The sequence below is a fragment of the Thermosipho japonicus genome (assembly GCF_014201655.1).
GTDB lineage: Bacteria > Thermotogota > Thermotogae > Thermotogales > Fervidobacteriaceae > Thermosipho > Thermosipho japonicus.
The window spans coordinates 115,344-173,014 of the sequence record NZ_JACHEX010000003.1 but is presented as its reverse complement, the minus strand read 5'-3'; the positions used below and the strand labels follow the sequence as shown (position 1 = coordinate 173,014).

Annotated in this window: 61 protein-coding genes (2 of these 61 cut by a window edge); 46 read left to right on the top strand and 15 right to left on the bottom strand. The window is 30.7% G+C overall.

Annotation, left to right across the window (positions count from 1 at the left end):
- Positions 1-449, bottom strand: partial view of an ABC transporter substrate-binding protein gene (locus tag HNP65_RS06620; RefSeq protein WP_184619499.1) — the 5' portion only. 799 nt of this gene lie to the left of the window's left edge; only the first 449 of its 1,248 coding nucleotides appear in the window; it begins with the start codon at positions 447-449; its stop codon lies off the left edge, out of view.
- A 203-nt stretch (positions 450-652) separates the two neighbouring features.
- On the opposite strand from HNP65_RS06620, the gene HNP65_RS06615 reads away from it, so the two are divergent.
- The 31 genes from HNP65_RS06615 (at position 653) to HNP65_RS06465 (ending at position 30,969) form a co-directional block, all read left to right on the top strand.
- Positions 653-1,738 (top strand): MFS transporter, encoded by a 1,086-nt coding sequence (locus HNP65_RS06615; RefSeq protein WP_184619498.1) that lies wholly within the window; start codon positions 653-655, stop codon positions 1,736-1,738.
- Positions 1,739-1,748: 10 nt separating this feature from the next.
- Positions 1,749-2,813 (top strand): non-hydrolyzing UDP-N-acetylglucosamine 2-epimerase, encoded by a 1,065-nt coding sequence (gene wecB, locus HNP65_RS06610; protein WP_184619497.1) that lies wholly within the window; start codon positions 1,749-1,751, stop codon positions 2,811-2,813.
- A 23-nt stretch (positions 2,814-2,836) separates the two neighbouring features.
- On the top strand, positions 2,837-3,634 hold the full coding sequence (locus HNP65_RS06605) for a hypothetical protein (protein ID WP_184619496.1): 798 nt from the start codon (positions 2,837-2,839) through the stop codon (positions 3,632-3,634).
- A gap of 1 nt (position 3,635) precedes the next feature.
- Complete coding sequence (gene plsY, locus HNP65_RS06600) at positions 3,636-4,241, top strand: glycerol-3-phosphate 1-O-acyltransferase PlsY (protein ID WP_184619495.1); 606 nt, start codon at positions 3,636-3,638, stop codon at positions 4,239-4,241.
- The gene (locus tag HNP65_RS06595; protein WP_184619494.1) at positions 4,238-5,737 is read left to right on the top strand and encodes an NHL repeat-containing protein; all 1,500 of its coding nucleotides are present in this window, start codon (positions 4,238-4,240) and stop codon (positions 5,735-5,737) included. Before plsY ends, HNP65_RS06595 begins: the two co-directional genes overlap by 4 nt.
- The gene (locus tag HNP65_RS06590; protein ID WP_184619493.1) at positions 5,709-6,128 is read left to right on the top strand and encodes a tetratricopeptide repeat protein; all 420 of its coding nucleotides are present in this window, start codon (positions 5,709-5,711) and stop codon (positions 6,126-6,128) included. The genes HNP65_RS06595 and HNP65_RS06590 overlap by 29 nt, the downstream gene beginning before the upstream one ends.
- A gap of 4 nt (positions 6,129-6,132) precedes the next feature.
- Complete coding sequence (locus HNP65_RS06585) at positions 6,133-6,762, top strand: hypothetical protein (RefSeq protein WP_184619492.1); 630 nt, start codon at positions 6,133-6,135, stop codon at positions 6,760-6,762.
- Positions 6,763-6,781: 19 nt separating this feature from the next.
- Positions 6,782-9,130 carry a phenylalanine--tRNA ligase subunit beta gene (pheT, locus tag HNP65_RS06580; RefSeq protein WP_184619491.1) on the top strand — a complete coding sequence of 783 codons (2,349 nt, stop codon included), beginning with the start codon at positions 6,782-6,784 and terminating at the stop codon, positions 9,128-9,130.
- A 1-nt stretch (position 9,131) separates the two neighbouring features.
- Entirely contained in the window at positions 9,132-10,031 is a 900-nt protein-coding gene (gene era, locus HNP65_RS06575) for a GTPase Era (RefSeq protein ID WP_184619490.1), read from the top strand.
- 2 nt (positions 10,032-10,033) lie between these two features.
- Positions 10,034-10,489: a flavodoxin domain-containing protein gene (locus HNP65_RS06570; RefSeq protein ID WP_184619489.1), complete on the top strand. Its 456-nt coding sequence runs from the start codon at positions 10,034-10,036 to the stop codon at positions 10,487-10,489.
- Between the two features lie 4 nt (positions 10,490-10,493).
- Positions 10,494-11,645, top strand: a complete 1,152-nt coding sequence (locus tag HNP65_RS06565; protein ID WP_184619488.1) for an iron-containing alcohol dehydrogenase — start codon at positions 10,494-10,496, stop codon at positions 11,643-11,645.
- A gap of 74 nt (positions 11,646-11,719) precedes the next feature.
- Entirely contained in the window at positions 11,720-12,907 is a 1,188-nt protein-coding gene (locus tag HNP65_RS06560; protein WP_184619487.1) for a 6-phosphofructokinase, read from the top strand.
- A 161-nt stretch (positions 12,908-13,068) separates the two neighbouring features.
- Complete coding sequence (locus HNP65_RS06555) at positions 13,069-14,199, top strand: proton-conducting transporter transmembrane domain-containing protein (protein WP_246348212.1); 1,131 nt, start codon at positions 13,069-13,071, stop codon at positions 14,197-14,199.
- The gene (locus HNP65_RS06550) at positions 14,193-14,519 is read left to right on the top strand and encodes an NADH-quinone oxidoreductase subunit K (RefSeq protein WP_184619485.1); all 327 of its coding nucleotides are present in this window, start codon (positions 14,193-14,195) and stop codon (positions 14,517-14,519) included. The genes HNP65_RS06555 and HNP65_RS06550 overlap by 7 nt, the downstream gene beginning before the upstream one ends.
- Positions 14,520-14,611: 92 nt before the next feature.
- The gene (locus HNP65_RS06545) at positions 14,612-15,340 is read left to right on the top strand and encodes an early set domain-containing protein (RefSeq protein WP_184619484.1); all 729 of its coding nucleotides are present in this window, start codon (positions 14,612-14,614) and stop codon (positions 15,338-15,340) included.
- Positions 15,341-15,585: 245 nt separating this feature from the next.
- Positions 15,586-17,139 carry a hypothetical protein gene (locus HNP65_RS06540; protein ID WP_184619483.1) on the top strand — a complete coding sequence of 518 codons (1,554 nt, stop codon included), beginning with the start codon at positions 15,586-15,588 and terminating at the stop codon, positions 17,137-17,139.
- Between the two features lie 20 nt (positions 17,140-17,159).
- Positions 17,160-19,907, top strand: coding sequence for a hypothetical protein (locus HNP65_RS06535; protein ID WP_184619482.1), 2,748 nt, complete (start codon positions 17,160-17,162; stop codon positions 19,905-19,907).
- Between the two features lie 13 nt (positions 19,908-19,920).
- On the top strand, positions 19,921-20,511 hold the full coding sequence (locus tag HNP65_RS06530; protein ID WP_184619481.1) for a hypothetical protein: 591 nt from the start codon (positions 19,921-19,923) through the stop codon (positions 20,509-20,511).
- A gap of 255 nt (positions 20,512-20,766) precedes the next feature.
- Complete coding sequence (locus HNP65_RS06525) at positions 20,767-20,910, top strand: hypothetical protein (protein ID WP_004100797.1); 144 nt, start codon at positions 20,767-20,769, stop codon at positions 20,908-20,910.
- Positions 20,882-21,601, top strand: coding sequence for an ATP-binding cassette domain-containing protein (locus HNP65_RS06520; protein WP_126993220.1), 720 nt, complete (start codon positions 20,882-20,884; stop codon positions 21,599-21,601). Before HNP65_RS06525 ends, HNP65_RS06520 begins: the two co-directional genes overlap by 29 nt.
- Before the next feature lie 4 nt (positions 21,602-21,605).
- Complete coding sequence (locus HNP65_RS06515; protein WP_184619480.1) at positions 21,606-22,559, top strand: 1-phosphofructokinase family hexose kinase; 954 nt, start codon at positions 21,606-21,608, stop codon at positions 22,557-22,559.
- A gap of 1 nt (position 22,560) precedes the next feature.
- Positions 22,561-23,004: a CBS domain-containing protein gene (locus HNP65_RS06510; protein WP_126993222.1), complete on the top strand. Its 444-nt coding sequence runs from the start codon at positions 22,561-22,563 to the stop codon at positions 23,002-23,004.
- Between the two features lie 5 nt (positions 23,005-23,009).
- Complete coding sequence (mtaB, locus tag HNP65_RS06505) at positions 23,010-24,299, top strand: tRNA (N(6)-L-threonylcarbamoyladenosine(37)-C(2))-methylthiotransferase MtaB (protein ID WP_184619479.1); 1,290 nt, start codon at positions 23,010-23,012, stop codon at positions 24,297-24,299.
- Entirely contained in the window at positions 24,274-25,014 is a 741-nt protein-coding gene (locus HNP65_RS06500; protein WP_184619478.1) for an aminotransferase class IV, read from the top strand. The genes mtaB and HNP65_RS06500 overlap by 26 nt, the downstream gene beginning before the upstream one ends.
- Entirely contained in the window at positions 24,998-25,303 is a 306-nt protein-coding gene (locus HNP65_RS06495) for a DciA family protein (RefSeq protein ID WP_184619477.1), read from the top strand. The genes HNP65_RS06500 and HNP65_RS06495 overlap by 17 nt, the downstream gene beginning before the upstream one ends.
- Complete coding sequence (gene gyrB, locus HNP65_RS06490; RefSeq protein ID WP_184619476.1) at positions 25,293-27,176, top strand: DNA topoisomerase (ATP-hydrolyzing) subunit B; 1,884 nt, start codon at positions 25,293-25,295, stop codon at positions 27,174-27,176. Before HNP65_RS06495 ends, gyrB begins: the two co-directional genes overlap by 11 nt.
- Positions 27,177-28,109: a flagellar basal body P-ring formation chaperone FlgA gene (gene flgA / locus HNP65_RS06485; protein ID WP_184619475.1), complete on the top strand. Its 933-nt coding sequence runs from the start codon at positions 27,177-27,179 to the stop codon at positions 28,107-28,109. It abuts the gene before it with no gap.
- Positions 28,106-28,693, top strand: a complete 588-nt coding sequence (locus tag HNP65_RS06480; protein ID WP_184619474.1) for a flagellar basal body L-ring protein FlgH — start codon at positions 28,106-28,108, stop codon at positions 28,691-28,693. Before flgA ends, HNP65_RS06480 begins: the two co-directional genes overlap by 4 nt.
- Positions 28,694-28,704: 11 nt before the next feature.
- On the top strand, positions 28,705-29,694 hold the full coding sequence (locus HNP65_RS06475; RefSeq protein ID WP_184619473.1) for a flagellar basal body P-ring protein FlgI: 990 nt from the start codon (positions 28,705-28,707) through the stop codon (positions 29,692-29,694).
- 18 nt (positions 29,695-29,712) lie between these two features.
- Positions 29,713-30,009, top strand: a complete 297-nt coding sequence (locus HNP65_RS06470) for a rod-binding protein (RefSeq protein WP_184619472.1) — start codon at positions 29,713-29,715, stop codon at positions 30,007-30,009.
- A 48-nt stretch (positions 30,010-30,057) separates the two neighbouring features.
- A complete protein-coding gene (locus tag HNP65_RS06465) occupies positions 30,058-30,969 on the top strand; it encodes a radical SAM protein (protein ID WP_184619471.1) in 912 nt (303 codons plus the stop codon).
- Between the two features lie 49 nt (positions 30,970-31,018).
- Here HNP65_RS06465 and HNP65_RS06460 read toward each other — a convergent pair whose 3' ends face one another.
- The 14 genes from HNP65_RS06460 to HNP65_RS06395 all read right to left on the bottom strand — a co-directional run bounded on the left by HNP65_RS06460 (position 31,019) and on the right by HNP65_RS06395 (position 42,126).
- Positions 31,019-31,714: a permease gene (locus HNP65_RS06460; protein WP_184619470.1), complete on the bottom strand. Its 696-nt coding sequence runs from the start codon at positions 31,712-31,714 to the stop codon at positions 31,019-31,021.
- Complete coding sequence (locus tag HNP65_RS06455; RefSeq protein WP_184619469.1) at positions 31,711-32,187, bottom strand: permease; 477 nt, start codon at positions 32,185-32,187, stop codon at positions 31,711-31,713. Before HNP65_RS06455 ends, HNP65_RS06460 begins: the two co-directional genes overlap by 4 nt.
- A gap of 93 nt (positions 32,188-32,280) precedes the next feature.
- The gene (locus tag HNP65_RS06450; RefSeq protein WP_184619468.1) at positions 32,281-34,515 is read right to left on the bottom strand and encodes an AAA family ATPase; all 2,235 of its coding nucleotides are present in this window, start codon (positions 34,513-34,515) and stop codon (positions 32,281-32,283) included.
- Between the two features lie 45 nt (positions 34,516-34,560).
- Positions 34,561-35,406, bottom strand: a complete 846-nt coding sequence (locus HNP65_RS06445; protein ID WP_184619467.1) for a glycosyltransferase family 4 protein — start codon at positions 35,404-35,406, stop codon at positions 34,561-34,563.
- Between the two features lie 4 nt (positions 35,407-35,410).
- Positions 35,411-36,277, bottom strand: coding sequence for a phospho-N-acetylmuramoyl-pentapeptide-transferase (mraY, locus tag HNP65_RS06440; RefSeq protein WP_184619466.1), 867 nt, complete (start codon positions 36,275-36,277; stop codon positions 35,411-35,413).
- Between the two features lie 12 nt (positions 36,278-36,289).
- Positions 36,290-36,640 carry a hypothetical protein gene (locus tag HNP65_RS06435; RefSeq protein ID WP_184619465.1) on the bottom strand — a complete coding sequence of 117 codons (351 nt, stop codon included), beginning with the start codon at positions 36,638-36,640 and terminating at the stop codon, positions 36,290-36,292.
- The gene (locus HNP65_RS06430) at positions 36,637-38,118 is read right to left on the bottom strand and encodes a UDP-N-acetylmuramoyl-L-alanyl-D-glutamate--2,6-diaminopimelate ligase (protein WP_184619464.1); all 1,482 of its coding nucleotides are present in this window, start codon (positions 38,116-38,118) and stop codon (positions 36,637-36,639) included. The genes HNP65_RS06435 and HNP65_RS06430 overlap by 4 nt, the downstream gene beginning before the upstream one ends.
- Positions 38,119-38,203: 85 nt before the next feature.
- Positions 38,204-39,013 (bottom strand): PHP domain-containing protein, encoded by an 810-nt coding sequence (locus HNP65_RS06425; protein ID WP_246348211.1) that lies wholly within the window; start codon positions 39,011-39,013, stop codon positions 38,204-38,206.
- A complete protein-coding gene (locus tag HNP65_RS06420) occupies positions 39,010-39,906 on the bottom strand; it encodes a DHH family phosphoesterase (protein WP_184619462.1) in 897 nt (298 codons plus the stop codon). Before HNP65_RS06420 ends, HNP65_RS06425 begins: the two co-directional genes overlap by 4 nt.
- A 59-nt stretch (positions 39,907-39,965) precedes the next feature.
- Positions 39,966-41,021, bottom strand: a complete 1,056-nt coding sequence (locus HNP65_RS06415) for a mannose-1-phosphate guanylyltransferase (RefSeq protein ID WP_184619461.1) — start codon at positions 41,019-41,021, stop codon at positions 39,966-39,968.
- 46 nt (positions 41,022-41,067) lie between these two features.
- The gene (locus HNP65_RS06410; RefSeq protein WP_184619460.1) at positions 41,068-41,397 is read right to left on the bottom strand and encodes a sigma factor; all 330 of its coding nucleotides are present in this window, start codon (positions 41,395-41,397) and stop codon (positions 41,068-41,070) included.
- A 90-nt stretch (positions 41,398-41,487) separates the two neighbouring features.
- The gene (locus tag HNP65_RS06405; RefSeq protein WP_184619459.1) at positions 41,488-41,679 is read right to left on the bottom strand and encodes a hypothetical protein; all 192 of its coding nucleotides are present in this window, start codon (positions 41,677-41,679) and stop codon (positions 41,488-41,490) included.
- Positions 41,680-41,689: 10 nt separating this feature from the next.
- Positions 41,690-41,902 carry a DUF2922 family protein gene (locus HNP65_RS06400; protein WP_184619458.1) on the bottom strand — a complete coding sequence of 71 codons (213 nt, stop codon included), beginning with the start codon at positions 41,900-41,902 and terminating at the stop codon, positions 41,690-41,692.
- A 32-nt stretch (positions 41,903-41,934) separates the two neighbouring features.
- On the bottom strand, positions 41,935-42,126 hold the full coding sequence (locus HNP65_RS06395; RefSeq protein ID WP_184619457.1) for a DUF1659 domain-containing protein: 192 nt from the start codon (positions 42,124-42,126) through the stop codon (positions 41,935-41,937).
- Positions 42,127-42,508: 382 nt separating this feature from the next.
- On the opposite strand from HNP65_RS06395, the gene HNP65_RS06390 reads away from it, so the two are divergent.
- From HNP65_RS06390 to HNP65_RS06320, 15 genes are all read left to right on the top strand, one after another.
- Positions 42,509-42,862 (top strand): zinc ribbon domain-containing protein, encoded by a 354-nt coding sequence (locus tag HNP65_RS06390; protein WP_184619456.1) that lies wholly within the window; start codon positions 42,509-42,511, stop codon positions 42,860-42,862.
- 71 nt (positions 42,863-42,933) lie between these two features.
- A complete protein-coding gene (locus HNP65_RS06385) occupies positions 42,934-43,377 on the top strand; it encodes an RNase H family protein (RefSeq protein WP_184619455.1) in 444 nt (147 codons plus the stop codon).
- A gap of 45 nt (positions 43,378-43,422) precedes the next feature.
- On the top strand, positions 43,423-44,475 hold the full coding sequence (locus HNP65_RS06380) for a hypothetical protein (RefSeq protein WP_184619454.1): 1,053 nt from the start codon (positions 43,423-43,425) through the stop codon (positions 44,473-44,475).
- A 269-nt stretch (positions 44,476-44,744) separates the two neighbouring features.
- Entirely contained in the window at positions 44,745-45,989 is a 1,245-nt protein-coding gene (locus HNP65_RS06375; RefSeq protein WP_184619453.1) for a sugar transferase, read from the top strand.
- Positions 45,990-46,122: 133 nt separating this feature from the next.
- Positions 46,123-47,196 (top strand): glycosyltransferase, encoded by a 1,074-nt coding sequence (locus tag HNP65_RS06370; RefSeq protein WP_221236871.1) that lies wholly within the window; start codon positions 46,123-46,125, stop codon positions 47,194-47,196.
- The gene (locus tag HNP65_RS06365) at positions 47,189-48,043 is read left to right on the top strand and encodes a glycosyltransferase family 2 protein (protein WP_184619452.1); all 855 of its coding nucleotides are present in this window, start codon (positions 47,189-47,191) and stop codon (positions 48,041-48,043) included. Before HNP65_RS06370 ends, HNP65_RS06365 begins: the two co-directional genes overlap by 8 nt.
- A 277-nt stretch (positions 48,044-48,320) precedes the next feature.
- Complete coding sequence (locus HNP65_RS06360; RefSeq protein WP_184619451.1) at positions 48,321-49,472, top strand: hypothetical protein; 1,152 nt, start codon at positions 48,321-48,323, stop codon at positions 49,470-49,472.
- A gap of 139 nt (positions 49,473-49,611) precedes the next feature.
- Positions 49,612-50,802 carry a glycosyltransferase family 4 protein gene (locus tag HNP65_RS06355; protein WP_184619450.1) on the top strand — a complete coding sequence of 397 codons (1,191 nt, stop codon included), beginning with the start codon at positions 49,612-49,614 and terminating at the stop codon, positions 50,800-50,802.
- Positions 50,803-50,882: 80 nt separating this feature from the next.
- On the top strand, positions 50,883-52,055 hold the full coding sequence (locus HNP65_RS06350; protein ID WP_184619449.1) for a nucleotide sugar dehydrogenase: 1,173 nt from the start codon (positions 50,883-50,885) through the stop codon (positions 52,053-52,055).
- 83 nt (positions 52,056-52,138) lie between these two features.
- The gene (locus tag HNP65_RS06345) at positions 52,139-53,074 is read left to right on the top strand and encodes a glycosyltransferase family 2 protein (RefSeq protein WP_184619448.1); all 936 of its coding nucleotides are present in this window, start codon (positions 52,139-52,141) and stop codon (positions 53,072-53,074) included.
- A gap of 20 nt (positions 53,075-53,094) precedes the next feature.
- On the top strand, positions 53,095-53,991 hold the full coding sequence (rfbA, locus tag HNP65_RS06340; RefSeq protein WP_184619447.1) for a glucose-1-phosphate thymidylyltransferase RfbA: 897 nt from the start codon (positions 53,095-53,097) through the stop codon (positions 53,989-53,991).
- Positions 53,992-53,996: 5 nt separating this feature from the next.
- Entirely contained in the window at positions 53,997-54,578 is a 582-nt protein-coding gene (gene rfbC, locus HNP65_RS06335) for a dTDP-4-dehydrorhamnose 3,5-epimerase (protein ID WP_184619446.1), read from the top strand.
- A gap of 30 nt (positions 54,579-54,608) precedes the next feature.
- The gene (gene rfbD, locus HNP65_RS06330) at positions 54,609-55,466 is read left to right on the top strand and encodes a dTDP-4-dehydrorhamnose reductase (RefSeq protein ID WP_184619445.1); all 858 of its coding nucleotides are present in this window, start codon (positions 54,609-54,611) and stop codon (positions 55,464-55,466) included.
- Between the two features lies 1 nt (position 55,467).
- Positions 55,468-56,529 (top strand): dTDP-glucose 4,6-dehydratase, encoded by a 1,062-nt coding sequence (gene rfbB / locus HNP65_RS06325; protein WP_184619444.1) that lies wholly within the window; start codon positions 55,468-55,470, stop codon positions 56,527-56,529.
- Between the two features lie 106 nt (positions 56,530-56,635).
- On the top strand, positions 56,636-57,671 hold the 5' portion of the coding sequence (locus HNP65_RS06320; protein ID WP_184619443.1) for a glycosyltransferase. Its footprint extends 371 nt past the window's final position; 1,036 of the gene's 1,407 nt are visible here — the first part of the coding sequence; it begins with the start codon at positions 56,636-56,638; its stop codon lies off the right edge, out of view.

Sequence of the window (57,671 nt, the reverse complement as noted above, 5' to 3'; positions counted from 1 at the left end):
TTGTTGTAGAAAACAACATTTGCTCTATGAACATTCACGGGAACAGAATAAACTTCACCTTTGTAGCTAACGATTTCTATAAGGTCTTTTGGAAACTTGTCATATGCTCCTATTTCTTTCAAAATCCAAGTAATTGGTTCCATAAGTCCTGGAATTACATAAGTATCTGTAAGTTCCATTCCAGCGTGAACTTGGAATGAATCTGGAGGATTTCCTCCAAGCATTCTGGTTTTTAACACTGCCTTTGCATTAGTTCCTGCACCACCAGCAACTGCTGCATTGATAATATGAATATCTGGATAGTATTTGTTGAAGAGATTAAATAATGCAAGTAAACCTTCTTCTTCACCGCCACCTGTCCACCAACTAAATATTTCTAAAGCGTTTTCTGTAGCAAAGATACTAAGTGATAAGATTATTGCAATGGTTATTATAAGAATCTTTTTCATCACTTTCACCTCCCCGTTTTTTTGGTTAAACTTATTTTAACATATTTGTATGAAAATATTTTTGAGTAGATTTTCAGAGAAAAAATAAGAAACGGACTGAATTTTCAAAATAAAAATAATAAACAAGAGAAAATAAAGTATAATTTTTCTTATTTTATATTGGATAAAAATATGCTAAAATCTCTTTAAGAGAGGTGAATAGGTTGCTTTTTATCTTTTTAAATATTTTTCTTGGAGCACTTCTTGCAAATTCAATAGCACCGCTTATGCCTACTTTTCAGGAAAAATTAAATGCAACTGTTGCGTTTTCTTCTTTCATACCAGTAGTTAATACAGCTGGTACTACAATATTTTCGTTTATTATTTCATTTTTTATTAATAAATTAGGTTTAAAAAGAACTTATTTCATTGGTTATACATTTTTGTTATTTTCCTTATTAATACTTTCTTTCTTTGAAAGCTTGAATTTTATATTAATTGGAGTTTTTTTAATGGGAGCAGGACTTTCTATTATTTTTACATCTTCTACAACTTTTCTTAGTCACTTTAAAGATCCAAAATTTGGAGTATTTCATGGTTTTTTTGGACTTGGAGGAATATTATCACCGATGTTTGTTTCCTTCTTTTTAAAAAGCCGAATATCTTATAAGTATCTTTATTTGGTTTATCTTTTTTTGGGAGTTTTTCTCCTTGTCTGGAATATAAATATGAAATTTCCTGATATAAAGATTAATGAAAATTCTTTTTCAAAATCTAAACCATACTTAAAGCCACTCTTTTATATAACCGTACTTTCTTTATTTTTTTATTCCGCTAGTGAAATAAGCGCCATTACGTGGGCATCTAATTTGTTTTTAGAATTTGGGTTTACAAAACAACAAGCTGCATTATTTTTAAGTATTTTTTGGGGAGTGTTTACTTTTTCGCGTTTTTTAATGGATTTTCTCCTTAAATTTGTTAATTTCAGGTTATATGTTTTAACGATAACTTCTTTATCTTTTATCTTTCTATCTTTATTAATTGTCTTAAAAATGCCCTTTTTGTTTTATCTTTTTGGTCTATCAATGGGAGCAATTTTTCCATTGATACAAAGAAATGCTAATATAAAATTGGATAAGAGTGAAGTTGGCTTTTTAAATGGTATTACTTATTCGGCAACCGGTATAGGGTCACTTCTTTTCATTTCCATTATGGGATACATTTCAAAATTTAGTATAAGAGCAATGTTTGTGGTACCAATAATTGGTTTGGCAGTTGTATTTTTACTTCAAAAAAATCTACGAGATTAAGGAGTGAAGAATGAAACTTGCAATAGTTTGTGGAACGAGGCCAGAGGTTATTAAGGTTGCACCAGTTTATTTAAAGACGAAAGAGATGGGGCTTGATGTAAAATTAATTGCAACCGCACAGCATAGACAGATGATGGATATGATGCTTAATGTATTTTCCATCAATCCAGATTATGATTTAAACATAATGATTGAAAATCAAACACTTAATTTGATTTCATCTCGTATATTTTCTAGAATTGATAAAATTTTTGAGAGAGAAAAATTTGACTGGCTCTTTGTTCAAGGAGATACTACAACTGCAATGACAAGTGCCATTGCGGCATTTAACAGAGGAGTAAAGGTTGGACATATAGAGGCAGGCCTAAGAAGTAACAATTTGAAAGATCCATTTCCTGAAGAGATGAATAGAAGAGTTATTGATCAAGTATCAGACCTAATGTTTGCTCCTACAAAAAATGCATATGAAAATTTGAAAAGGGAAGGATACGATGATGAAAGAATAAAAATAACAGGTAATACCGTTGTTGATGCACTATGCTATGTAAAGAACAGGTTTGATCTTGAAAAAATTAGAAAAAGTTTGATTGATGTTAAAGACTATGTTCTTGTAACGCTTCATAGAAGAGAGAATTGGGGAGAGAAGATGAAAAAAATATTGAGAGGTATAAAGAGGTTTTCAGTTGAGAAAAATATACCAATAGTGTTTCCTATTCATTTGAATCCAAAGGTTAGGAAAGTAGTTAATCAAGAACTGGGAGATTTTAAAAATGCAAAATTGTTAGATCCAGTAGGTTATGTTGAATTTTTGAGTTTACTCTCTGGAGCAAAAATAGTAGCTTCTGACAGTGGTGGAATCCAGGAAGAAGCTCCAAGTTTTGGAAAATTTGTGGTTGTCTGCAGAAATACAACGGAAAGGCCGGAACTAATAGAAAGTGGATATGGAGTTCTTGCTGGTACTGAAGAAGATTCAGTCTATAAAAGTTTAATTGAAGGTCTTGATAAAGAATTGAAATTTGATAATCCATTTGGTGATGGAAAGGCATCGGAAAAAATACTATCTGCTGTGATATAATCATTTACGGGTGGTGAGAAGGTATGGAGAGGATGTATGTTTTAATTGGAGTTTCTGCAATTTTAATAGCAGGCCTTTTATTCTTAATGTTTTCAAAAACAAGTGTTATAGAATTTTCCGGGGTTGTAGTAAGAGAAATCCCGAAAAATTCTATAATTGTTGAGAAAGATCTTGCTGTAGCAGAGAGGATCAAAAAGTTATATGAAGAAGGTAATCTTTTCGTTTTTGAAGGTAGTGTGACATTACCTCAAAGAGATGAAAATAAAGCTTGGCAGCAGGCTGCAAATAAGGCAAGGCAAGAACTTGCAGCATTTTTAGGTACTAAGATAACATCTGATAGTTCTTTAAATGAAAAAATTTTTGGAGTAAGATCAGCTTTTGGATATGAACAAGATGTGAATGTGGTTGTTAATAATTTTGTTGTAAGTTCAAAGGTTATTGCAAAATGGAAAGTCCCCGTGAAAAAAGGATTTTTTGAGTATCACGTTCTTGTGTTTTATGATCCTGATTTGATCGAAAGTGTTAGTAAAAAACAGCAACAAAGTATGCAATTATACTTTGTTGTATACGATGTAAAAAAAGGTAGAGTTATAAAAATTGAAAGAGTAGACGATATTGCTCGCTACAAGGAAAAGTTTGAATTTGCTAGAAAAAATGGAAAAGTTGTTATATTTGAAGTGAAAAACAAGAAGGTATTTATAAAAGGTGATATTGAAATTGGAAAGATCGTAAAAAATGCAAATCTTGAAGATGGAAAATACAGACTTTTATATGTGAGAAACAAAGAGTATATTTATGCATTTATTTTAAAGGGGGAATAACGTGGAACATCATATTTATGCGATATTAATTGGTTACTTTTTGGGAGCAATTCCTTTTAGTTTTCTGATTGGGAAATTGAGAGGTATTGATATAAGGAAAGTTGGAAGTGGAAATGTTGGTGGAACAAATGTCTTAAGAAGTGCAGGTGCATTTTACGGAGCACTTGCCTTTTTTCTTGATATTTTAAAGGGGTATTTAGCTGTCATTTTTGTAAGTAGCCTTGGAATTAATGCAATGCTACTTTCTGGAAGTTTTGCAGTTTTTGGGCATTGTTTTCCTATATATTTAAAATTTAAAGGTGGTAAAGGTGTTGCTACAACATTTGGTGTTTTTCTTGCAATAAATCCATGGAGTGGGTTGGTATTTTTTCTCATTTGGCTTTTAATAGTAATTTTTACAAAGTATGTTTCCCTTGGTTCTATAATAGGGCTTTTAGGTGCGTCAATTTTTACATTTTTTATTGGAAAAGATTATTGGGTGATTTTTCTTGCACTTTCCCTCTTTTCAATGCTCAGGCATAAGGAAAATATAAAAAGGCTTTTAAATGGAAATGAAAGAAAGACGGATGTTGTTAAATACTTTTTTGGAAAGGGGAAAAAAAATTGAGAAAAATCCTTCCTCTGATATTTTTGTTAATTTCCGTTATATCATTTTCTATTTTAACTGAAGAGCAAAGCAGGGCTTTTTTAAGTGAGGCTATAAAGCTTTGGAGTGAAGGAAAATATGCAGAGGCAAGTTTAAAAATGGATGATGCAATGACTGGAAGTATTTCTGCAAGGGAAATACCTTGGTTTTGGTATGTTAAAGCAAAGATAGATATTTATAACGATCAAGTTGATGCAGCACGTGAGAATTTGAAAACACTTTTAACTATTACTAATATTCCAGAAATAATGGAGCTGTATAAAAAAATAGAGGTTTTTAACTCCCCTGAAAATTTCGAGGTGAAAGATTATAAACTAAAATTTGTAAATAGTGTTTCTGGGAAAGAAGGTCTTACAGAGTATTTTTATTCCCCTGTAGGCCTTGCTGTATACGGTGAAAAAGTTTATGTGATCGACAAAAAAAATAAAAGGCTTATTGTTTTAGACGATTTTAAAATTTCGAATATAATTAAACTTCCATATAATCCAAGGAGTATAGCTGTAGATTCTTTTGGGAAAGTGTTTATTTCATCTGAGGATTCTATATATACCCTAGAAGATCAGAAACCAATCTACACAGGTTTAAAAAGTCCTATAATCGCCGGAGTTGACAGAGCTAATAGATTAGTTGTTGTTGATGCTTCAAAGATTTATATCTTTTCAGATGGTGTGATTGAAAAAAATCTTCCGCTTCCAACAATTGCACTAGATTGTGATATTAATTATGAAAATTTGTATATACTAGATGCATTTTCAAATCAGATATTAGTGTATAATCTTTATACACTTGAGCTAAAGGATAAAATAAAGTTAAAAGATAAAATTTGGAGTTTTGAAGTAACTCCTGCAGGCCAATTAATATATTTTGACGGAAATAAGATAATTGCAGGAGAAAGTGAATTTAAAATTAATTCATCTCCGATGTTTATTGAATATTCTTATCCACACCTTTTTGTGATTGATTGGAAGAGTGATATGATAAATTGGTATTTATTAAAAGATGATCTTCCTATTTTTGTTAAAGTAGAAAGTTTTGAAACAAGTGATGCCACATTAACTGCACATGTATGCCTTGAGGATTATTTTGGTGACGATATATACCTTGCTAAAGATTTTTTAAATATATATGAGGAAGATGTCAGAGAATTTGCACAAATTGAAGGAGAACAAGACACAATATATCCAACAACTGAAATTTCAAAAAGTCTTTTAACTGATAGATTTCTTGGAAAAGTAATTGTAAAAAATGATAGGTGGAAATTTACGGGAGGAGCTCCAATTGAGTTTGAAAAGAGAGGGAAATTTAAATGGAAGATTACATACAACTATGCAAAAATATTTCCTTTACCGCTTGTAAAGGTATCTGTGAAATTTGAAGTTGCAGATGAAAAATTTACTGATATATTTGTGTATACGGAGGAAGTTGTAAATGGTGGAGAAGCTAATAAAGGCGATTGAATTGTCAAAGCAAGGAAAATTTGATGAGGCCGAAAAAATTTACAGAGAACTTATAAAAGAAAATGTACCTGAAGCGTATAATAACCTTGGAAATATATATAGAAGAAGAGGTTTAATTGCAAAGGCAATAGAGTACTACAAGCAAGCGTTACAGATAAAGCCGGATTTTGCAGAGTGTTATTTTAACATGGGCTGTGCGTTCATGGAAATAGATAATTATTCTCTTGCAATATTTAACTTTGAAAAGGCTGAAAAGTTGGGATTTAGGGATTTTGAGCTTAATGTGCAACTAGCACTATGTTATCTTGCAACTGGAAATAATAGAAAGGCACAAGAGCGAATGAAGGATGAAAAAGTTCGCCAGGAAGTTTTAAAATATATTGAGGGGTGAAACCATGGCTGAATTAGAGCACTACCTTCGACCTTTATATGATTATTGGTATTATTCATTGATTGCTGGTATTTTTCTTCTTTTTGCTGCGAAATTTGTTGAAAAGTTATCTGTTGCAATATTTGGGTTTATAATTGGTATTAACATGTTATTTCCAGCAATAGTTGCGAGAGTTCCGCAAATTAAGGAATGGCTTTCGAATCCAACGTATTACCAAATTTCAATGGTTGTTTTTGGTGTTATTGCTGCTGCGGTTTTGTATGCAATATATAAATCTATAACATTTATTTTTGGATTTTTAATAGTTGGAGCTCTTGGATATTATTTAGCAAACTTTATAATTGGTTATTTTGGAATTACACTATCGTTTGAGCCATTGTATTTATACGCAGGTGTTGCAATTGTTCTTGGAATATTAGGTGGAATTGTAACTTATAAAAAGAGTGCAGAGGTAATAGGTATTTTATCTATTCTTGTAGGTGCTGGAACTATTTCTGCAGTTATAATTGGCTTTATTTTAAGGGGCAATTTTTCAAAAGTGAATGAACCATTATTTTCTTCTATAGCGATAGTTATTTTTCTAATTCTTGTAGTATTAGGATTTGTGATTAATTTTAAAAAGAAAAAAGAATAGTTTTTGGAGGTGAATTGTTTTGAGACTTTCAATTAATTGGCTAAAAGATTTTGTAAATATTGAAAAGAGTGCAGAAGAGATTGCTGAAAAGCTTAGTTTAACGGGAACAAATGTAGAAGAAATAATTAATCCTTTCGATGTTGAAGGAAAAATAGTTGTTGGAAAGGTAATAGATGTTGAAAAACATCCTAATGCAGATAAATTAATTGTATGTAAGGTTGACGTTGGTGATCAAATAAAAACGATTTTAACCGGAGACCTCAGTGTTTCCAAGGGAGATACAGTGCCAGTAGCACTTGAAGGTGCTAGACTTTTTGATTTAAAGATTGTTCCAAGAAAGATGCGTGGAATATTGTCTGAAGGTATGATGTGTTCTCTTCAAGAGTTAGGTCTTGAAGAAAAATCAAGTGGAGTGTATAAGTTTAAAGAAGAAGTAGAGCCGGGAACGGATGTAGTTGAATACTTTGGATTAAAAGACAAAGTACTTGATATAGAAATTACACCAAATAGACCTGATTGTCTCAGCGTTATAGGTATTGCAAGGGAAGTTTCTGCAATTTATGATGTTGATTTAAATTTGAAAGATAAGAATATAGATGGAAAAGAAAAATTTCCAGTTGAAATAAGAATTGAAAGTGATGGTTGCTATAGGTATACTGCAAGGGTTATAAGAAATGTTACAGTAAAAGAAAGCCCAATGTGGCTTAAAAAAAGACTGATTGCAGCTGGATTAAGACCAATAAACAACATTGTTGATATCACAAATTATGTAATGCTTGAAACTGGGCACCCGGTGCATGCATTTGACTTGAAAAACGTTCCAAAGATAGTTGTAAAAGATGCAAAAGGTGGAGAAGAGATACTACTTTTGGATGAAAACAAATACAAGCTTTTGGGTGGAGAAGTATTGATTACTGACGGTGAAAAGATACTAGCACTTGGTGGAGTAATGGGCGGAGAAGAATCAGGAGTAAAGGAAGATACAAAAGACATTCTCCTTGAAGTTGCTATGTTTGATCCTGTTAGGATAAGAAAAACATCAAAAGCACATGGAATTATAACAGATTCTTCTTATAGATTTGAAAGAGGTGTAGATCCAAACGATGCAATGTATGTTATAAATAGGCTTACAGAGCTCATTTTAGAGCTTTCCGGTGGAACACCTACTGATATTCTAGATCTTTATCCAAGAAAAATTGATAGAACTGAGATCGATTTTGATTTTAATTTTACAAACAAGGTTGTTGGAGAAAATATTGAAGAAGATGTACAAAGAAAGATTCTAAATAGATTGGGTTTTGAGGTAGAAGGTAATAAAGTATTTGTTCCAACGTATAGGTATTTTGATGTTACAAGACCTATCGATCTTGTAGAGGAAATTTCAAGAATATACGGGATGGAAAAGATAGAAAGTGAACCTTTTAGGATATTGATAAATAGCAATTCAAGAAGTAAAAATCAAAAGCTAAGATATAAATTAAAAGATGCTTTAAAAGCGGAAGGCTTTTTGGAGGCAATGAATTTGTCTTTTGTATCAAATGATATAGTAGGCAAATGGAACTTTACCGGTTTTAGTGTGAGAATTTCAAATCCAATTAATGAAGAGATGGCTGTTATGAGACCATCATTACTGTATGGGCTTCTTGATTCTCTTTCGTATAATTACAAAAGACAAAATAGAGATGTAAAGCTATTTGAAGTTGGGAAGGTATTTATTGAAGAAAACGGCCAACCTAAAGATGTTGAAAAATTAGCGTTTGTTGCAACGGGAAGAATTAATAAAAGAGATTATACAGATCAAAGAATGATCGATTTTTATACCTTTAAAGGTTATGTTGAAAATTTAGCCGAAGAGTTCAACCTAAAATTTGAATTTGAACCAGCAGAAGTTGAGGGATTTGTTCCTACAAGGTGTGCAAAGATTCTTTTAAATGGTCAAGAAATAGGTGTTATGGGAATGCTCGATGATGAGATGGTGGATAAATTCTACGATGTAAAAGATGAAGTTTACGTGCTAGAATTATTAACCCAACCTTTGTATGAAAATTACGTGGAGATTCCAGAATACAGGGAAAGTTCACAATTTCCATCTGTAAGACGTGATGTTTCACTTCTTGTTCCAAATAACTTTTTGATGGGAAAGGTAATTGAAGGTCTTTATAAGTATAAATACGTTGAAGAAGCTGGGATATCTGATGTTTATGCTGGAAAAGGAATAGAAGAAGGATACAAGAGTGTGACTGTTTATTGTGTGTTTAGAGCAGAAGATAAAACATTAAATGAGGATGAAGTAAATAAGATCTGGGAAAAGATCAAGAAAGATTTGATATACAAATATCCATTGAAATTGAGATTTGAGGAGGTCTGATATGAAATCAGGATTTGTCGCACTTGCTGGAAAGCCAAATGTGGGAAAATCTTCTATTGTTAATGCGATAGTTGGTAAGAAAATTTTAATTGTTTCAGATAAACCGCAAACTACGAGAAATAGAATAAATGTTATACATACTAGTGATGATTTTCAGATAATTTTCGTAGATACACCTGGAATACATAAGCCATTGTACAGGCTTGGAGAATACATGGTTAAGGCAGCAGTAAGTGCACTAAAAGGTGTTGATTTAATCTTGACCGTTGTGGATGCAAAAGAAGGAATTGGAAAACCGGAAAGGTTTGTCTTTGATTATGTAAATCAATCAAAGACAAAGACTATAGGTGTAATAAATAAAATTGATCTTGTAGATGCTAAAAAGGTTGAACAAATTTATAATGAAATGAAGAATAGTCTTGAAAATTGTGTGGACATAGTAAAGACCTCTGCTGTAAGGGGAGAGGGAATAAAAGAACTTTTAGATCTAATTGTTGAAAACCTTGAAGAGGGACCTCAGTTCTATCCTGAAGATATGATAACTGATAGACCTCTATCTTTTATGGCATCTGAGATAATAAGGGAAAAGATTTTTCATCATACATATGAAGAGGTTCCACATTCTGTTGCTGTCATAATAGAAGAAATAAAAGAAAGAGATAATGGGGTGTTGTACATACGTGCAAATATATACGTTGATAGAAATAGTCAGAAGGGAATTATTATTGGTCATAAAGGAAATATGATAAAAACAATTGGTCAGGAGGCAAGAAAAGAAATAGAATATCTTGTTGGTGGTAAAGTTTTTCTTGATTTACATGTAAAGGTGAAAAAAGATTGGCGTAATAAGGACTTTATTATATTAAATGAAATTGGAATGAGGGATGATTTGAAGGATTAAATATGAGGGTATGTATAATATATGATACTAAAAGAAGATCGACGGAGCTTTTTGCTAAGTGGATAAAAGAAGCTTTTCAAGAAAATGGTGCAGTTGTAGATATTTTTAAAGTTAATGAATTCAATAATGATTTTTCATATGATCTGTTTATTGTTGGCTCTCCTATTTACTACGAAAAACCTTTAAAGAGCATAACTGATTTTCTACAAAAATATTCGGATAAATTTAGTACAAAAAATGTAGCTTTGTTCATAGTATGCATGGCCCAGATTTTTGGAAAAGCAGGTAAGGTATATATTGAAAAGCAATACCTAAAAGTCCTTGAAAGTAAAGTAGAAAATCTAATGTTTAAAAGTGCCGTGTTTAAAGGATGGATAAGAAAGGTAAATTTAGAAGAGAAAAAAGAAGTTTTTAAATGGGTGAATAGTTTAATTGAAAAACTTGAAGGGGAGGTGTAAGGATATGCAAAATTTTGTGTTTTATAACCCAACAAAACTTGTCTTTGGAAAAAATACCGTCGAAAAGATAGGAGAATATTTAAAAAAAGATAACGTTAAAAAGGTTCTTCTTCTTGCAGGTGGGGGTTCTATTAAAAAGAATGGAGTATATGAAAAGGTAGTAAGATCACTTGTGGAAAATGGTGTTGAAAAAGTGGAAGTTTGGGGAGTAAGACCTAATCCAGTATTGTCTAAGGTAAAGGAAGCAATTTCTGTTGCAAAAAATGAGAATGTGGATGCAATACTTGCGGTTGGTGGTGGTAGTGTAATAGATAGTGCAAAAGCGGTTGCAGCTGGTGTAAAATACAAAGGAGATGTTTGGGACTTTTATTCCGGAAAAGCAAAGGTAAAAGAAGCTATGCCTTTGTATACAATATTAACTCTTTCTGCAACTGGAACTGAAATGAATGGTAATTCTGTTGTAACAAACGAAGAAACACTTGAGAAATTTTCTTTTAGTTCAATTCACGTTTATCCTAAAGTCTCTGTAGTTGACCCGGAAGTGCAATATACATTGCCACAAAATCAACTTGTAAATGGCGCCGTTGATGCTATATCACATGTTATGGAATATTACTTTGATGGTGAAGAAGTTTCTTTAACAGATAGAATTGATGAAGGTATAATTAAGACTATAATACAGACTACAGAAGTTTTACTTGATGATCCCAAAAATTACGATGCCAGGGCCAATTTTGCCCTTTCTACTACCCTTGCTTTAAATGGGGTATCCGGTCTTGGACATAAAGGTGGAGATTGGTCATCTCACGCTATAGAACACGCTCTTAGTGCACTAAATCCTAATGTAGCTCATGGTGCAGGACTTGCTGTAGTCTTTCCTGCATGGATGAAATATGTGTATAATCAAGTACCAGAAAGATTTGCCCAATTTGGTGAAAATATCTTTGGATTGAAAAATTGCAAACCCGAAGAAGCAATTAATGCACTAAGTCAATGGTATAAAAAAATAGGGGCACCAACAACTTTGAAAGAACTTGGTTTTAAAGAAGAAGATATTGAAAAATTAACCGAAATTGCATCAAAAATGGCTCCTATGGGTAAACTAAAAAAGCTTGAAAGAGATGATATTAAAAAGATATTAGAAATAGCATATTAAGGTTCCAGCAAGCGCTGGAACCTTTATTTAATCTATTGTGTGGTATAATAACTCTAAAAGGGGGTATTTATTAAATGAAGGTTTTATACGCACAATCAGGTGGAGTAACCAGTGTTATCAATGCATCGGCATATGGAGTTTTGGATGAAGCTAAAAAAGCTGGACTTGAGGTATATGTTGGTATTCATGGAATTTCTGGAGTTTTAAGAGAAAATCTTTTAAGGATAAATGACATTGATATAGAAGGTCTTAAATATACGCCTTCAGCAGCTTTTGGTTCTTGTAGGAGGAAACTCAAAAATCAGGAGGATATCAATAAATTATTTGAAATTTTTGAAAAGCATGAAATAGAGTATTTCTTTTATAACGGTGGAAATGATTCTATGGATACAGCATGGAGGTTGCATAGCGAAGCTCAAAAAAGAAACTTTCCACTCAAGGTTATAGGTGTTCCAAAAACTATTGACAATGATTTGCCTTATACTGACCATTGTCCAGGATATGGTTCAGCTGCAAAGTATATAGCAACTGCAATGATGGAGGCTACTCTTGACTTGAAAAGCATGTATGCTGATTCCACACGTGTTTTTGTAATGGAAATAATGGGAAGGCATGCTGGTTGGCTTGCGGCTGCTGCTGGACTTGGCTGGTTAAACGGTATAGGACCAGATATTATTCTTTTCCCGGAAGTTGTTTTTAATAAAGAGAGATTTCTTGATAAGGTAGATGAAACAATTAGAAGAAAAGGCTATTGTTCAGTAGCGGTTTCTGAGGGTATAAAGTACGAAGATGGATTTTTTGTTGCTGATATGGGATATACGGATAGTTTTGGAAATAGACAACTTGGTGGTGTAGGATTTACAATCGCAGGTATGGTAAGATCAGAGCTTTCTTTGAAGACTCACGTTGCAATACCTGATTATCTTCAAAGAAGTGGAAGGCATATAGCAAGTAAAACGGATGTTGAAGAAGCAGAAGGTGTTGGAAGAGAAGCAGTAAGGTTAGCACTTTCTGGTGTCTCAGGAGTAATGGTAACTATTGAAAGAATAAGTAATGATCCATACAAGGTTGAATTTAAAACTGTAGAATTGAATAAGGTTGCAGAACAGACAAAGTATCTCCCAGAAGATTTTCATAACGAATTTGAAGTGACTGATAAATTTATAGAGTATGCAAAACCGTTAATTGAAGGAGAATTTTTCCCACCATTTAAAAATGGTCTTCCTGATTATTTGGTAATTGAGGAGGTAGAGCAACAATAGCCTTTGTTGTATTTTCAATTTTTCAGATATTGTTTGTATTTACACTTTACCTTATTAAAAAAACAAGATATACGTTATTTATAATTCCGCTGTCTTCTATATATCTTTTATTTCAAAGGTTTGATATTGTTTTAAATGGATATGGAGGAGTCCATCTTGTTATGGATTCTTCCTCTTTTTATTTTATTCTAACCAATATTGTGGTTACTATTTTGGTTTCTTTTCAAATATTTAAATATGCAAATGAAAATACATATTTTTTCTTTTCTCTTTTGCATCCTATTTTGAATCTACTTTTTATTTCTCACGATTTATTTAATATTTACGTTTTGCTTGAAACAATAACTTTGCTAATAACCCTTTTAATACTGTCATCTGAAAAGTTTGAGCATAAACTTACTGCATTAAAATACATATTTGCAAGCTCTCTTGCAATGAGTTTTTATCTTATTGGAGTTGGTATGTATTATTATGTCAATGGTACTTTTGATATACTAGATGTTAATGGTTTTCCAGGTTTTTTAATAAAGGCGGCTCTATTTTCAAAATCGGGTATTTTTTTGTTTGGAATGTGGCTTCCTGAAGTTCATTCCAATGTTGAGCCTGAGGTTTCTGCCATGCTTTCAAGTATATATACTCAATCCGCGCTTTTTCCACTACTTAGAATATCCAGTGAAAATGAGTTTTTTATTGTTGGAATAATAACATTTCTTTTTGGAGTGTTTTTTTCAATTATATCTTCAGATTTAAAGAAGGTTCTTGCCTATAGTTCAATGTCTCAAATTGGATTGATGCTTTTAAACCCATTTTTTGCACCTCTTTATGCCCTTTCTCATGGGATTTCTAAAGCAATACTGTTTTTAACAACAAGATATCAAAAGAGGGATTTGAGAATAAAAAGAGAAGTTAATATTCTTTTATTTTTAACTATGTTTATTTGTTTGCTATCTCTTTCAGGTTTTTCCCTAACATTGGGTGGTTATGTAAAAAGTAAGATGATTCATGGATTGTTTTCATATTTAATTTCGTTTTTATCTTCCATTTATGCAGGCAAGATGTTAAAAGTAAAAATTGATTTTAGATTTGAAAAAAAATTTATTTATTTGTTTTTAGCATCACTTATTTTAATTTTCCCATATTTTAACTTAAAGTCGTTTGTTGTAATTTTGGGAATGTTGATTGGGGTTTTGTTAAATATAAATTTAGATTTATCATTTACTACTGAAACTATATTAACTTTGATGACATTTTCTGTTTCTATCTTTTCACTCTTTGGAGGGGTTATATGGTAGATTTTATTCCACCGTTTGTTATTATCTTACTTTCTATATACGGGCTTTTGTTTAAAAGACATATAATTTCCAAAATTATAGCGTTGGATGTTTTAAATACTGGGGTTGTGTATTTATTTGTTATCATAGCTTCAAAAGCTGGTGAATATTATCCTATAAAGACCGAAGGCGTTAAAAGTTATGCCGATCCATTCCCACAAGCAGTTATTATTACATCCATTGTTATTGGTTTTGCCACTCTTTCACTTCTTTTAATGATTAGCATGCTTGTTGTTGAGAAAAAGAGAAAAACAGACATTGTGAAAATCGAAAAAGATTAATTTGGAACTTTTCACAATCTTTTCTTTTTTATTTTTGATAAATTTTGTATAATTTTCTTTGGAAATATTTCCAAAATGGAAGGAGGATGCTTATGAAGAAATTTTTAATTATTTTAATTCTTGCACTTTCTCTTATTTCGTTTTCTAAAGTTTTTGTTGAAGACGGAAAAGTTGTATTTACATTTAACGAAGCGTTAGATGCAAAAGTAGTGTATCTAGCTGGGACTTTTAACAATTGGTCTCCTAATACACTTGCTATGGAAAAAGTGGATGGTGTTTGGAAAGTTTCTCTTGAACTTGAACCAGGTACTTACCAATACAAGTACGTTATTGAAGGAAAAAATTGGAAAGAAGATAGTGAAGCTCCAGGATATGTAGATGATGGTTTTGGAGGAAAAAATGGTATATTTACTTTGGTTGACAAAGATGGAACACTTGTTGTTTTAGAAGAAAAAGTTGAAAAACCAAAACTTAGAATCAATGAAGACTTTGATCCTGAATTGATGTTTGTTGATGAAGAAGGATATGTTGTAATTAGATTTAAATATGATGGACAGGCAGATTATGTAACAATTGCGGGGAATTTTAACAACTGGGATGCACAAGATATTGAATGCTACGAAGTCGATGATGGATTATGGGAAGCTGTACTTGAACTTGACGAGGGACAATACCAATACAAATTTGTTGTAAATGGCAGTGAATGGGTTGTTGATAAAAACGCACCTGCATTTGTAGATGATGGATTTGGTGGAGAAAATGGATATTTTGAAGTTTTCAAAAAAGATGGAAAATTAATGGTTGGGTTAAAGGATAAATAATTATTGATTTTTTACAGTGAAATGTAAATAAGAGTATGGCACGAACTACTTGAATGTGTAATTAAAACTAAAAAACACAATGGTTTGAAACAAAAAGTTTTGCATTATAATTTATAAATCTTGTAAAGCTCCAAATCCTAAAAGAAGGGATTTGGAGCTTTTTTATTAGACAGTATAGGAGATAATAAATTGGGTATAGAAAAATATATAAGAAAAGAAGTCTAAAAGCTTTTGGAGGTGGTACCTTGAAGCGAATAACTCTAAAGATTTTTTGGATAATTTCCGTGTTTTTTTTGCTAATGTCTTGTGCAATAAGTAATTCTAATGATAAATTTAATATTAATATAAAAGCACCTGATGTTGCGGAAGCTTCTAAAGAAGTTGATTTAATCGTTGATGGAGATATAATAGGTGCCAAAAATGTTGTGGTTGAAATTTCAAATGAATATAATGAAAAAAACATTTTGCAATTGAAAAAGATTCCAGATAGTACGAAAGTTATTTTTGAAAAACCTGGTAAATATTCCGTTATGGCAAAAGCATTGTCGTTGATTGATGGAAAAGAGTATGTAGATTACAAACCGAAAATATTTGTGTATGATCCTGAAAAGCCTCTTGTTGATGGGATAACCATAGTTCCGGGTACTATTTTCACCGATGATGATGTTATATTACATTTATATGCAAATACATCTAATCCGGAAGTTAAGGTTGAAACAGTTGGCCTTTCAAGATATGGAAAGGAAGAAATTTCAATGACTACAAAGCCAGGGGATATATTTTTGAATGTGGGGAGTTTTTCTGATGACGGAGATAAAGAGTTTTTTGTAAAAGTCGATAATCTTGTTGGCATGGAGTATGCCACAAAAGTTAATTTGAAAGTTTATCCTATTGATAAGGAGCCCCCAACGATTATTATTAATTCAAAATTTTCATATCCAACAAATTCAAATATTCAGGTATATGTAGACATCTCAGATGATGTAAAGTTATCTAGTTATGAAATATACTTAGATGGTGAATTAAAGTTAGAAGATACGGTTGATCAAGAAGAGATGAAAAATATACCAGTTCAAATTGGAAAATTAAGTCCAGGTGATCACTCATTAATAGTTAAGGCAACAGATTGGTTGGGTAAAAAGACGATGACAGGTAAGAGAATTCTTGTAGGAGATACTTACCTTAATTTTGAAATAGCAATATCAAATGAAACAAACCTAATACCCGGTCATTCAACTATCATTTCTGTTGTTCCGACAGAAGAAGGTATAAATTTCAAAAAGATAGTTTATTTTATTGATGGAAAAGAATATAAGAGATTTGATGGGGATGTTCAGACATTTGTTGAGTGGACTGTTGAAGAAGGAGAGCATTATATCACTGTTTATGCGGAAGACGAAAATGGAAGAGCAGGTATTAACGAAAGATTTATAAGTGTAAATGATAATAGTGCACCAAGATTGATATCAATGAGCGTTAATGGTGAAAAGCTTGACATATCTAAGACAAATAATATCCCATTGGGAATGAATTCTATAAGTGCTTGTTTTATGGATCCTGGTGGTATTTCAAAATACGCTACCCCTATTCTTTATATAAGAGAAGATCATTACTCGGATTATTATGATATTTTGGAGATGAAGCTTTCAGAAATTTCTCCAGATGAAAAGGAAGCAACATTTACTATAAATACTTCGATTGGATATGGTTATTTTTATTTCTTTGTCAAAGGTGTCTCAGATAAAGAAGGAAATGAATACCAAGGTGAGGATGTATTTACAGTTATAACAGGATATTAATTTTTGCGGAGGTGTTTTATATGAAAAAATTGACTTTACTTTTGTTTTTGGTTTCTATATTTGCTTTTTCACTGAATATAAGTACTCTATGGGATAGTGATTATATTGAGCTTCCCATGACTGGTTATGTTCAAGGATCTGGTATTGCTGTAAAACAAACCGGAGATATTCACATAATTACAAAAGATGGATATTATTATGTCATAAATAGATTGGGGAATATTACAGGAAAATATGGAACTCCTGAAGAAAGAGGATGGAAACACATTAGCTATCCTGTTATTGTAAGCAGTAACTATATAGTTTATGTTACATCCGACTATGATGGAAAAAGTAGAATTTATTTTAGGAGTAATACAACTTCAAATTATTACGAATTATCCGGGAATATTTCGCGCTCTTTGACAGCGTTTTTAGATGGAAATAACATCCATGTTTATGTGGGACTTGGCAGCAGCACTTTTAATGGTGTTTATCATATAGTTTATGATACTGCCGCTGGTACCGTAACTACTACCAATGACAATTATCAAACTGAAGGCCCTGTAGAGATTGCACCTATTTTATCACCAAAAAAGGATTCACTTTTCGTTTTAGATTCAAAAGGGAATTTTTATAATATTGCTTTGGACGCTTCATATGATTTTGATACAACAACTGTTAATGCTATAAAGTTGGGTGGTACTTTTGAAACTCCGATGGCATACAGTGAAGGCTTTATATATGCCATTAGTAGAGAAGGTATACTATATAGAATACCTCCCGAGGGAACAAACTCTGATGTTGATTTTATAAAACTTGGAAGCTCAAGTATGGCTGCGGGAGTATTAGTTGATTCCAAAAATTATATTTATGTGTTTGATGATCTAGGAACAATTCATATTGTACAAGCTGCTGATGATTTGTTGAAGCAAACTAGTTATTCAGTTGTTTCAGATTTTGAAGGATATAGATTTGCAACTACTCCGCTTCTTTTCAAAAAAAGTGATGAAAATAAAATTTATATGTTTGTGCTTTTAAACAATGATCCAGAAAAGAAAGGAAAAGTTGTTATATATTCCATGGATTATGATACATACGAGATTTCTAAAGAATGGGAAAAAGATATAGATGATACTTTTCCTTTAATTGGTTCGCCTGCAATGGTGCCCCTTTCCTCTATAAATGAGGAAAACTATATTATTGCTTTTTCTACAACACATGATAGAATTTATGCCTATCTTGTTGATGCAAAAGGTCCTTATGGTTTCTGGGCAATGGAGGGTCAAAACTCATATAGAACAGGGTTTGTAGATTCTAATGCTCCTACATTTAGGACTAGTATAACTCTTGTTACAAAAGATAGATTTTCAGGACTTGAGCTTTCAAAAGAAAATTTAAACGATGCTAATGGAAAATATGGTCTTGTTTATGATGCAACAGTTGTTTCCATAGCAGATAGTGGAGATATATCAACATATACCACCGAAGAATATGTGACCAATCCTAATACAAATAACAGTGATCAACAAGCTAATGATAAAATTCCAAGTGGTAGAGCAGGACTTGACAAACTCCTTGTAAAGTTTTCTACGGATACAACTTTAACTCTTTTATTTAACGATAGCTTTATTAAAAATATTACAAATGATGTAATTCCAGCACCTATTGTTGATGCTACATATTCTTTTAGGCAATTTTCTTCAGGAATACCAGGGTATGAAGCACCATACCTTGAGAGTAAGGAAGCTACAATCATTTTTGGTTACGATGATAAAATAGCAGAGGTTCTTGCTGATTCTACATTTGCGATACTTGTTAAATATAATTTTCCAAGTAGTGATGCAACAGAACTTTTAGAATTTGGAAAGGATGAAACATCTAAAACGATTGATGCATATAATTCATCTAAAGTTTCAATACCTTCTGGAACTTTTGCATATAAATGGAAAGTTTACCAATGGGATGATAATTTGCAAGGATATAGTGTTTATGATTATAAATCGATTGATAAGTTAACTTTAGGTGTGGATGATACTAAGAGAGCTCCTACATACGTTGAAATTTACTATACCGATCTTCCAGGGACTGTAACTTTTGTAGTACCTATGTATGCAGAAAGTGAGACAAGAGCGTTTATTTTAATAGATGCAGCAAAGGGAGCACTTTCAAGCACATTATATGCAACACTTACAAGCCCTGAACTTTCAATGACACTTTCTACAGTTACATCAGTTGAAGTTGATCCAAACTTTAGTGAAGAAGAACTATTAACTAAACTAGATGAAAATTATATAAAAATGGTTTTTGTTGAAAACTCTCATACAGGAATATCGACAGATACAAGAGTTGCTACGATATCTCTTTGGCTTAAATTTGATGAACCAGCACTGCTTTATTTCCAAAATGAAGCAAAATTCTTTGATCTTTTCAATATAGAATTGTATACACAATTGAAAAATAACCCTGTTGAGAAAGAGTTGTATTCGAAGAATAAGTTTATAGCTAACAAATATTTGACTTTACCTGGTGATTTCAATTTAGATGGTGTAGTTGACGACGATGATTATGTAATGTTTAGGACAGCATTGATAAATTATGTAGAAAATGGAGTGTATGATCCAAAGTATGATATAGGGCCACGTAAAGATTTTTCACCACCAAATAGAGGTTTTATACCTGGTTTTTCAGAGAGGGATGGAAAAATAGATGAAATGGATTTAAACGTTTTCCTAGTCATGTTTGGTTATACACCACCTTCAACTGATATTGAGTATTCGGGAAATTAAGGGAGGGATTGTTATGAAGAAGAAAATAATAATTTTTATAAATCTAGTTTTGATATTAATTTTAAGCAGTTGTGGATTATTAAATACATCTAATTCAAGTGTTTCAAGTATTAAAACTTATGTTGAAATATATGATGAATATGGAAATAGAATTTTTGTGGATGGTAAAATAAATGGGTATCCAATAATTCTAAAGGATGGTCAAACTGGTGTTTCGGTAAAAATTTCTGAAATAAAAAGTTTATCTTTAAACACGCAAATGTTTAATTATAACTATAACCTTGAGGGTGGTAAAGTTAAAATTAATTTGTTTAAAAAATCGAATTTGAGTAAAAACACTGTTGAACTTCAAAAACAGCTAGATGGAAGTATAATTGTTTATACCTATAAAGTTAACAAATCTAAACTGAATATATGGCTTGATAATTTACTTGAAGAAAGTTGGGCAAAAAATACCAGTGTAAAAAGTATTATATCTTCAGATGAAAATATAATTGCTTCAAATTATCTTATTTCTATTTTGAAAAGTTCACCGATCGGGACAGGTTATTTTAAGACCGGAGCAAAAGGTGATGTTAGAATAAAAAGTGTAGTTTTAAAATAGTAAATATTATAGTTACAATAATACCGCTCCTAAATGGGGCGGTATTATTTATTTATCAATTAAATATCAATTATGTAATTTTTATTTAATATAATGTAACTAAAAGGTGTTTTTTATGGTGTTTTTGATTTTAAAAGTTTTAGCTTTTAATGGATTTTGTAACTTTTTTTGATGAAATGTAAATTTGATTAAAAGTAAAATTAATAAAAAGAGTGTACAATAAAAAATGAGACATAGCAAATGGAGGTGAAATAAGTGGCAAAAAGCGTTAAGATTCTCTCTCAAATTGAGCTAATAAAGTTAACCTCCTCCGGAAATTCTGAAGCAAAAAAAGAGCTTGAAAAAAGATTAAAAGATATGGTGAACAGTGATGAAAAACACAAAAAAGGTAAATCTTGAAGCTGTTGATTTTTCAGGTTTTTCCAATAATGTTCCGCTTTTTGAAAACATTACTTTTTCGTTAAAAGAAGGAGAAATTCTTGTCCTTTACGGTCCACGTGGCTCTTCAAAATCTGCCCTTCTACGCTCTTTTTCACGTTTGAACGAGGAAGTATACGATGATATTAAATATACGGGTAGCGCTTTTGTTTGTCAACAAGATTTATTTTCCTATAGCATCAAAGAAATTAGAAACCTTGTTTTGTATGTTGATACTAATTTCTTTGAGGCTCTTGATTACTTGAGCTTTGGTGAATTTTTGGAGCTTGCTACAGGTAATGAAATGCTTTCTTTTGATGATTACATACCCCTTTTGGATGATTTTGGGATTTTAAAGGCATTAAGTGATAAGTTTAATACAAAGCTTTCTACATTTTATGTACTTGAAAAAATTTCTGCCCTCCTTTTTGTAGCCTATCTAAAAAAATCCAAGGTGATAATATTGGATTGTATTCTTGATCACCTTGATGATGAACATTTGAATAAAATTTCCAAAATTTTAAGAAAAAGCGTAGTTTCAGAGGAAAAATCACTAATAATTGCAACGCGTTTTTTTAAACGCTTCTTGCCTCTTGCTGATTTGTTTATTTCCATGAAAAATGGTAAAATTGAATTTAGGGGAGAGCCAAGAGAGTATACGATTGCGAGGTGATATTTTGGCTGTTTTATCAGTTTGTATGAATCCTGCATTAGACAGGGAGTTTTATATTAATGATTTTAAGATCGATAAATTGCATAGACTCTCTTTTGAAATGTCCAAAATGAGTCCTGGTGGAAAGGCAATTAATGTCGCTATAGATTTGTCATCTTACGGTGTTAAAACGATAGTTACGGGTTTTATTGGAGGTTATATTGGAAATATAGTACTTACTGAACTTAGAAAAGTTTCAGATTTGATAACTACAAATTTTGTCCATATAGATGGTGAAACAAGGGAAAATATTGCTATTATAGATGAAACAACTCACACTTTTACGGAGATAAATTCTGCAGGGCCCAGGGTTCCAATAGAGGACATTGACCATTTTTTAAGAAGATTTTCTCTAATAGTTTCTAGTGCTGATGCAGTTGTTATCTCTGGAAGTCTTCCTCAAGGTGTTCCAAACCAAATATATGGTGATTTAACAAAGATCGCCCTTAAACATGGAAAAAAGGTTTTCTGGGAGACAAAAGATGAAATAATCCAAGAATCTTTGAAGATTTCTGCACCTTGTATTTTAAGGCCTGATTTTAGAAAAGATAAGGTTTTGTTTGGAAAAGAATTGGTAACTCAGGAAGATTACATTGATGCAGGAAAAGAGCTTATAAAGTATGGAATAAAAATGGTAGTCCTCTCGTATAAAATAGATTACGATATAGTGGTTACTCAAGATGGTGTGTGGTTTTTAAAGCCTCTTGTTGATGTAGAGCATTCACACCTTTTGGGAACAGGGGACACGTACATGGCGGCTATGGTGTATAAATGTTTTAAATCTGATAATTTAGTTGATATAGCAAAGTATGGTTATGCTGCAGCACTTGCAAAGACGTGGTATAGAGCAAAGGTTCCACCTAAACTTGAAGACATAGAAGAAGCCTTTGAAAAATTTAAGATTGAGAGGGTGGAGTAAGATGAAAGTTAAAGATTTTTATATAAGAGATATAACCGCTGTTTTAGAAGATGAAAGTGTTTCGAGGGTGCTGAAAATTCTTTCTAGACAACAAGTTACTGGAGTTCCAGTTATAAATGAAGATTACAAGGTGGTTGGATTTATAAGTGAAAATGATATAATTCGTGCAGCACTTCCAAGTTATTTTTCGCTTTTACAAACAGCTTCATTTATTCCTGATTTAAATCAGTTTGTTAGAAATCTGAAGAAAATTTCTAATAGAGCTGTTTCTGAGATCATGACGAAACCTGCTATTACTATAAAAGAATCGACACCACTTTTACATGCTGCTGATTTGATGATAAGACATAGCTTAAAAATTTTACCTGTGGTGGACGAAGATGATAAATTGCTTGGTGTAATAACAAGGATGAAGATTTTGGAAGCGGTTAGCAGGGAGGACTAATTTGAATGAGAGTCAGCGTTCTTACATACGGTTGTAAATTGAATCAATATGAATCAGAACTTATGGCCGAAAAGCTTGAAAATGAAGGATATATAGTGGTAAACGAGGAAGTAGAATCGGATATTTTTGTAATAAATAGTTGTGTTGTTACAAACGAGGCGACAAGAAAGATAAAGCAACAGATAAGAAGACTAAAGAGGAAATTTCCAGGAGCAAAGGTAGTAGTAACAGGGTGTTATTCTCAACTTGGATTTGAAGAATTAGAAAAAGAAGGCGTTGATCTTGTACTGGGAAATAATGAAAAAAAATATATTGATAAATATTTAAGAGAATCTGGTGTTTTTGTAGATAAGGCGTACTGGAATAGGAATACTTTGGAAGATGAATTTGTTTTTTCATCCCTTGCAGAGAGAACACGTGCATTTATTAAAGTCCAGGATGGTTGTACCAATACATGTAGTTATTGTGCAATAAGGTTTGCAAGGGGAAACAGAATTAGAAGTAAACCGGTTGAGTTGGTTGTAAGTGAGGTTTTAAGGCTTGTAAATAAGGATTACAAAGAAATTGTAATCACAGGATTGAATCTTGGAAAATTTGGTAAAGATATTGATTCTTCTTTGCATGAGCTGTTAAGAAGTCTTGTTAAAATAAAGGGTGATTTTAGAATTAGATTGAGTTCGATAAATCCTGAAGATTTAGATGAAGAGTTAATAAATTTGATAGGAACAGAAGAAAAGATTTGTAATCATCTTCACATTCCTCTTCAAAGTGGAAGTACAGATGTATTGAAAAATATGAGAAGAAATTATACTCAAGATGATTATTTAAGAGTTGTTGGTAGTATAAGAAAAATTGATCCTAATTTTTCGATTACAACAGATATAATGGTTGGATTTCCTGGAGAAAGCGAAAAAGACTTTGAAGAAACTTTGAAAGTTGTTAGAGAAGTTTTATTTTCAAAGGTTCATGCCTTTAGATATTCTGATAGACCTAACACACTTGCTTCAAAGATGTCTAAAAAAGTGCCTGGAAATGTAAAAAAAGAAAGAGTTGAAGTTTTAGAAAAAGTAAGCACATCAGTTGCAAAGGACTATAGAAAAAGACTTGTTGGAAGAAAAGCAAAAGTTTTAATTGAAAGTTATAAAAACAAGATATATTCAGGATACGATGAATACTACGTGTTACATGAAACTTCCCACGGAGAATTCGGTAAGATAGAAAATGTAACAATACAGGCGGTAACCGACGAGGGAGTGATTTCTAAAAAGTATGAACGAAAGGTCTCTAATAGATAAGATACTTAACGGAATAGTTGTATATGAAACTGTTCGTATATATGATGGAAAACCTTTTGCGATTAGAGAGCATTACAAAAGGCTAATTAATTCTTTATCGTATCTTGGAAGAGAAGATGAAGTAAGTTTAGATGATTTTGAAAAAGAAATTGAGAGAAATATTTCCTTTGACAGGGTAAAGGTATATGCAATTGTGAGTGATAAGGTGGAGCTTTATTCTGTTGGCGAAAATATATTAACTAAAAGGGTAGAAAGTGTCAAAATAGATATTTCAAATGTAAGACATGCCGATCCATCGTCAATACCACCTAATTTTAAATCACTTTCAAGAGCAGATGTTTTTCTTGCAAGGCAGAACAAGGGTGATAACTACGATGTGATACTGTTAGGTCAAAAGGGGCAGGTATGTGAGGGAAGTTTTTCCAATGTTTTTTTAGTTAAAGATGGTAAATTAATCACTCCTTCACTTGAAAGTGGGATTTTAGAAGGTATTACAAGAACGTTTGTTATAGACATGCTAAAAGAAAATGGTTATACAGTAGAGGAAAAAATAGTCGAGGTAAAGGAACTGTTCTATGCAGATGAGATTTTTCTTACACATACGAGCATGGGTATAGTTCCTGTAAACTATCTTGGAAAGTTTTCCTTAAAAACAGAACTTTCTGAAAAACTTTCAATGATGTTTGAGGAGTATCTTCATGCAAAGATTGGGTGAAGTTTTACGGGAGCTTGCAAAGAAGAATTTGTTTATAAAAAATCTTTATGTTTCAACACTTTCAAGAGAGTATTTTGAAGATGTTATTGGAAAGCCTTTTAATGAGCATTGTAAAGTGATTATGTTTAAAGATGGGATTATTTATATTGAATGTGATGATCAACTTTTTGTAACTGAACTTAATTTTTTTAGGGAAAAAATTCGTGAAAAGTTGAATGATAGATTGGGGATATATGTTATAAGGAAAGTAGTAATAAGAAAGAAGAGGAGGGCAATAAATGGACTATAGTGCACAGAATATAAAGGTATTAAAGGGACTTGAACCGGTAAGACAAAGACCTGGAATGTACATAGGTTCTACTGGAAAGGCAGGTCTGCACCATCTTGTATATGAAATTGTTGATAATAGTATAGATGAATCACTGCAGGGATATTGCGATACTATAAAGGTTACAATTTTCAAGGATGGAAGTGTTGAGGTAGAAGATAACGGTAGAGGTATTCCAGTTGATATTCATCCTGAAACAGGAAAGAGCGCACTTGAAGTTGTTATGACTACCCTGCACGCTGGTGGAAAATTTTCGAAGGATTCATACAAGGTAAGTGGTGGTCTTCATGGCGTTGGTGCATCGGTTGTTAATGCACTTTCTCAGTGGCTTGAAGTGGAAGTACACAGGGATGGAAAGGTATACTATCAAAGGTATGAAAGAGGAACACCAACCTGTGAGGTAAAGATAATAGGTGAGACTGAAAAACGTGGAACAATAGTTAGATTTAAACCTGATCCACTAGTTTTTTCAACGACGGATTTTGATACGGATACAATTTTAATGAGACTTAGAGAGCTTGCATTTTTGAATCCAAATATTACTATTCATTTTAAAGACGAAAGAAACAATACAGAAAGAACGTTTCATTATACAGGCGGTATTAAAGAATTTGTCTCACATTTGAGCAAGGGAAGCAAATCCTTGCATGAACCAGTATATATTAACGGAGAATACGAAAAGGTTAAAGTTGAAGTTTCTTTCCAGTATACAGATTCAGATTTTGAAAAGATTTATTCATTTGTAAATAATATAAGGACTGTTGATGGAGGAACACATGTTACTGGTTTTAAATCTGCCTTTACAAGAGTCGTTAATGAATTAGGTAAAAAAACAGGACAGTTAAAGAAAGATTCATTACGTGGAGATGATATAAGAGAAGGAATGGTTGCTGTTATAAGTGTTTTAATGAGCAGCACTCCAGAGTTTGAAGGACAGACAAAATCAAAGTTGGGTAACGAAGAAGTCCAAGAAGCTGTAGCAAAAGTAGTGAGAGAAAAGCTTCTTGAATTTTTTGAGACGAATGAAAATACGCTTAAGATAATTATACAAAAAGCACTGGAAGCAAAGAAAGCAAGAGAAGCCGCAAAACATGCTCGTGAAATGGTGAAGAGAAAGAGTGCTTTTGGAAGCTCTTCGCTCCCTGGAAAGCTTGCAGATTGTATTACTAAAAAGCTTGAAGAATCTGAACTTTTTATAGTCGAGGGTGATTCTGCAGGTGGTTCAGCAAAACAGGCAAGAGATAGAAATTTCCAGGCAATTTTACCACTTCGCGGAAAGATTTTGAATGTGGAAAAGAGTAGTTGGCTTAAGCTTTTAAAGAATGAGCAGGTAAGGGATATTATAACCGCATTGGGTGTTGGTATTGGTGACGATTTTGATATTAAAAAGTTAAGGTATGGGAAGATAATAATAATGACCGATGCTGATGTTGATGGTGCACACATTAGAACGCTTCTTTTGACACTTTTTTACAGGTACATGAAAGAATTAATCGATGAGGGAAGAATATATATAGCACAGCCCCCTCTTTACAAATTAACTGTTGGAAAGAATCATTATTATTTCTACAGCGACGAGGAATTGGAAGATTTTAGAAAGACATTAGGAGATAAAAAATATGAAATACAGCGTTACAAAGGTCTTGGTGAAATGAATCCAGAGCAACTTTGGGAGACTACTATGGATCCAAACACAAGAAAATTGTTAAAAGTTTCAATTGAAGATGCGGAAACCGCAGATGAGTTGTTTGAAATGCTTATGGGTAGCGATACTGAGAGCAGAAAGGAATTTATATTCAGACACGCACTTTCTGTAAAGGAGATAGATGTATAAGTGAGAAAAGGTATTTTGTTTATTTTGTTGCTACCTATTCTATCTCTTTCCATGTACATACAGTTTTTGGATGTTGCAACGGTTACAAGAAATGAAGTTACAGTATTTGATGTGGCGGCAACTTATACTCAAATCGATGCGACAAGCCTTCAAAATATTGTTTTAGCATATCTTCCTGAGAATTCTTCAACCGATATTAATATAAAGTACATACTTCAAAGACTTTCAAGGGTGGCAACTCAAATCGAGGCCACCCCTACTGTTGGTACTGTAAGGGTTGTATTTCCAAATCTTGTAACTAATGAAAGTAGTATGTCTACTCTAACTGTTGAGGAGGCACTAAAAATTGCAACAGAGGTTGCACTCTCAATGCTTCCAGCAAATTCAACTGTAGAAGTTACTTCAACGTATGGCGAGATTGTCGATCACAATAGTTTTGATTACGATGTAATTCAATCTGTTGGCGGGAGTTTTTTGGTAAGATTTGCTCTAAAGAAAGATGGTAGAACCAGAGGATATTTTAACGTTAACCTAATAGGAAAATGTATTAGGAAAATTCCCGTAGCTGCGAGAAATATTAATTACGGAGAGCAGGTTAATATGGACGATGTAGCCTTTGCAGATGTAAATATATTTTCTTTAAGGGGAACACCGCTTGATGTATCGAAGCTTCCAATGATTTCTAGAAAGTATTTTAAAGTTGGTGAACCTCTGTTTGAAGAGTATTTTGAAAGAGTTCCAGATGTGGTGGTTGGTCAGGTTATAGTGGGATATGTAGAATTGCCTGGTGTTATCGTAAAAACAATGCTTAGGGCGCTTGAGAGTGGAAACGTAGGAGACGTGATTAAGGCAAGAAATATAGAAAGTGGAAAGATAGTGTACGGAGTTATAGTGAAAGGACCTATGTTAAAGGTCGTGGAGGTGTCGAAATGAAAAAGATTTTAACAGTATTTTTGGTGTTTTTTGCATTTTTTATTTTTGCTAATTCTATATATAACCCTAATAGCAAATTTTCTAATATAATTGCAAGTCCACGTGCATCAAAGGTAGGAGATGTTGTAAATATACTGGTGTATGAGTCTCCGAGATTTTCGACAAGTTCTGAGGTAGATTCTTTTAAGAATACAATTCTTGGTGCAATAAGTAGTGGATCAAAAATACTTGGAAGTGATCTTTCAGGATTTTTACCGATAAAGGATTCAGATAAAGTGAAAAGTTCTAATAAAAGTCAAACAAGTGTTATTTTGCAGATAACTGCGGTTGTTAAAAAGGTAGATGAGTACGGTAATTTATACGTTGAGGGTCGTAAGAATATAAAAGTTGGTAATGATTTAAGAGAGATTATTATTACAGGATGGGTCAATCCCGATATGATTTCAGCAAAAAATACCGTTAATTCAACAGATTTGATGGATGCACAAATCTGGGAAAATGGGAAAATTATATTTGAAGATGATCCAAATGAAGGAAGTTGGCTCGGACTTATTTTATCATCTCTTGCAGAACTCTTTAGATGAGGTGAAAATGTATGAAGAAGAAAATAATCATTGCCTTGTTAGTTGTAGCAGTATTTTCACTTTCAGCGGTTGTTAGGATAAAGGATATTGCAAAGTTTAGAGGTGCACGTGATAACCAACTATTCGGTGTTGGAATAGTTGTTGGATTAAATGGAACTGGAGATGGAGGAACGCTAAATTCTCCACTTCTTGCAAATATGTTTAAAAATTTTGGGATACCTATCTCTGAGGAAGATATAAAGTCAAATAATACGGCTCTTGTTATGGTTGTTGCTGATATTCCACCTTTTTACAAAGAAGGAATGAGGCTTGATGTTATAGTTGCATCGCTTGGTAGTGCAAAGAGTCTTGAAAACGGCGTGCTTCTTCAAACACCACTTTATGGTGCAGATGGCAATATATATGCAGTAGCACAGGGACCCGTTTCAGTCGGTGGCTCTGAAGTAAAGTCTTCAGTTAATCTCCAAAGCAGATTCAAGGTTACAGGTTACATTCCAAACGGTGCACTTATAGAAAAAGAAATTCCAGCAAATATTGTTTCAGATAACAGTGTAACTATACTTCTTCAAAATCCAGATATCACTACTTCTGCAAGAGTTGCAACGGCAATAAATGAAAAGTTTTCTGTAAAACTTGCAAAAGCAGTTGATCCCGCATCTGTTAGAGTACAGATACCCGATGCATTTTCAGATGATATTATTACCTTTTTGTCCATAATAGAGGAACTTGAGGTTATACCTGACCAAGCTGCAAAGGTTGTCATAAATGAAAGAACGGGCACGGTAATTTTTGGTGGCAATATAAAGATCTCTGATTTTACCCTCAGCTATGGAAACTTTGTTGTGAGTATAAAAAATGGGGAAATTGATGGGCAGGAAGCTACAATTTCAAACCTAATTTCCGCGTTAAAGGCATTAGGTGCTACACCGCAGGATATAATAGGTATCATTGAGGAGCTTCACAAAGCAGGGGCAATTTATGCAGAGGTAAAGGTTATGTGATATGTGGGGTGAATGTGCATGGATGTTTCAAAGGTCTCACAAAATACTGTAAATCAAATAAATGTTGACAAATTAAAAAAGGTTTCAGAAGAATTTGTAGCAAATTTTTTCTTTCAAATCTTTAGAAAGATGTACGATACTATTCCAAAATCGTCTTTGATTCCGGAAAGTTTTGGCGAAAAATGGTTTAGGGAAAATATGTTGTATGAGTATTCTAAGATGGCTGCAAAAAATGATCTGAAGGATTTAAGTATGAGTGTGTATAGATCACTAGGTGGAAAGGTGTACAATCAGATTCCAAATACAAAAAAATAATTGGACATACCAAATGGTATGTCCAATTTTTTATTTAGGGGTGAAAAAATGAGCTTTGTATATGGTATTGTACCATCTAGGAGACTAGGTAGATCACTTGGAATTTCTCCTATACCTTTTAAAGTTTGTAATTACTCATGTGTGTATTGCCAGCTTGGAAGAACATTTAATATGACAAATGAAAGAAAAACATTTTTTGATGTAAATGTTATTTTAGGTGAATTAAAGGAGTATATCAAGGTATATGGTGAGGATGTTTTTGATGTAGTTACTATTGTCAGTGAAGGAGAACCTCTTTTGTTTACCCCACTAGATGAATTAATAGATGGTATAAAGAAAATGACTTCTAGACAGGTAGTTTTAATAACAAATGGTTCACTTTTTTATAGGGAAGATGTAAGAAAAGAAGTCTTAAACTGTGATATTATAATGCCTACATTTGATGCGGCTAGTGAGGAAGTTTTTAAAAAAATAAATCGGCCATATGGAAAAATCACATATGAGATGATGTACGATGGTCTTTTAAAGTTAAGAAAAGAGTTTAAAAGACAAATATGGCTTGAGGTAATGCTTGTTAAAGGGATAAATGATTCGTATGAGGAGGTTTTAAAATTAAAAGAAAAGATTGAAAAGATAAGACCAGATAGGATTTATGTAAATGTTCCAGTAAGACCACCTGCAGAGCCGTGGGTTAAAATACCTGAGAAAGAAAATATTGAATATGCAAAAAGAGTTTTGAAAGCTTGCTCAATCGAAAAAATGGCAGAAGGTAATTTTTTAACTTTACATGATGATTATACCTCTGTTGTAAATATCTTGAAAAGGCATCCTCTGATGATGGACGATGTAAAAAGGAATTTTAAAGATAGCGAAAGGATTATCGAAAAGTTATTAGAGGATCCAAGTATAGAAAAGTATCACTACAACGGTAAGGTGTTTTTTAGATTTAAAAAGGTGTAGTACAAATTATTATTAAAACAAGATGCCAACCGTTATGGCTGGCATCTTTTTATGCATATTCTTTGGCTTTGCTTCTAATTACACAATCATCTATTGTAACTTCACCTTTTATAACACCTTCAGCAAATGCTTTACAATTAGAATACCCGCATGCTCCACAATTCATATTTGGTAAATCTCTTAAAACCTCTTTTTCATTTTCATATACTATATCTTTATCTTCTATTTCATCAATTATATCTTCTCTACTTACCAATTTTTCCATTATATATCCCATAATTAAAATTGCTGGAATTGTCAAAACATACCTTGTAGTAGCAAATGATAATCCTAAGAAACTGGATTCAACCATAAACATAACGATTTTTACTACTGCCCAGGAGCTAATTATTATAACTAAATTTCCAATACTTGCTCCTTTCAAGAACAAAGCTTGCGCTACGGGGAATGCTGCATATATTGGTCCTGCAGAAATTGCACCTGTAAAAATTGATAAAAGTTTTCCTTTTATACCAGATTCTTTACCAAAGTTTCTCATTATTACTTCAGAAGGCACCCAAACTGTAATTAATGATGATATTATTAGTATGGGGGGCATAACTTCGAGCATTTCAATTAAGAATCCTTTAGTCATTTCTAATCCTCTAAAAAATATTTCTGGTTTTGTAAAAAAAGCAATTGAATACAGAACTATACTTATAAATATTAATTTATAGTTTTTTATTAGTTTTGTAAGTTTAGTCATAAGATCACCGCCATTCCTGAAGCAATTAAAATCGCAGCTACAAAGCTTATCCATAATCTATGTAATGTAAATTTTTTACCAAAGTATTTTATTTCTATAGGCATTGTCGCAAAACCAACCATAGTTAGTGTAGTAATAAAAGCTGCTATTGCAGTTAGGTTTGCTCCACTTTGATAAAGAGATTTTGATAAAGGAAAAGCTATAAATGCTGGAATAATTGTTAAAGCACCAATAATTGCTCCATATACCGTACTTAAAAATTCATTTGAATTACCAAGTAGTTGTTTTATCAACTCTGGTGGTAATACAGCAAGAACTAACCCTACTAATGCCATAACTCCTATGATTTCAACAAATGTTTTTACAAGTAAATTCTTGGATAATTTTAAGCTTTCTTTTGTTTTTTCTTTGTTTTTGAAAAATGACCAAATTAAAAATATCAAAGCAATACCAATTAGAATTGCTGTATTCATAAATCGACCTCCTTTTTTCTTTTTTCTTTATTATAATTATAAAGTATAATAAAAAACAAAACCGTGATTTTACTCACGGTTTTGTTTTTCAGATTATTCAAATATTTTTAGATTGATCAATTTTATATGGTTTTTATCAATCTCTTCAATTATATTTTCATCTATGAGTTCTTTAATTTTTCTTGAAACGACTTCTCTTACACTTCCTATATCGTTTGCAATTTTTTGTTTTGATTTAAAGTAAACAACATTTGATTTTTGCTGCTTATATAAAGATGAAAAGTACTTTATTATTCTCTCCTTTATGGATTTTATAATCAAAATATCTACAACATTTGATAGGTTCAATAACTTTTTTGATATTTCGTTTAGATACAATACAAGAAAATCTACGTTTTTACTAAATAACTCAAGGATTCCTTCTCTTGATATTTCTAAAATTTTTGAATCTTCTTCTGCTATTATATATGAAGGATAATTAGCTCCGGAAAAAATTAATCCTTCTCCAAAACTTTCATTTTTACCTAAATATTTTAATACCTGTTCATAACCTTCAGAGGTATATTTTACCACCTTCAACTTACCTTCTATGATGATACTAACTTGTTTTAATTCTTCAATTGTAGAATGTAATATATCATTTTTTTTTACTTTTATTATCTTTCCATACTTTCCCAAGATATTCTTATTCTCTATTAAAAATCTTTGGAAAGATTTATTTTTCACTTTTTCGTTCCATCCATATCCTTGAATACAAGATCTTTCCAAAGTTCCACAGTTTCTTGTAAATAACTCATCGATGTTTCTCTTTTCCAAGCTTATGTTTACACCAATCAAAATACATTTTTTTTGATTATACTTGTTAGAGTAGTTTCTTTCTTTGATTTGATTTAATGCACTTTTTGCAGATTTATCCGTTTTAATCTCTATTATGTATACCCTATCATTAAATTCTATTACAATATCACTTTTGCCAGTGCTACTTGCCTCTTCTGCTTTTACGTTCAAACCACTTGAGGCAAGTATCGTGTATATTAGAGAATGATAGTAACTTTCTTCTTTTTTGTGTAAGTTGTATGGCACAGATGATATGATACTTTTTATTTCATCAAATGCTGCATCAATATTGTTGTTTGAAAATGCTAGATATATATTTCTGTCAGCTTTTTTTATGTAATTTCTAGGGATATTATAGCTTGCTTCAAGAAGTAATTTTGAAAATCCATTTTTGACTTCTAGATTTGGAAAGTCGAGTATATATTCATATTCAAGGCCATAGTATATTCTTTTTTTAAAGGTTAAGTACCCAGCTTGTGCAAAAAAGATGTTAGGAGGTGCATCTTCAATTTCATGACTTGAAAAATCAAGTTCGCTTACAGGATAACTTGTTAAATCTTTGTATGTGACCTTTTTTTCTTTTAGGTATTGATACAGAAAAAATGGAGAGCCGCTTTCAAACCAGGAATTTTTAAACTCTTTTTTTTGAAAAAATTGAAGTATAGAAAAGGGATTATACACAAATTTATCTCCATCGAATGAAAAACCGTTATAGTACTTTTTAATTTCATCTAGTAATATACTTTTTTCTATATTTAACTCTTTTGAGGTAGCAGCTATATACTCGTCAAAGTAGCTTTCAAGTTCTTCTTGTGTATATCCAAACATGGTTGAGAATTTATCATCGAAGGAAATATCTTCGAGGTTGTTTAGAGAGCTAAATACACCCATTTTAGTAAATTTGGTAATGCCAGTAATAAAGACAAAGCGTAGGTTTGAATCTTCTTCTTTTAAAATTGAATAAAAATTTCTCAAAAATTCCCTCATTTTTTGAGCTTTTTCTTTTTTGTGTATATTATCCAAGACGGGTTTTTCATACTCATCAACTAGTACAACAACTCTGGAATTTGTCTTTTCAGAAAGAGATTGAATAAGTTCTTTGAAACCGTATGAGATATCTTTCTCAAGAAACTTTAGATTTAAGTTAAACTTTTTAGCAATAGTAGAAATTTGCATGTAAAGCCCTAATTGAACTTTTTCAAGATTTTCACAGTTAAGACCAACAAGATTGATTCTAACAACAGGAAAAGTTTGACTAAAGTCCCATTTATTGTAAATCCAAGTATCTTTGAATAATTCTTTGTTGCCTTTAAAAAGATTTTCAAAAACACTGAGAGTAAGACTTTTACCAAACCTTCTTGGTCTAGAGACAAAGAAGTATTTATTGCCAGAAGAAGCAAGGTCATATATAAACTTAGTTTTATCAACATAAATCATATTGTTGCTCACAATATCGGAAAAGTCCTGAAGACCAATGGGTAGACCTTTCACATTTTCACCTCAACAATTTTTAACTATTCAAGATAATTATATCACTTAATTATTCAGTTTTTTAATGAGGCCAAAGTGGATTAAAAAGAGAATAATGGAGATTGATAGATAGTAGAATATGCTCATATAACTTTTAGGAAGACTTGCAAATAGAAAGGTGAGCAGATAGGAAAATGGTAAAAAGAGATTACCCATTTTTTTGGAAAGTATGTGGTGAAGATGTTTTCTGTCTGCAAGAAAAGGATTTTCTTTTGAAATGACTCTTCTAATAAAGCTTGCTACTACTTCATAGAATGGATATCCAAAAAAGATGGTTAGGTACACCATATCATTTTCTATTAATAAAGCCGAAGAAAGAAGTATAAATCCCGTAATTAATATCCCACTTTCTCCCATGAAAAGTTTTCCAAAAAAGTTGAAGATGTATATTGGAAAGTAAGAAAGTGCAAGTTCAAATTGAGAAAGCATTGAAAGATATATTATTGATACACCGGTGGATAGGCCATTAAGTCCATCTATCATATTAAGCCCATTTAAAAATGCAATGATCCAAAATATTGCAAAAATGTTTGTAAATATATTGCGCATTCCAAATAGTGTTATATTGTATTTAAATACAATATACAATGCTATTATTATTTCAAATACAAACTTTTGTTTGTATGAAAGCTTGAACATATCATCTAGTATTCCAAAAAGCAGGAGCGAAAAAAGTATTAAAAAGGGATAATCGAAAAAGAAAAGAAGTATTGTAAATAATATAACCCCACCTATTTGAGGTGTTGGCTTGTGATGGTTTTTCCTTTCTGTGGGATAGTCAAGTAATATATTATATTTTTTTGAAAAGAAGTATATTACGAGTGTTATAAGAAAATATGCAAGTAGTTTCAAATTTTCACCATCTTAGTATAGATAAAGAAATTAAAAGATTAATTGCCGAAAAGACCCCAACAATTTTTTCTTCTTTCCAGCCCAAAAGTTCAAAGTGGTGATGTATGGGCGACATTTTAAATACCCTCTTTTTGAATACTTTGAAAGAAAATACCTGAATTATGACACTGAGTGTTTCGACTATAAAGATAGATGAGGAAAATACAAGTTGTGTTTCTATATTGTAATGCATTGCAAATACTGCAAGAAATGCACCGAGCGCAAGTGAGCCTGTATCGCCCATAAATATGGATGCAGGTCGCGAGTTAAAGAGTAAAAACGCAAGAACAGAGGATATTATGATAAGCACGCTATAGTCTTTGGTAAAAAACATGAGTGGAACCATCGAAGTTATCCAAACCCATCCTGCAAGACCGTCAAGTCCATCTGTTAAATTTACCGCGTTAGAGGCTCCAACTATTACAAATGTCCAAAAAATGTAATACGTAGTCTTTGAAACTTCAATTCCAAATATTGGTCTTACATTTGTAAAGGAGATTAAAAGCAGGGAAAAAATGATTTGAAGCAAAAATTTTTGATATGCCCTAAGGCCTAGAGCATTCTTTTTAAGTATACTTGAAATATCATCTATAAAGCCAATAAATCCAAAAAGGATTAGGGAAAGAACAAAAATAATAGGTGCTTTGGAAATCAGCAAAAAGATACTTGCAGTCGATATAAATACAATGCCAGCCGCAGTAGGTGTTCCACTCTTGTAGTTATGAAGGTCTGGTCCTTCTTCTCTGATGTATTGGCCGACTCTAATTTTTTTCATAAGTTTTATGTAGTAGTATATTAGTATAGCTGTGATTATAAAGTTTAGTATATACACGCCACCAGCTCCTTAAATAATTTTTTCTATGAAAAATATAGACAAAAGAAGGTGTAGAATTTCTTCCTCATCTAGTGCTTTTTTAAATACAAATAAAGCTTTCTCACCATCTAAATTGAAAATGTACCTATGAAAATTATCGGCAGATTTATAATCTAAAAGGTAGTAGTTTCCAGAAGTTTTTGAGATAAGATATTTTTCTCCTTCAAACTCGATTTCTATAGCATCATCTTTTTTGACTATATTACATGTTTTGCTACTATCACAAAAAAATTTGTTTCCCTTTTGGGAAACATTTAAATTTATTGAATCTCCTAAAAATCTTTTAAGAAGTTCTATGTTTATCTTTTCAAATGTAATCATTTGAACGTTTTTTCTCCTTTATTTATTTTTTGAAAGATAATATCTATTGCAACATCCCTATCTTTAAATGGTACTTTGTGATTTTCATCAAATACTTGATATGGTTCATGCCCTCTTCCTGCAATTAATATTACATCTCCACGATTTGCAAGTGTGATTGCAGTATCAATAGCCTCTTTTCTATCTTCAATGGAAAGACTCAAGCTTCCAGGAACAAGACCAGCCTCAACATCTTTAATTATCTTTAAAGGATCTTCACCCCTTGGGTCATCAGTTGTAATAATGGTTATATCTGAGTATTTTGATACTACTTCTCCCATCATGGGTCGTTTTCCTATATCTGATTGGCCTCCAGCACCAAAGACGGTAATAAGCCTTCCTTTGGTGAGTTTTCTAAGCGAGAGTATTACCTTTTCAAGTGCATCGGGGGTATGTGCAAAATCAACAACTATTTCTATTCCAAGTTTCTTTGCCTCAGGTATGATTTCAAATCTACCGTCAACTCCACGGAAGGTTGCAACAGATGCAATTACATCATCTATATCGTAGCCTATTTCGGCAAGGGCGGCTACCACCAATGTAATATTAAATGCATTGTACTCTCCAATTAATTGTGATGCAACTTTCTTTTCACCATATGGGGTGTCTAACTTAAAGAATGTACCAGACCAATTGGTTGTGATTTCACGTATGACGTAATCCGATGAACTGTCTACTCCAAAGCTAATAAGTTTTATATTTTTGTTTTTATTTTTAACTTCTTGCAAAAGCTCATGATTTACTATTGCAATTCCATTTGGTTTTAGAAGATTCAAGATATGAAATTTTGCCTTTTTGTAGTTTTCAAAAGTTTCATGAAAATCAAGGTGATCCCTTGTTATATTTGTTATACCTACAATATCATACTTTATACTTTCCACTCTATACTGCGAAAGAGCATGGGATGAAACTTCCATTCCATAGTACTTTCCGCCGTTTTCAAGGGTTTTATACATATTTCTCATTACTTCAATAGCACTCGGTGTGGTGTTTGGATGGTAAAATTTATCTCCCATTATATCATTTACCACTGTGCCGCTTATACTTCCCTTTATTCCAAAGTTGTGCATAATGTGATGGAATAAGTGCACTGAAGTTGTTTTTCCGTTGGTTCCTGTAACACCAAATGTGATAAGTTTTTCATATGGTTTGTTGTAAAACATACTTGCAATTATTGATTCGGCAATTCTTGAATCAACAACCTGTATGTAAGGGTATTTTCTTATCTCTCTTTCTACAATAAAAACGTTGGCTCCCATCCTGTAGAGGTCATCTACAATATTATGCGAATCAAAACTCGTCCCTTTTCTGCAAATAAAAAGGGTGTTTTTTTGAATATCTTTCGAGTTTGAAGAGATATAATTAAATTCGAGGTTTTCATCGCAGTTTACCTTAAGAATTAAAGAATTTAATTCTCTTAAAATATCCTTGATCTTCAAAAATAAATCACTCCCTTTTAAAAGGGTTCTTTTTAAAAATTATATAACAAAACATTAAAAAATTCAATATTTTAGGTTAGTAAAATTAAAAAAGTGATAGGAATCCTTCTATCTTTTCCTTATCTATTTCTATTCCCGGTTCTATATCCGGTGTATTTTGACCATGAAAGTCTGAGCCTGCTGTTTTTACAAGATTGTATCTTTTAGCCAGTTTTTTATATGTTTCGATCATATCTTTTGTATGCTTTGAATAATACACTTCTATACCTTTTAGTCCTAACTCCACCATTTTTTTAAGTAGCTTTTCAATTTCATCTGTATCTTTACTTGTTTGATATGGGTGTGCAAATACAGCAATTCCATCTGCCTGAGTAATTATTTCAATTGCACTTTCAAGGTCTAATCTTTTTTTATCTTCATACAGTGGCATACCGCGTTTGAGATATTTTTCAAATGCCTCTTTTCTATCTTCAACGTATCCTTTTTTTAACAAGAGTGATGCAAAGTGTGGACGTCCAATGAGAGTACCGTTTGCCTCTTCTAATAACTCTTCAAGGGTTATGTCAAATCCAAGTGCCCTTGCTTTTTCAACCATCTTTACGTTTCTTTCGTATCTGTATTGCTTTAACTGATCAAGAACTTTATTTAATTTTTCGTTGTTTATATCAAAACCATATCCTAGAATATGAAGTGTTGTAGGGTGTTCCACACTTATCTCAACACCGGGGATAAAGTTTTTTTCTTTTATCTGTTTTACTCCATCTATAGTATCATGGTCGGTTAGCGAGAAATACTCAATTTTTCTTTCTTTTACTAATGCTACAAGCTCTTTTGGATTTAACGTTCCATCTGATGCAGTTGAGTGCATGTGAAAGTCTACTATCAAGCAATTCATCCTCCTTTGTAATCTTCAAGTGCTTTTAAAAGAATTTTGTAGTCAAAAAAATTCATCCATATTCCCTGAACTCTTTGTATATTTAGCTTTTTTTGTATCGGTACAAAAAGCATGTGATATATTTTTTGAACATGGCTCTTTTTTACGTGTATTTTTATGCCTTCTTTTAGTATGCCAATGAGGACATCTAAGTTTAAGACATTAAAAAGGCCATCTACGAAGCTATAGAATTGGTCGTTGTCTTTAAATTTTAACACACAGATATTTAACCCCTTTATATTGTAAAACTTTGCATTTTTAATTGTTTTTAAAAAAGACCTTTTGTCTATATCTTTGTAGTATACCACATCTAAGATATCTTCAAAACGTCTATTTTTTAAAAACTTTGAAAAGTAGAAAAACTCACCTTCCCTTGCAGTTCTAAACATTGCTGTATCTGTATAGAGTGCAACAGCAAACGAAAAGAGGATCTCATCATTAAGTGGTAGGTTTTCTTTTTTTGAAAGATTGTAAAGGTTGATAACGTTTGCACTGGAATGCTCGATATGACAGAAAAGTGCATTTTCTACAAAATCTCCATCCCTTTTGTGGTGATGGTCGAATATAACGTATGGTTTATTAATCTTAAAAGGAAGGTCTTGCCTTTTTTCTGTGTCGTATATAAAGATGATGTCAAAATCATCTATATTGTCAGTACTGCTTTTTAAATTGAGCATTTCAATTAATCCTGCAGCGCTTCTAAGCTCGTATGGGGGAATGTAGTAGCTTCCTCCAAAAATGGATAATCCCCAGTAGATGGAGGCAATTCCATCGCAATCTGATTTTACATGAGTTGTATGAAGAATTTTCTTGCTTTTTAGATTTAATAACTCTTTAAAAGTTATATTCTTCATATCATTTAGATTATATCACTAAAAAAATGCGGCTTTGAAAAATTCAAAGCCGCCAGAGTCTACTTTTTAGTTATTTTATTTTTTATTTCTCTTATTTTTTGGATATTTTCTTTGCTTGAGATTATAAGGTAATCGTCTGTTTCGATAACAACAAGATTTTCAACATCGTTTAAAATAGTTATCTTTTTACTTTTTACAATATTTGCTTTTGAATCAAAATAATATGTGTTTTCATCTACTACATTTCCATTTTCATCTTTTTTGCTGTGTCTTTCAACAGAAGTCCAACTTCCTACATCATCCCATCCAAATTCAGATGGAATAACATAGATATCTTTTGCATGTTCCATTATTCCATAGTCAACGGAAATTTTGTCTACCTTTGGATATAACTCTTTTAGTATTTTCAAATATTCTTTTCCAGAATATTTAAAAATTTCTTCTAGGATGTTATACGTATTTGGAAGAAACTTTTTTGTGTTTTCAAGGATAGTTTCTGTGTTCCAGACAAATATTCCTGCATTCCAAAGGTAGTTTCCCTCACTTAAGTATTTTTTTGCAACTTCAAGGCTTGGTTTTTCAACAAATCGTTCAACTTTTAATACAGATTCGTTTATGGTTAAATTATCTTCGCTTTGGTATTTAATGTAGCCATACCCCGTTTCTGGCCTATCTGGTTTTATACCAAGTGTTACTATAGCATTTTTATTTTTGTTTATAAATTCAAATGCATTGGTTAGTGCTTTTTGAAAATTTTCTACATCTTCTACAAGGTGGTCTGCAGGAAGAACTGCAAGATTTACATCGCCGAGTTTTTCTTTTATATAAAATGCAGAGAGTGCAATACAAGGTGCCGTATTTCTTCCAGCAGGCTCGATTATTATATTTTCTTCAGGAAGGGTTGGAAGCTGCTCTTTTACCAAATCAACATAGATTTGTCCTGTGACAACAAAGGTATTTTCAATTGGTATAATACCTTTGAGCCTTTCAACTGTTAACTGGATCATAGTTTTTTCATCGAAGAGGTTTAAAAATTGTTTTGGTTTTTCATCGGTTGAATACGGCCAAAATCTTTCTCCTTTTCCTCCCGCCATTATAAGGGCACAGTTTTTCATACTTTTTCCTCCCTTTGCTTTTTTATCATTTTTAATTATACCATTATTATTCATACTCTCCGTGCATCTCTCTGTAGTATTTTGTGTTTTCATCGTCTGCGGAAAGGTAGTCAAAGTACAGACACGTAAATGGTGTGTCAGTACAATACGGTGGTCTTCGATTGTTTTTAAGTATTGATATGAGCTTTTGTTTTATAAACAAAAGTACAAAATTTCTTTGCTCTCCACGACCATCAAATTTTGAAAGCGCGCACATTAATATGTACCAGATGGTTTGTTCTAAATCTTCGAAAGATAAAATTTTGTATTTGTATGCTTTATAATACCTTCCAGCAATATTTTTGACATCATCTTTGTATGTTTTGTATATATCCAAGATAGATTCCCCCTTACATATAAAATTTACAAATGTATACATAATAGATAAAAATAAAGAGGAGAAGGCCTGTGCCTTCCCCTCGAAAAGTTACTTAAACAGAATGTTTGTAAGATAATCTATTGCAGGTGAAAGCACTAGTTCTAAATCTTCTCTGTCTATATCTATGTGTAAATAATCAAAGATACTATCTACAAGTTCTATTACTTCTTTTTTCTTTTTTTCACCTTCACCGGGTCGCTCAACAAGATCCATAAAGAGTTTTACAATTGACCATATCATATGGTTCACCTTACTTTAATATGTCTATTAATATGTTTGTATTTGATTCGAGAACTCTTGCCTCATCGAATACATATCCTTCAGGAACAAGCCCGTTGTCTATTAAGACTTGTGCGTCTGTTTGAAGAGCAGCTGTATCTATATTTTCGACAGGATTTTGAACATTTACTCTGAATGCTTTACCATCTTCTTGATTTCTAAAAACAAGTGTAAGTCTTTTCATATTCCCCTACCCCCTTAAAATTTTTATTTTACTTACATTACTGGTGTATATGTAACTAATTGTGCGAAATAGAGTGAATAATTTGTGTACTTTTCTATTGTTTGAGCGATTAAAAGTGCTTTTTGAGTGTCAACACTATCTTGTACAGTTAATGACTGAGTCTTTAGCATAGGTTCACCGTTTTCATCAGTTCCAACGTTCCATTTTATAGATAGCTTTTTCATGTTTTAACCCCCTTCAAAGTTTTTGTTTTTCATTTCCAGGCGGCCGCCTTCACTTATATATATCTACGTGAGGAGGTGGTAATTTACTAAATGTATACATATGTATATAAATTGTAACACGTATATACAGACTGTCAAGGATTTATATAGGAAGATAGAAAATTTTTATGGTTGTTCTTTTGTTAATGTTGCTTAAAGATAAAAGAATATCGAAAATATAGTATTTATGTGTGAGCGTTATTGAGACTTTTCTTGGAAATACGTAATTTAAAGATTTATATTGTAAATTTAGTTTAAATTTACAATAAAAAATAGTTTCTTAAATTTTAAATTAAACATTATATGATATAATTTTTTCGATTTGTAGAAAGGAGGAGTTATTATGTACCAAGGATGGAAAGAATGTCCTAGGTGTGGAATTGAAGTAAAAAATGATGAAGGTTATTGTCCTGAATGTGGATGGGTTTTTTATAATAAGAGGTGTCCAAGGTGTGGAAAATATATACCAGATTATGCTAAGATTTGCTTTGATTGTGGTTGGTATTTTTATTGGGAAAGGGAAATTGGCGAAGATGATGAAGATTACTATGAATACGATAGCTATGAATATTATGAAGAGGATGATGAACCAGTGGAAGATTATCCAGATATGTTAGAATTTTGGAATTCAGAACTTGGAACGGATTTCGAGGATGAAAATGAACTTGGACAATATTTAGATGATTTGGGGTACTAATTTTAAAATGTCAGATTTTAATATTTAGATTCGTTAAATAAAAGGTAAGTGTGATGAAAAGGGGGAAGTGCATGAGAATATATGTAGATGGATCCTACTACGATAATTTAAACATTGCAGGTTTTGCATTTTGTGTAGTTAAAGATGAGGAAATAAAGTTTACATACAAGGGCGCGATGGTAATAAATAGGGGAAATTCCATTATTGCAGAATTATTAGGGGTTATTAAAGCATTGGAGTATTGTAATAACCTTGGAGTAAAAGAAGTTACTATAATACATGATTATAACGAAATTCCAATGCTTGCATCCTTTTATAGGAATACAAAAAATCCGTATATTAATTCATATGCAAAAAAATTAAGAAAGCTTTATCAACAGTTAGATGTGAGCTTTGTAAAAGTAAAAGCTCACAAAAATGATAGATTTAACAATTATGTTGATGAAATGTCTAGAAAGAGTGTTGAAGAGTATTTGATAAAAAAGTTGAAAAAAAGTAAATACTACAAAAAGTAAACAAGTAAATATTTACATGTATAATTTGTAAAGGAGTGATTTTAGATGATTGAAAATGTATTCTTGATTGGAAACGGTTTTAATTACAGTATATTAGAGTTTGTAGATGATGGTTTAAAGGAGAGAATAAAAGGTATAATAAGTCTTTGGAGTAGGTTTGAGCAATTTTTTTCTGAAATAAGAAAAATTGAAAAGTACAAAGATTTAACAGATGAAAATATTATAGATATTATAAATCATTCTTTAGAAATACTTGGAAAATTACCGCTTGTAAAGGATGAAGATTTAAAAGGATGTCTTCAAAAATTTAAAAAAGAATTTTTTGTGAAAATTAATAATGAACTTTTAAAAATTGTTGAGAAATTCATTGAAGCAGAAAAAAAGGGGCTGCATCAATATTTAGTAACTTTTTATTATCAACATACAAATTATAACATTTACGAATTTGTAAAGAATAATAATATTTCGGTATATACTACAAACTATGATGGAATTGCCGAAATGATAGTTGGCTATGATAAAAACGGTAACAAAGGTAATACAAGGATAAAACTACGTGATATGTTTGGAGGAGGGGAAAATGATTATAATATTTTTGCAATTGATAATTACTTTAGAGATTATGAAAAATCAAAATTAATACATTTACATGGTTCCTATAAATACTTTTCATTTTCTGGTAAATTTATAAAGATGAAAAAGCGTCGCTGGGATTTTTACTATCAAAATAAAACAGATCTTACTCCTGTTATAGTTTTTAATGCGCCAAAATTAAAAGAAGATCAAATAAAAGGGTCTTTAATATTAAGTAAGTATTTTGAACTATTTAAAGAAGAATTGAGAAAAGCAAAAAATCTTATAATCTGGGGACAATCTTTAAAAAATGATTTATACATAGAAGATATTATCCGAAAATTTTTTATTGAAAAGTATTATAACAAGCAGAAAAATAAACAAATTATAATAGTTGATATAGAAAAAAAGCACAAAATTGAAGATGCCTGTAAGAATAAAAATATAGTGCTAAAATATGTGAACCCAAAAGATTTTAACAATCTCAAGGATTTATTTGAAAATATTGGCGCAAATATGATTTAAATAATTTTTTGTTTGATAATTTTTGATTTGTTAAAAAATAGAATCATTTAAATTTATGCAACAATGTGAATTTTTTGAAAATATATTGTTTAGATAATTTTTTGTGTGTTATAATATAATTTGCAATCAAAAGAGATTAATGTGTTAAGAAATGTTGATAATTACACTTTTCCGGCTAAAAATAGGGAGCTTGTAATAAGGAAAAAGCTTGTGAATTTTTAAAAATTGATGCTTGAAGATATATCATAAGGTAGAAAGTGAGGAATATTATGAATATGTCGCGTTTGCTATTTGCTATAGATTTTATAAGTTTTTTCATAGTTTCATTTTTAGCTACAAACTCACTGGTATTTTCAATGTTTTCTTCTCTCTTTCTTGTATTATCTTTGTTTGCATTTAGAACATATGAAAATGTTGAGGTAAAAAATGATCATTTTCTAAGAATAATAGTTTCATACTTTTTTGGTATCGCAATTATTTTAATCCTAAATCTACCCTTTGATTTTCATATCTCCAAATTTTTCTACATTTACTCATTTCTTTTGGCTATAACTTTACTTCCAATTGTTCACTTTGCAATTTACAAGTTTGCACTTGTAAAAACGCCAGTGAAAAGATATCTTGTTATTGGTAAAAAAGAAGAATTTTATGATATTTTAAGTGAAATAGAGGAAAAATCAAAAGGCAAGATAGAATTTGTTGATTTTATCAATCCAACGCCTGCTTTACTTAAAGAAAAAGTAAAAGCAGCAGATAGAGTATTAGTATGTGATTTAGAACTTGAAGAATATGTAAAGGATGATCTAGAAATTTTGAGTAATACCTATAAAGTGGAATATTTGCCAAATTTGGTTGAAAAGGTGTTAAAGAGGATACCAATTAAGGTAATTGAAAAATTTGAAGAGTATTATAAAATATCTTTTAGAAATGTAAGTGAATCTCCTGCGAAAAGAGTATTAGATATATTTGGATCTATTGTAGGGTTAATAGTTTTTTCTCCTTTTATGCTTATAACTGCTATAGCTATACTTATTGAAGATGGTAGGCCTGTTGTGTTTAGGCAAAAGAGAGTGGGGAAGAACGAAAATTTATTTGAGTTTATAAAGTTAAGATCTTTAAAAAATACAAAAATAGATAAAAATTCACCTAATAAAGATATAGAAAAGAGAGTATTGAAAATAGGAAAAATAATTAGAAAAACAAGAATAGATGAGACACTTCAATTCTGGCTTGTTTTAAAAGGAGAGATGAGTCTGGTAGGTCCAAGACCTGAAATGGTTGAATATCATGGGATGATGAAAGGTAATATACCATTTTATACGTATAGACTTTTACTTAAACCTGGACTTACTGGATGGGCGCAACTTAATTATAAGCATTCTTCTACGTTAGAAGAATATAAAATAAAGACAGAGTATGATTTGTACTATGTAAAGAATAGGAATATTTTCCTTGATTTGCAAATTATTTTACAAACACTTGAGGCTATTATTTGGAAAAGAGGGGCTAGATAGTTATTTTTTTAGGTTTAGAAATAAGATTTTTAAAATTTTATAAGGTATGTTTATTTTAATTTTAAGTTTGTAATATACTTTAAGATATTTATCACAATTTAATATAAAAAATTTTTAAAAGGGAGATTGTAAAGTGAACCGAGAAATTTATATTGCTGCGCGTTATTTGACGCAGCCCGTAACAGGTGTTCAGAGATATGGTATTGAACTTAGTAAAGCTATAAAAAAATTAAATAATAGGTATAATATAGATTTTATAGCCCCCTATAATATAATTCATGATGATGTTGCCAAATATTTAAATGTTAAAAAAATAGGGAATTTAAGAGGTCATTTATGGGATCAAATTTCTTTGTTAAAATTTTTGAAAAGTAAAGGGGACCCTTTAGTGGTAAATTTTTCAAATACTTTACCTATTTTTTATGAGAACAAAATAGTTACCATTCATGATGTTATAAACTTGAAGTATCCTGTTAGTAGGAGATATAGAAAATATTACGAGTTAGTTCTTCCTATAATGCTTAGTCATTCTAAAAGAATTATAACTGTAAGTGAATTTTCCAAAGAAGAAATATCTTCTTATTTTGGGATTGACAAAAATAAAATAGAGGTAATTTATAATGGAGTTAATGAAAAATTTAAACCTAAAAAAATAAAAAATAAGGAAAAATATATTTTAGGTGTTTCTTCGATAGCCCAACATAAAAATTTTATTAGTTTAGCAGAAGCATTTCTAAAATTAAATACCAAAGATGTTAAGCTTTATATTGTAGGGGGAATAAATGAAAAAGTATTTGGTAAAGAAAGTATAAAAATTTTTAATAATCTAAGAAATAATGAGAATGTTAGACTTTTTGGAAGAGTGACTGATGATAAACTAATTGAGTTGTATTCAAATGCTCTTTGTTTTGTTTTTCCTTCACTGTACGAGGGATTCGGAATTCCACCTCTAGAAGCTCAGTCATGTGGATGCCCGGTTCTTTTGTCTAATATTCCTGTTTTTTATGAGATTTATGGAGATTCTGCTCTATATTTTGATCCTTTAAACCCAGATGATATTGCAAGTAAAATTGAGGAGATATTATATAATGAGGATTTAAGAGAAATACTTATTCAAAAAGGTAGAGAAAATGTAAAGAAGTATAAATGGATTAATTCTGCGAAGAAATTTTTAAATGTACTAGATAAGGTGGTACAGGATGGTTGATGTTGTAATATCAATAGTGTTGTATAATAATAGCGAAGAACAGGTAAAAAGAACAATTTTCAGTATTCTTAAATCCAAATTAGATTTAAAGGTTATTCTAATTGATAATTCTTGTCATGATAATTTAAGAAATTTAATTAGTATAGATAATAGGAGAATTGAATATATATTTAACAATGCTAATTTTGGCTTTGGAAGAGCTCATAATGTAGCTTTAAAAAAGTCTATTGAAGAAAGTGTTCCATATCATTTAGTTTTAAATCCTGATGTGTTTTTTGAAGAATTTGTGCTAGAAGAGTTATACACTTTTATGAAAAAAAATGATGATATTGGATTAATAATGCCGAAAGTTTTATATCCAGATGGGAAAATACAGTATTTGTGTAAACTTCTTCCAACGCCTATAGATTTGATTGGTAGAAGATTTTTTAATTTTGATCCATTCAAAAAGATTGTTGAAAAAAGAAATGAAATTTATGAACTAAGGTTTACAAATTATGATAAAGTGATGGAAGTTCCTAATTTATCAGGATGCTGTATGTTTTTAAATGTGAAATATTTAAAGAAAACAGGGTTATTTGATGAGAGATTTTTTATGTACCTTGAAGATACTGATTTATCAAGAAGGATTCACAAAGTTGCTAGAACTATTTATTTCCCTTATGTTTATGTTTATCATGAATATAAAAAAGGATCATATAAAAACTTTAAACTTCTTCGCTATCATATTGATAGCGCTATAAAGTATTTTAATAAATGGGGCTGGTTTTTTGATAAGGAGAGGGATTATGTTAACAACCATATACTTGCCAAGCTAGGATATAAAAGAATCAAAATATTTAGATAGAATTAATAGATTTAATAACTATAAAAATATATTTTTTAATAATTTCCCTTTTGGAGGACTAAACATGGAATTAACAATTTATGCTTATGCTCTTATTCCAATATTTATGATCTTATTTTTTTTGAGACCCCGTGTTTTGATTTACTTTTTAATTATATCCCTGACTTTACAAATTACTTCTTTAATTAATATTTGGGAAAATTCTATCCAAATTTATAAATTTTTGATTTTGCTTATAGCACTTAGATTTATACTTTATATGGTTTCAGGGGGTACTTTGAAATTTAAAAATGCATATTTAAAAGAGATTTTTATATATGGTATGTTGTTTATTTTATTTTCATTTTCATGGTCTATTATAGCTCCAAATTTATTTGATAATTATCCTGTATATCATCCGAGTTCCCGAGCTCTCGAAGTTGGTATAAGTTTTCTGCATTTTTCAGTTTATAATATAATCTTTAATATTTTTATTATTTTATATTTTTTTACTTTAATTTACATATCAATATTTACGTGGACCAAAAAAGAATATAAATTAATAAAGAAAATTATATTTATATCTTTGTTGTTAGTTATTGTTACGTCATTTTCCCAAATTTTAAGTCCTATTTTTGGAACATTAGATATTACAAAATATTTTTGGACTATAGTAGTTAGAAAATTCAAGTATGTAAGTATTGGTGGATTTCTCCCTATACCTAGAATACAAGGGACATTTGTTGAGCCATCTAATTTAGCACCATTCTTGACAGGATTTTATTCGTTTTATTTGTACAATTCATTGAGAAAAAATAATTTTATAGATATTTTTTTAACTTTGGTTATTTTTATTTTCATAATATTGTCTGCAAGCACTACAGCATATATTTCTTTGATGATTATGACTTTTTTAGTAGTAATGAATTTAAGCTCTATAAAATTATCTACTTATAATATGAAATTAAATAAAAAAAATTTTTTTTCATTATCAATAGGTATTTTTGTGGTGTTTTTTTCGTTTATTATTGTAGTATACTTTATTATAGGCTTTCAGAATTTTTTAACCTTAATTAATTTGTATTTTCTCAATAAACCTGAAAGTGGAAGTTTTAAGATTCGAATAGCATCTGATTTACATGCCTTGGAAATTTTTGCTAAAACATTTGGACTGGGAGTTGGTTTGGGAAGTAATAGAAGTTCGAGTTTTCTTCCATATTTATTATCTCAACTCGGAATCATAGGTACAATTCTATTTGGGATTTTTATTACAAAAATACTTATTTTTTGTTATAGATCATTACGGGGTACAGAGTATTTTTCATATTTCTTTTTTATTCCAGCAGCATTAGTAGCTCAATTGGTAGCTTATCCAGATATAACAAATCCTACATTGTGGCAGTTCATATATTTATCATTTTTAGTATCTTTGATAGTTGGAGATATATAATTCTTAACAAGAACTAATTTGAAAAATTTGTAATGTTTTCAAAAGATAATTAAAAATAAGATAAAGCTTATTTAATTTTAATAAATAATCTACAGGAGTAAAGTCGTGACTTTTATAATAAAGAAGGGGAGATATTAGAATGAAGATACTATACATTAATACTTTGTATGAACCATTTATAGGTGGTGGAGCAGAAATTACTATAAAACATTTGGTTACAGGTATTCGTGATTTAGGGCATGAAGTAAAAGTTTTAAGTTTTTGGGATAAAAAAGATAGTGAAGATTTAATCAACAAAATTTCGTTATATAGGGCCAAAATTCCTAATCTTTATTTGCCTTATGGAGAATTTGAAATTTCATTTAAAAAAAAGCTTTTATGGCACTTTTTTGATATTTATAATCCTAAATCGAAGAAGATTGTATCAGAACAAGTGAAAAAATTTAATCCTGACATTATTTCGTTTCATAATCTTTATGGTTGGTCTAGTTCTGTTTGGGAAGTTGTAGATGAGTTTGATATTCCAGCAGTTCAAGTACTTCATGACTTATATATTTTATGTCCTCGAAATATGTTTAAGAATGGAGAAGTTTGTGATAGACAATGCTTTACTTGTAAAGTAGCGAGATTTCCTTGGAAATTAAAATCAAGGAAACTAGAAGCTGTAGTTGGTGTAAGTAATTTTATTCTTAATAAATATATTAGTCTTGGATATTTCAAAGGTGTTCCTATAAAAAAAGTAATTTATAATTCTAGGAATATTGAAAATATTAGTTTAGAGAAAAAAGTAGATCCCAAATATATAAATTTTGGATTTATAGGAACATTGTCGCCAAGTAAAGGGATTGAGCTTCTTTTAAAGTCTTTCCATAAAGTCAAGAAGAAACATTACAAATTGTTTGTAGCTGGGTCAGGAAAAAAAGATTATGTTCAATATCTTCATTCAAGATATAAAGATGATTCAATAGTTTTCATGGGGCGAGTGGATCCAAAAAAATTTTTTAGCAGAGTGGATGTTACAATTGTTCCTAGTGTTTGGTATGAACCTTTAGGAATGGTTGTTGTAGAGTCTTTTGCTTTTGGAACTCCTGTAATAGGTAGTAACATTGGTGGAATTCCAGAAATGATTACCGCAGATGTAAATGGAATGATTTTTGATCCTTTTAAAGAAGGAGATTTAGAAGAAAAAATGTTGATTTTTGAAAAAAGAATTTTAGAATGGAGAAGCAAATATGAATCTATAAAGCAAAGTGCTAAAAAATTCTTAGATTATAAAAAATGGATAAATCAATGGGAAGAGCTATATAAATTGGTTATATATAAAAGATAAGATGGTCCAAGAAAAATTGTTATTAAATATTATTTTGATAATGAAAAAGGAGTATTTATAAAAATTTGAGGAGGGTTTATATGAGAATAACAATAGTTGGGTTGGGATACGTAGGTTTATCAATAGCAGTTTTATTATCTCAAAATCACGAAGTAATAGGTTTGGATATATCAAAAGATAAAGTTGAAAAAATAAACAACAAGATTTCTCCAATAAAAGATAATGAAATAATAGATTATTTAAAACATAAAAACTTAAATCTTATGGCCACAACTGACAAAGAAAAAGCTTATAAAAACGCGGAAATAGTTTTTGTAGCAACACCTACGGATTATAATCCTGAAACGAATTATTTTGATACTTCTTCGGTTGATGAAGTGATAAAAGATGTTTTGAAAATAAATAAAAAAGCTTTAATTGTGATTAAATCAACAATACCAATAGGTTATACAGAAAGAAAAAGAAAAGAATTTAATACAGATAGAGTAATATTTTCTCCAGAATTTTTAAGAGAAGGAAAAGCATTATATGATAATTTATATCCTTCAAGAATAGTTGTTGGAGATAAAACGGAAAAAGGAGAAAAAATAGCAAAACTTTTACTTGAAGGAGCTATAAAGAAAGATGTACCTGTCTTTTTAATGGGGGCTACAGAAGCAGAAGCTGTTAAATTGTTTGCAAATACATATCTAGCTATGAGAGTAGCATTTTTTAATGAATTAGATACATTTGCTGAAATAAAAGGGTTAAACACACTTGAGATAATAAAAGGAGTATGTGCTGATCCAAGAATTGGTGATTTCTATAATAATCCATCATTTGGTTATGGAGGTTATTGTTTGCCAAAAGATACAAAACAGATATTAGCAGATTACTTAGGGAATGGAGTTCCTCATATTTTAATAAGAGCAATAGTCGAATCAAATACAATAAGAAAAAGACACATTGCAGAAATGATTGAAAGAAAGAATCCAAAGCTAGTTGGAATATATAGATTAGCTATGAAAAAAGATTCGGATAATTTCAGGCATTCATCGATATTGGATATTATTGATTATTTGAAAGAAAGAGGAATGAATATGATAATATATGAACCCATAATAAAAGAAGATAGTTTTAAAGGTATAAAAGTAGAAAAGGATTTTGATAGATTTATAAATGAAAGTGATTTAATAGTTGCAAATAGATTATATAGTGAGCTAAAAAATATTAAAAATAAAGTATATACGAGAGATTTGTTTGAGAGAGATTAGAAAATTTGAATAATAATTAAGTGTTAATTTTTTGTGCACAATGATTTGTTTTATAGTTTATCATATTTTTTGGAGGATATAAGATGAGTTATAAATTTGCTTTTGTTATATTGCACTATATGACTTTTGATGATACATATGAATGTATTGAGTCAATAATAAAAAACATAGAGTATGATAATTTTAACATAGTACTTGTTGATAATGGCTCAACAAATGATTCTTTTAAAAATTTAATAGAATCTTTTAAAATGTTTAAAAATATTTACTTTTTGCGTTCGGAAAGAAATTTGGGATTTGCTAGAGGAATGAATTTAGGTTATGAGTTTGCTAAAAGCAAATTGAAAAGTGATTTTATAATTTTACTTAATAATGATGTCGTTATTGAGCAGAAAGATTTTTTGTCAAAAATTGTAGAATTATACAATAAAGTTAATTTTGCAGTATTAGGTCCTGATATAATTAATTTGTCTAATGAGCATCAGAACCCTCAAAAAATATTTGTTACTCTTGAAAGGGATGAAACATATTATTTTATGTTGTTAAAGAATTATTTGACATTATTTTTAAATTATATTTTTTTAGAGGATACTGTAAGATTTTTTTATAGGAGATTAAAAAATTTTTTAAAAATTAAAAGGTATGATAAGTCGTTACCAGAGAATTACAATTATCGTAAAGAGTTTCAAAATATAAAATTGCATGGTTCATGTCTAATTTTTTCACCAACATTTATTAAGAGATTCAAAGGATTGTATAGCAAAACGTTTTTGTATTTAGAAGAAGATATTTTATTTTATATATTGAAAAAAGAAGGACTTTTATCATTTTATAGTCCAAAAATAAAGGTTTTACATAAAGAAGATAGAAGTACAGATTTTGTTATAAAAAAAAGTTTCAAAAAAAGAAGATTTATTTTAAAAAATGTTATAAAGTCTCTTAAAGCTTATAAGAAGCTTGTAGATAACTATTTTGAAGAAAGGAAAGATTTTCTTGAAGAAATAGATAATAATTATTAAAAACTTGGAGGGTGTTGACTATGCGCAAAGGAATAATTCTTGCAGGTGGTTCGGGAACAAGGCTTTATCCAATGACACTTGTGACAAGCAAACAATTATTACCTGTATACGATAAACCTATGATATTTTATCCACTAAGTATACTTATGCTTGCTGGAATCCGAGAAATTCTTATAATCTCTACCCCTCATGATTTACCAAAGTTCAAAGAACTACTTGGAAATGGTTCTCAATTTGGTGTATCTTTTGAGTATGCAGAGCAATCCCAACCAAATGGTCTTGCCGAAGCCTTTATTATTGGAGAAAAATTTATAGGCACAGTTCCATCTGCTATGATACTTGGTGATAATATATTCTACGGTCACAATTTAACTAAGCTTCTCAAAGATGCAAATGAAAATACAGAACATGCGACTGTTTTTGCATATTATGTTGATGATCCTGAAAGGTATGGAGTTGTGGAATTTGATAAAAATTTTAGAGCAGTTTCATTAGAGGAAAAACCAAAGACTCCGAAATCTAATTATGCAGTAACTGGTTTATATTTTTATCCTGCAGGAGTTTCAGAATATGCAAAATCATTGAGACCTTCCTGGAGAAATGAGCTTGAAATTACGGATTTAAATAAAATATACCTTGAAAAAGGTTTGTTGGATGTTAAGGTAATGGGAAGAGGATATGCTTGGTTTGACACTGGAACAATTGAGTCACTTTTTGAAGCAACAGAATTTGTAAGGGCGATAGAAAGAAGGCAGGGAATAATAATTGCTTCGCCTGAAGAAGTAGCATATTTAAATGGTTGGATAACAACTGATCAACTTTATAAGGCGATAGATAAGTATGGAAAATCTCAATATGGACAATATTTAAGAAAGGTTGCTGAGGGAAAAATTATTTATTCAAGGAACCAGGAGTGATAAATATGGGAAAATTCAAAAGAATAGATACACCAATTCAAGGATTATATATAATAGAACCAACAGTGTTTGGAGATTCAAGAGGATTTTTCATGGAAAGTTGGAATAAAAAAGACTTTGAAGAAATAGGAATACATTGTAATTTTGTACAAGATAATCATTCGAAAAGTAAGAAAGGAGTTTTAAGAGGTCTTCATTTTCAAATTGAACATGTACAATCAAAGCTTGTTAGATGTATTCGTGGAAAAATACTTGATGTAGCTGTTGATTTAAGAAGAAATTCTCCGACATTTGGAAAGTATTTTTTAATAGAGCTATCCGAAGAAAACAAATTAATGTTCTTTATTCCAAAATATTTTGCACATGGCTTTTTAGTGGTTTCAGAAGAAGCGGAAGTAATGTACAAAGTAGATGAATACTATGATCCAAAATCAGATAGTGGAATAATTTGGAATGATGAAACATTAAATATAAATTGGCAATTAGAAACATACGGACTTAATGAAAACAAATTAATAATTTCTGAAAAAGATAGAAAGTTGAAAACATTTAAGGAATTTGTTAATTCAAATATCTGGTATATATAATGAATTTTTAATAACAGGTGGGATAAAAATATGAAAATTTTATTGACAGGTGCAAGTGGTCAGCTTGGAAAAGCTTTTCAAGAGTTATTTAAAAATGAAAATGTAAAATATATAGCAACTGATGTAAAAGAATTAGATATAACAAATTTAGAACAAGTTTTGTTGTTTGTAAAGCAATTTAAAGATATTACTCATATAATCAATTGTGCAGCATATAATCAGGTTGATAAAGCTGAACAAGATTGGAAAAGTGCATACCTAGTTAATGGTCTAGCTGTAAGAAATCTTGCAATAGCTGCAAATGAAATAAATGCTGAAATAGTTCATTATTCAACTGATTATGTTTTTTCAGGAAATAAAGGGGAGCCATATACTATATATGATACTCCAGACCCAATAAATAAATATGGTCAAAGCAAAGTTTTAGGCGAAAGATTTCTTACTACAATAGCTGAGAAGTGGTATCTAATTAGAACAAGTTGGGTATTCGGGGATGGACCAGTTAATTTTGTAAAGAAAGTCATTGAATGGAGTAAAAAAACAAATGAATTAAGAATAGTAGATGACGAAGTAAGTGCTCCAACGTACGCTCCAGACCTTGCAAAAGCAACATATGAACTAATTAAGCTTAAAGCATATGGGTTGTATCATATAACAAATACATCTTGCTCAAGATATGAATGGGCTGAATTTATTCTTAAAGAAATTGGATGGAATGGTAAATTATTGAAAGCAAAGCAAGAAGATTTTAGCCTGCCAGCAAAAAGACCTACCTATTCAGTGCTTGATAACTTTGGATATTATGAAACAGTAGGAAAAACAATGCGTGATTGGAAAGAAGCAACAAGAGAATATATAAAATTCCTTAAAATGAGGGGTGAAATATAAAATGAGAATTCTTGTTACAGGATGTGCAGGATTTATAGGAAGTAATTTTGTATATTATTACTTGGAGAAATACAAAGATAGGGAAATAATAGGATTAGATAAATTGACATATGCTGGAAATTTAAAAAATCTTGAAAAATTAACAGATGAGCAAAAACAAAGGTTTAAATTCATTAAAGGTGATATAAATAATTCAGAATTGGTAGAATACATATTTGAAGAATATGATATAGATGGAGTAATAAATTTTGCAGCAGAAAGTCATGTGGATAGATCAATACTTGATCCACAGATATTTGTTAAAACAAACATTCTTGGTACACAAGTTTTACTTAATGTTGCTAGAAAACATTGGTTTGATGGAAAGAGATGGAAAGAAGGAAAGAAATTTTTACAAGTATCAACAGATGAGGTATATGGTTCATTAGGTCCAACTGGGTATTTTACAGAAGAAACACCACTTGATCCACACAGTCCATATTCAGCAAGTAAAGCTTCGGCTGATTTGTTAGTAAAAGCTTACCATGATACATACAAAATGCCTATTAATATTACAAGATGTTCTAATAACTATGGACCATATCAGTTTCCAGAGAAATTAATACCATTAATGATAACAAATGCATTAGAGCACAAAGAACTTCCAGTGTATGGTGATGGGAAACAAATAAGAGATTGGTTGTATGTAGAAGATCATTGTAGAGCTATAGATATGGTGTTTGAAAATGGAAAGATAGGAGAAGTTTACAATATAGGCGGAAATAATGAAAGAGAAAACATATTTATTGTAAGAAAGATAATTGAAGTACTAAGAGAAATAACAGGTGATGAACAAATAAATGAAAATTTGATAAAACATGTTAAAGACAGACCTGGACATGATAGAAGGTATGCAATAGATGCAAGCAAGATAAAGAAAGAATTAGGATGGGAACCAGAAGTTGAATTTGAAGAAGGGATAAGAAAGACAATAAAGTGGTATTTAGAAAATAAAGATTGGTTAGAATCTGTAAAAAGTGGTGAGTATTTGAAGTGGTATGAGAGAAATTATATCAAAAGATAAGATTTAAAATCAGATAATTAGAAAAGATTGTCATATCTGTATTTTATTGAAAAAATCAAAGAACGGAAGAATTATTAAGTATAAAGAAACAGAAAGAGGGGAATTTATGAAAGTTATGCACTATTTTTTAGGATTTCCTCCTTTGCATAGAGGAGGCCTAATGGTTTATGTTAAAGATTTATCATTCAATCTTAAAGAAAAAGGAATTGATATTTCTCTATTAATGCCGGGTAAATATAGTTTATATAGCAAGAGAAGCTATGTTAATCTATATAAGCAAGTTAATGGTATTCCAGTTTATTATATTAAAAACCCCTTACCTGTTTCTTTTAATGGTTTTAAAGAACCAGAATATTTTATGGAAAAGAGAGTAAAGAATAATTATTTTGATTTTTTCAAAAATATTAATATTGATATTTTACATATTCATAGTCTAATAGGGTTACCATACGAAATAGTTGAAAATGCTAAAAAAGCCGGAATCAAAGTAATTTATACTACTCATGACTATTATGGCTTATGCCCAAAAATTAATTTTTACAGAATAGATGGTGTAGATTGTCTTGAAGATTATTCAATAAAAAACTGTATTTTTTGTAATTCTCAAACTAGTTCGGTAATCAAAAAAATTTTTTTTAGAAATTTTTTGCATTTTAAATATATAAATGTCTTAAAATCTCTTTATTATCCAATCAAAAAGGTAAAAATGTTTTTTAAAAAATCTTACGAAAATAGTGTTAGGGATGTTTTTGTTAGTATACTTGATACATCAAAATTTGACCGTAACATAGCCAAATATGTTGACTGGCAAAATTATGAAAAAGATATTATTGAAGAATTTGATTATATAATATTTAATAGTAATAATACTAAAGAAGTATATTCTAAATTTATTGATTTAAAATTTAAAAGCTATGAAGTTATTAATGTTTCAAATAATTCTATTAAAGACAACAGAAATTTATTTAATTATAGACCGTTAATTAATGGGAAAGTGATATTTTCCTTTTTAGGTGGAAAGAGCAAAATAAAAGGTTTTTATAGTTTAATTAACGTTTTTAATGAAATTAGAAAAAAGTATAATAATTGGGAACTACACGTTTATGGAACTAATGAAAAATTAGAAATTAATAATGAAAATA

What these genes read in the sequence shown, in the direction of transcription:
- wecB (WP_184619497.1), top strand. Translation starts at nt 1,749, where the DNA reads ATGAAACTTGCAATAGTTTGTGGAACGAGGCCAGAGGTTATTAAGGTT.
- HNP65_RS06605 (WP_184619496.1), top strand. Translation starts at nt 2,837, where the DNA reads ATGGAGAGGATGTATGTTTTAATTGGAGTTTCTGCAATTTTAATAGCA.
- HNP65_RS06590 (WP_184619493.1), top strand. Translation starts at nt 5,709, where the DNA reads ATGGTGGAGAAGCTAATAAAGGCGATTGAATTGTCAAAGCAAGGAAAA.
- HNP65_RS06585 (WP_184619492.1), top strand. Translation starts at nt 6,133, where the DNA reads ATGGCTGAATTAGAGCACTACCTTCGACCTTTATATGATTATTGGTAT.
- era (WP_184619490.1), top strand. Translation starts at nt 9,132, where the DNA reads ATGAAATCAGGATTTGTCGCACTTGCTGGAAAGCCAAATGTGGGAAAA.
- HNP65_RS06570 (WP_184619489.1), top strand. Translation starts at nt 10,034, where the DNA reads ATGAGGGTATGTATAATATATGATACTAAAAGAAGATCGACGGAGCTT.
- HNP65_RS06565 (WP_184619488.1), top strand. Translation starts at nt 10,494, where the DNA reads ATGCAAAATTTTGTGTTTTATAACCCAACAAAACTTGTCTTTGGAAAA.
- HNP65_RS06560 (WP_184619487.1), top strand. Translation starts at nt 11,720, where the DNA reads ATGAAGGTTTTATACGCACAATCAGGTGGAGTAACCAGTGTTATCAAT.
- HNP65_RS06555 (WP_246348212.1), top strand. Translation starts at nt 13,069, where the DNA reads ATGGATTCTTCCTCTTTTTATTTTATTCTAACCAATATTGTGGTTACT.
- HNP65_RS06550 (WP_184619485.1), top strand. Translation starts at nt 14,193, where the DNA reads ATGGTAGATTTTATTCCACCGTTTGTTATTATCTTACTTTCTATATAC.
- HNP65_RS06545 (WP_184619484.1), top strand. Translation starts at nt 14,612, where the DNA reads ATGAAGAAATTTTTAATTATTTTAATTCTTGCACTTTCTCTTATTTCG.
- HNP65_RS06535 (WP_184619482.1), top strand. Translation starts at nt 17,160, where the DNA reads ATGAAAAAATTGACTTTACTTTTGTTTTTGGTTTCTATATTTGCTTTT.
- HNP65_RS06530 (WP_184619481.1), top strand. Translation starts at nt 19,921, where the DNA reads ATGAAGAAGAAAATAATAATTTTTATAAATCTAGTTTTGATATTAATT.
- HNP65_RS06520 (WP_126993220.1), top strand. Translation starts at nt 20,882, where the DNA reads ATGAAAAACACAAAAAAGGTAAATCTTGAAGCTGTTGATTTTTCAGGT.
- HNP65_RS06510 (WP_126993222.1), top strand. Translation starts at nt 22,561, where the DNA reads ATGAAAGTTAAAGATTTTTATATAAGAGATATAACCGCTGTTTTAGAA.
- mtaB (WP_184619479.1), top strand. Translation starts at nt 23,010, where the DNA reads ATGAGAGTCAGCGTTCTTACATACGGTTGTAAATTGAATCAATATGAA.
- HNP65_RS06500 (WP_184619478.1), top strand. Translation starts at nt 24,274, where the DNA reads ATGAACGAAAGGTCTCTAATAGATAAGATACTTAACGGAATAGTTGTA.
- HNP65_RS06495 (WP_184619477.1), top strand. Translation starts at nt 24,998, where the DNA reads ATGCAAAGATTGGGTGAAGTTTTACGGGAGCTTGCAAAGAAGAATTTG.
- gyrB (WP_184619476.1), top strand. Translation starts at nt 25,293, where the DNA reads ATGGACTATAGTGCACAGAATATAAAGGTATTAAAGGGACTTGAACCG.
- HNP65_RS06480 (WP_184619474.1), top strand. Translation starts at nt 28,106, where the DNA reads ATGAAAAAGATTTTAACAGTATTTTTGGTGTTTTTTGCATTTTTTATT.
- HNP65_RS06475 (WP_184619473.1), top strand. Translation starts at nt 28,705, where the DNA reads ATGAAGAAGAAAATAATCATTGCCTTGTTAGTTGTAGCAGTATTTTCA.
- HNP65_RS06470 (WP_184619472.1), top strand. Translation starts at nt 29,713, where the DNA reads ATGGATGTTTCAAAGGTCTCACAAAATACTGTAAATCAAATAAATGTT.
- HNP65_RS06465 (WP_184619471.1), top strand. Translation starts at nt 30,058, where the DNA reads ATGAGCTTTGTATATGGTATTGTACCATCTAGGAGACTAGGTAGATCA.
- HNP65_RS06460 (WP_184619470.1), bottom strand. Translation starts at nt 31,714, where the DNA reads ATGACTAAACTTACAAAACTAATAAAAAACTATAAATTAATATTTATA.
- HNP65_RS06455 (WP_184619469.1), bottom strand. Translation starts at nt 32,187, where the DNA reads ATGAATACAGCAATTCTAATTGGTATTGCTTTGATATTTTTAATTTGG.
- HNP65_RS06435 (WP_184619465.1), bottom strand. Translation starts at nt 36,640, where the DNA reads ATGATTACATTTGAAAAGATAAACATAGAACTTCTTAAAAGATTTTTA.
- HNP65_RS06425 (WP_246348211.1), bottom strand. Translation starts at nt 39,013, where the DNA reads ATGAATTGCTTGATAGTAGACTTTCACATGCACTCAACTGCATCAGAT.
- HNP65_RS06420 (WP_184619462.1), bottom strand. Translation starts at nt 39,906, where the DNA reads ATGAAGAATATAACTTTTAAAGAGTTATTAAATCTAAAAAGCAAGAAA.
- HNP65_RS06415 (WP_184619461.1), bottom strand. Translation starts at nt 41,021, where the DNA reads ATGAAAAACTGTGCCCTTATAATGGCGGGAGGAAAAGGAGAAAGATTT.
- HNP65_RS06405 (WP_184619459.1), bottom strand. Translation starts at nt 41,679, where the DNA reads ATGATATGGTCAATTGTAAAACTCTTTATGGATCTTGTTGAGCGACCC.
- HNP65_RS06400 (WP_184619458.1), bottom strand. Translation starts at nt 41,902, where the DNA reads ATGAAAAGACTTACACTTGTTTTTAGAAATCAAGAAGATGGTAAAGCA.
- HNP65_RS06395 (WP_184619457.1), bottom strand. Translation starts at nt 42,126, where the DNA reads ATGAAAAAGCTATCTATAAAATGGAACGTTGGAACTGATGAAAACGGT.
- HNP65_RS06390 (WP_184619456.1), top strand. Translation starts at nt 42,509, where the DNA reads ATGTACCAAGGATGGAAAGAATGTCCTAGGTGTGGAATTGAAGTAAAA.
- HNP65_RS06385 (WP_184619455.1), top strand. Translation starts at nt 42,934, where the DNA reads ATGAGAATATATGTAGATGGATCCTACTACGATAATTTAAACATTGCA.
- HNP65_RS06380 (WP_184619454.1), top strand. Translation starts at nt 43,423, where the DNA reads ATGATTGAAAATGTATTCTTGATTGGAAACGGTTTTAATTACAGTATA.
- HNP65_RS06375 (WP_184619453.1), top strand. Translation starts at nt 44,745, where the DNA reads ATGAATATGTCGCGTTTGCTATTTGCTATAGATTTTATAAGTTTTTTC.
- HNP65_RS06365 (WP_184619452.1), top strand. Translation starts at nt 47,189, where the DNA reads ATGGTTGATGTTGTAATATCAATAGTGTTGTATAATAATAGCGAAGAA.
- HNP65_RS06355 (WP_184619450.1), top strand. Translation starts at nt 49,612, where the DNA reads ATGAAGATACTATACATTAATACTTTGTATGAACCATTTATAGGTGGT.
- HNP65_RS06350 (WP_184619449.1), top strand. Translation starts at nt 50,883, where the DNA reads ATGAGAATAACAATAGTTGGGTTGGGATACGTAGGTTTATCAATAGCA.
- HNP65_RS06345 (WP_184619448.1), top strand. Translation starts at nt 52,139, where the DNA reads ATGAGTTATAAATTTGCTTTTGTTATATTGCACTATATGACTTTTGAT.
- rfbA (WP_184619447.1), top strand. Translation starts at nt 53,095, where the DNA reads ATGCGCAAAGGAATAATTCTTGCAGGTGGTTCGGGAACAAGGCTTTAT.
- rfbC (WP_184619446.1), top strand. Translation starts at nt 53,997, where the DNA reads ATGGGAAAATTCAAAAGAATAGATACACCAATTCAAGGATTATATATA.
- rfbD (WP_184619445.1), top strand. Translation starts at nt 54,609, where the DNA reads ATGAAAATTTTATTGACAGGTGCAAGTGGTCAGCTTGGAAAAGCTTTT.
- rfbB (WP_184619444.1), top strand. Translation starts at nt 55,468, where the DNA reads ATGAGAATTCTTGTTACAGGATGTGCAGGATTTATAGGAAGTAATTTT.